The sequence below is a fragment of the Pseudomonas sp. zfem004 genome, assembly GCF_032621715.1.
GTDB classification, from domain to species: Bacteria; Pseudomonadota; Gammaproteobacteria; order Pseudomonadales; family Pseudomonadaceae; genus Aquipseudomonas; species Aquipseudomonas sichuanensis.
In genome coordinates, this window is the sequence record NZ_JAVYJF010000025.1 from 1 (window position 1) to 57017 (window position 57017).

General features: G+C 65.8%; 48 protein-coding genes. 20 read left to right on the forward strand and 28 right to left on the reverse strand.

What is annotated here, in order from left to right:
• Positions 1–206, forward strand: a 206-nt coding sequence (locus tag RTH46_RS22175) for an IS3 family transposase (RefSeq protein ID WP_316906640.1), incomplete at its 5' end; no start/stop codon positions are given.
• A 98-nt stretch (positions 207–304) separates the two neighbouring features.
• On the opposite strand, the gene RTH46_RS22180 is transcribed toward RTH46_RS22175, so the two are convergent.
• The 7 genes from RTH46_RS22180 to prmA form a co-directional block, all read right to left on the reverse strand.
• A complete protein-coding gene (locus RTH46_RS22180; protein ID WP_316906641.1) occupies positions 305–3070 on the reverse strand; it encodes a hybrid sensor histidine kinase/response regulator in 2766 nt (921 codons plus the stop codon).
• A 127-nt stretch (positions 3071–3197) separates the two neighbouring features.
• On the reverse strand, positions 3198–4493 hold the full coding sequence (purD, locus tag RTH46_RS22185; protein ID WP_316906642.1) for a phosphoribosylamine--glycine ligase: 1296 nt from the start codon (positions 4491–4493) through the stop codon (positions 3198–3200).
• 131 nt (positions 4494–4624) lie between these two features.
• Positions 4625–6232, reverse strand: coding sequence for a bifunctional phosphoribosylaminoimidazolecarboxamide formyltransferase/IMP cyclohydrolase (purH, locus tag RTH46_RS22190; protein WP_153785779.1), 1608 nt, complete (start codon positions 6230–6232; stop codon positions 4625–4627).
• 76 nt (positions 6233–6308) lie between these two features.
• Positions 6309–6629: a DNA-binding transcriptional regulator Fis gene (gene fis, locus RTH46_RS22195; protein WP_008093076.1), complete on the reverse strand. Its 321-nt coding sequence runs from the start codon at positions 6627–6629 to the stop codon at positions 6309–6311.
• Positions 6626–7639, reverse strand: coding sequence for a tRNA dihydrouridine synthase DusB (dusB, locus tag RTH46_RS22200; RefSeq protein ID WP_110992941.1), 1014 nt, complete (start codon positions 7637–7639; stop codon positions 6626–6628). Before dusB ends, fis begins: the two co-directional genes overlap by 4 nt.
• 249 nt (positions 7640–7888) lie before the next feature.
• Positions 7889–9220 carry a DUF3426 domain-containing protein gene (locus tag RTH46_RS22205; RefSeq protein WP_316906643.1) on the reverse strand — a complete coding sequence of 444 codons (1332 nt, stop codon included), beginning with the start codon at positions 9218–9220 and terminating at the stop codon, positions 7889–7891.
• 43 nt (positions 9221–9263) lie between these two features.
• On the reverse strand, positions 9264–10142 hold the full coding sequence (gene prmA, locus RTH46_RS22210) for a 50S ribosomal protein L11 methyltransferase (RefSeq protein ID WP_316906644.1): 879 nt from the start codon (positions 10140–10142) through the stop codon (positions 9264–9266).
• Positions 10143–10319: 177 nt separating this feature from the next.
• Here prmA and RTH46_RS22215 point away from each other — a divergent pair, with 177 nt between their 5' ends.
• Entirely contained in the window at positions 10320–10850 is a 531-nt protein-coding gene (locus RTH46_RS22215; RefSeq protein WP_316906645.1) for a hypothetical protein, read from the forward strand.
• Between the two features lie 195 nt (positions 10851–11045).
• On the opposite strand, the gene accC is transcribed toward RTH46_RS22215, so the two are convergent.
• The 6 genes from accC to RTH46_RS22245 all read right to left on the reverse strand — a co-directional run bounded on the left by accC (position 11046) and on the right by RTH46_RS22245 (position 19211).
• A complete protein-coding gene (gene accC, locus RTH46_RS22220) occupies positions 11046–12401 on the reverse strand; it encodes an acetyl-CoA carboxylase biotin carboxylase subunit (RefSeq protein ID WP_316906646.1) in 1356 nt (451 codons plus the stop codon).
• Positions 12402–12418: 17 nt separating this feature from the next.
• The gene (gene accB, locus RTH46_RS22225) at positions 12419–12880 is read right to left on the reverse strand and encodes an acetyl-CoA carboxylase biotin carboxyl carrier protein (protein ID WP_153785784.1); all 462 of its coding nucleotides are present in this window, start codon (positions 12878–12880) and stop codon (positions 12419–12421) included.
• A 98-nt stretch (positions 12881–12978) separates the two neighbouring features.
• Positions 12979–13431 carry a type II 3-dehydroquinate dehydratase gene (gene aroQ, locus RTH46_RS22230; RefSeq protein WP_011535870.1) on the reverse strand — a complete coding sequence of 151 codons (453 nt, stop codon included), beginning with the start codon at positions 13429–13431 and terminating at the stop codon, positions 12979–12981.
• Positions 13432–13608: 177 nt separating this feature from the next.
• Positions 13609–15372: a protein-disulfide reductase DsbD gene (locus RTH46_RS22235; RefSeq protein ID WP_316906647.1), complete on the reverse strand. Its 1764-nt coding sequence runs from the start codon at positions 15370–15372 to the stop codon at positions 13609–13611.
• 130 nt (positions 15373–15502) lie between these two features.
• The gene (locus RTH46_RS22240) at positions 15503–17464 is read right to left on the reverse strand and encodes a methyl-accepting chemotaxis protein (RefSeq protein WP_316906648.1); all 1962 of its coding nucleotides are present in this window, start codon (positions 17462–17464) and stop codon (positions 15503–15505) included.
• 130 nt (positions 17465–17594) lie between these two features.
• The gene (locus tag RTH46_RS22245) at positions 17595–19211 is read right to left on the reverse strand and encodes a PleD family two-component system response regulator (protein ID WP_316906649.1); all 1617 of its coding nucleotides are present in this window, start codon (positions 19209–19211) and stop codon (positions 17595–17597) included.
• A gap of 249 nt (positions 19212–19460) precedes the next feature.
• Between RTH46_RS22245 and RTH46_RS22250 the strand changes: the two genes are divergently transcribed.
• The 4 genes from RTH46_RS22250 to speA all read left to right on the forward strand — a co-directional run bounded on the left by RTH46_RS22250 (position 19461) and on the right by speA (position 23754).
• Positions 19461–20528 (forward strand): DUF2333 family protein, encoded by a 1068-nt coding sequence (locus RTH46_RS22250; RefSeq protein WP_153785788.1) that lies wholly within the window; start codon positions 19461–19463, stop codon positions 20526–20528.
• Between the two features lies 1 nt (position 20529).
• The gene (locus tag RTH46_RS22255) at positions 20530–21066 is read left to right on the forward strand and encodes an NUDIX hydrolase (protein ID WP_153785789.1); all 537 of its coding nucleotides are present in this window, start codon (positions 20530–20532) and stop codon (positions 21064–21066) included.
• Positions 21067–21318: 252 nt separating this feature from the next.
• Positions 21319–21690, forward strand: a complete 372-nt coding sequence (locus tag RTH46_RS22260) for a translation initiation factor Sui1 (protein WP_153785790.1) — start codon at positions 21319–21321, stop codon at positions 21688–21690.
• A gap of 150 nt (positions 21691–21840) precedes the next feature.
• The gene (gene speA, locus RTH46_RS22265; protein WP_153785791.1) at positions 21841–23754 is read left to right on the forward strand and encodes an arginine decarboxylase; all 1914 of its coding nucleotides are present in this window, start codon (positions 21841–21843) and stop codon (positions 23752–23754) included.
• A 35-nt stretch (positions 23755–23789) separates the two neighbouring features.
• Here speA and RTH46_RS22270 read toward each other — a convergent pair whose 3' ends face one another.
• From RTH46_RS22270 to RTH46_RS22280, 3 genes are all read right to left on the reverse strand, one after another.
• Complete coding sequence (locus RTH46_RS22270; RefSeq protein WP_153785792.1) at positions 23790–24224, reverse strand: hypothetical protein; 435 nt, start codon at positions 24222–24224, stop codon at positions 23790–23792.
• Positions 24202–24588 carry a polymorphic toxin type 44 domain-containing protein gene (locus RTH46_RS22275; protein ID WP_153785793.1) on the reverse strand — a complete coding sequence of 129 codons (387 nt, stop codon included), beginning with the start codon at positions 24586–24588 and terminating at the stop codon, positions 24202–24204. Before RTH46_RS22275 ends, RTH46_RS22270 begins: the two co-directional genes overlap by 23 nt.
• 107 nt (positions 24589–24695) lie before the next feature.
• Positions 24696–26030, reverse strand: coding sequence for an MATE family efflux transporter (locus RTH46_RS22280; RefSeq protein WP_316906650.1), 1335 nt, complete (start codon positions 26028–26030; stop codon positions 24696–24698).
• 230 nt (positions 26031–26260) lie between these two features.
• Here RTH46_RS22280 and RTH46_RS22285 point away from each other — a divergent pair, with 230 nt between their 5' ends.
• Positions 26261–31165, forward strand: a complete 4905-nt coding sequence (locus tag RTH46_RS22285; RefSeq protein WP_316906651.1) for an alpha-2-macroglobulin — start codon at positions 26261–26263, stop codon at positions 31163–31165.
• A 133-nt stretch (positions 31166–31298) separates the two neighbouring features.
• Here RTH46_RS22285 and RTH46_RS22290 read toward each other — a convergent pair whose 3' ends face one another.
• Positions 31299–31592, reverse strand: a complete 294-nt coding sequence (locus tag RTH46_RS22290; RefSeq protein WP_110735938.1) for a hypothetical protein — start codon at positions 31590–31592, stop codon at positions 31299–31301.
• Between the two features lie 68 nt (positions 31593–31660).
• On the opposite strand from RTH46_RS22290, the gene pbpC reads away from it, so the two are divergent.
• Together pbpC and RTH46_RS22300 are read left to right on the forward strand one after the other, a co-directional pair.
• Complete coding sequence (pbpC, locus tag RTH46_RS22295; RefSeq protein WP_316906652.1) at positions 31661–34009, forward strand: peptidoglycan glycosyltransferase PbpC; 2349 nt, start codon at positions 31661–31663, stop codon at positions 34007–34009.
• 108 nt (positions 34010–34117) lie between these two features.
• Positions 34118–35785 carry a ShlB/FhaC/HecB family hemolysin secretion/activation protein gene (locus tag RTH46_RS22300; RefSeq protein ID WP_153785797.1) on the forward strand — a complete coding sequence of 556 codons (1668 nt, stop codon included), beginning with the start codon at positions 34118–34120 and terminating at the stop codon, positions 35783–35785.
• Positions 35786–35866: 81 nt separating this feature from the next.
• Here the strand turns inward: RTH46_RS22300 and RTH46_RS22305 are convergent, their stop codons facing one another.
• Both RTH46_RS22305 and RTH46_RS22310 read right to left on the reverse strand, forming a co-directional pair.
• Entirely contained in the window at positions 35867–36274 is a 408-nt protein-coding gene (locus RTH46_RS22305) for a response regulator (RefSeq protein WP_153785798.1), read from the reverse strand.
• 48 nt (positions 36275–36322) lie between these two features.
• The gene (locus RTH46_RS22310; protein WP_153785799.1) at positions 36323–36505 is read right to left on the reverse strand and encodes a Flp family type IVb pilin; all 183 of its coding nucleotides are present in this window, start codon (positions 36503–36505) and stop codon (positions 36323–36325) included.
• A gap of 287 nt (positions 36506–36792) precedes the next feature.
• Here RTH46_RS22310 and cpaB point away from each other — a divergent pair, with 287 nt between their 5' ends.
• The 8 genes from cpaB to RTH46_RS22350 are packed head-to-tail and all read left to right on the forward strand — an operon-like array spanning position 36793 to position 44277.
• Positions 36793–37746: a Flp pilus assembly protein CpaB gene (cpaB, locus tag RTH46_RS22315; RefSeq protein ID WP_316906653.1), complete on the forward strand. Its 954-nt coding sequence runs from the start codon at positions 36793–36795 to the stop codon at positions 37744–37746.
• Positions 37747–37765: 19 nt separating this feature from the next.
• Positions 37766–39076 (forward strand): type II and III secretion system protein family protein, encoded by a 1311-nt coding sequence (locus tag RTH46_RS22320; protein WP_410478590.1) that lies wholly within the window; start codon positions 37766–37768, stop codon positions 39074–39076.
• A complete protein-coding gene (locus tag RTH46_RS22325) occupies positions 39073–40263 on the forward strand; it encodes a pilus assembly protein (protein ID WP_316906654.1) in 1191 nt (396 codons plus the stop codon). The genes RTH46_RS22320 and RTH46_RS22325 overlap by 4 nt, the downstream gene beginning before the upstream one ends.
• Complete coding sequence (locus RTH46_RS22330; RefSeq protein WP_153785803.1) at positions 40260–41516, forward strand: CpaF family protein; 1257 nt, start codon at positions 40260–40262, stop codon at positions 41514–41516. The genes RTH46_RS22325 and RTH46_RS22330 overlap by 4 nt, the downstream gene beginning before the upstream one ends.
• Positions 41513–42394 (forward strand): type II secretion system F family protein, encoded by an 882-nt coding sequence (locus tag RTH46_RS22335; protein ID WP_279846701.1) that lies wholly within the window; start codon positions 41513–41515, stop codon positions 42392–42394. The genes RTH46_RS22330 and RTH46_RS22335 overlap by 4 nt, the downstream gene beginning before the upstream one ends.
• Positions 42391–43284: a type II secretion system F family protein gene (locus RTH46_RS22340; RefSeq protein WP_178125780.1), complete on the forward strand. Its 894-nt coding sequence runs from the start codon at positions 42391–42393 to the stop codon at positions 43282–43284. Before RTH46_RS22335 ends, RTH46_RS22340 begins: the two co-directional genes overlap by 4 nt.
• Before the next feature lie 11 nt (positions 43285–43295).
• Positions 43296–43997 carry a tetratricopeptide repeat protein gene (locus tag RTH46_RS22345; RefSeq protein WP_153785805.1) on the forward strand — a complete coding sequence of 234 codons (702 nt, stop codon included), beginning with the start codon at positions 43296–43298 and terminating at the stop codon, positions 43995–43997.
• Positions 43998–44010: 13 nt separating this feature from the next.
• Positions 44011–44277, forward strand: a complete 267-nt coding sequence (locus RTH46_RS22350) for a DUF3613 domain-containing protein (protein WP_153785806.1) — start codon at positions 44011–44013, stop codon at positions 44275–44277.
• Positions 44278–44283: 6 nt separating this feature from the next.
• Here RTH46_RS22350 and RTH46_RS22355 read toward each other — a convergent pair whose 3' ends face one another.
• Both RTH46_RS22355 and RTH46_RS22360 read right to left on the reverse strand, forming a co-directional pair.
• On the reverse strand, positions 44284–45066 hold the full coding sequence (locus RTH46_RS22355) for a response regulator (protein WP_410478591.1): 783 nt from the start codon (positions 45064–45066) through the stop codon (positions 44284–44286).
• Between the two features lie 110 nt (positions 45067–45176).
• Positions 45177–45647: a prepilin peptidase gene (locus tag RTH46_RS22360; RefSeq protein ID WP_153785808.1), complete on the reverse strand. Its 471-nt coding sequence runs from the start codon at positions 45645–45647 to the stop codon at positions 45177–45179.
• A gap of 75 nt (positions 45648–45722) precedes the next feature.
• Here RTH46_RS22360 and RTH46_RS22365 point away from each other — a divergent pair, with 75 nt between their 5' ends.
• Positions 45723–46166, forward strand: coding sequence for a TadE/TadG family type IV pilus assembly protein (locus RTH46_RS22365; protein WP_153785809.1), 444 nt, complete (start codon positions 45723–45725; stop codon positions 46164–46166).
• Positions 46163–48799, forward strand: a complete 2637-nt coding sequence (locus RTH46_RS22370) for an ATP-binding protein (RefSeq protein ID WP_316906656.1) — start codon at positions 46163–46165, stop codon at positions 48797–48799. Before RTH46_RS22365 ends, RTH46_RS22370 begins: the two co-directional genes overlap by 4 nt.
• Here the strand turns inward: RTH46_RS22370 and RTH46_RS22375 are convergent.
• From RTH46_RS22375 to RTH46_RS22405, 7 genes are all read right to left on the reverse strand, one after another.
• The gene (locus RTH46_RS22375) at positions 48784–50700 is read right to left on the reverse strand and encodes a pilus assembly protein TadG-related protein (protein ID WP_316906657.1); all 1917 of its coding nucleotides are present in this window, start codon (positions 50698–50700) and stop codon (positions 48784–48786) included. The two genes, RTH46_RS22370 and RTH46_RS22375, sit on opposite strands and share 16 nt — an antisense overlap.
• A 215-nt stretch (positions 50701–50915) precedes the next feature.
• Positions 50916–51476, reverse strand: a complete 561-nt coding sequence (locus RTH46_RS22380) for a DUF4136 domain-containing protein (RefSeq protein ID WP_110992912.1) — start codon at positions 51474–51476, stop codon at positions 50916–50918.
• Positions 51477–51495: 19 nt separating this feature from the next.
• The gene (locus tag RTH46_RS22385; RefSeq protein ID WP_316906658.1) at positions 51496–52131 is read right to left on the reverse strand and encodes a DUF4136 domain-containing protein; all 636 of its coding nucleotides are present in this window, start codon (positions 52129–52131) and stop codon (positions 51496–51498) included.
• A 21-nt stretch (positions 52132–52152) separates the two neighbouring features.
• A complete protein-coding gene (locus RTH46_RS22390; protein ID WP_153785811.1) occupies positions 52153–52902 on the reverse strand; it encodes a methyltransferase domain-containing protein in 750 nt (249 codons plus the stop codon).
• Positions 52899–53204: a MazG-like family protein gene (locus tag RTH46_RS22395; protein WP_110992909.1), complete on the reverse strand. Its 306-nt coding sequence runs from the start codon at positions 53202–53204 to the stop codon at positions 52899–52901. Before RTH46_RS22395 ends, RTH46_RS22390 begins: the two co-directional genes overlap by 4 nt.
• Before the next feature lie 199 nt (positions 53205–53403).
• A complete protein-coding gene (locus RTH46_RS22400) occupies positions 53404–54255 on the reverse strand; it encodes a MaoC family dehydratase (RefSeq protein WP_316906659.1) in 852 nt (283 codons plus the stop codon).
• A 1-nt stretch (position 54256) separates the two neighbouring features.
• Positions 54257–55609: a 3-oxoacyl-ACP reductase gene (locus RTH46_RS22405; protein ID WP_316906660.1), complete on the reverse strand. Its 1353-nt coding sequence runs from the start codon at positions 55607–55609 to the stop codon at positions 54257–54259.
• Between the two features lie 114 nt (positions 55610–55723).
• Here RTH46_RS22405 and RTH46_RS22410 point away from each other — a divergent pair, with 114 nt between their 5' ends.
• Positions 55724–57001 (forward strand): acetyl-CoA C-acetyltransferase, encoded by a 1278-nt coding sequence (locus RTH46_RS22410; RefSeq protein ID WP_316906661.1) that lies wholly within the window; start codon positions 55724–55726, stop codon positions 56999–57001.
• The last annotated feature ends 16 nt before the right edge of the window (positions 57002–57017 follow it).

Sequence of the window (57017 nt, forward strand, 5' to 3'; positions counted from 1 at the left end):
GCAAAGGCAACTGTCTGGATAATGCTGCGATGGAGAGCTTTTTTGGCACGTTGAAATCAGAGTTTTTCTATCTGAGGCGGTTTGAAAGTGTGGAAGAACTGAAAGCGGGTCTGGACGAGTACATCCGCTACTACAACCATGACCGCATAAAGCAGAAACTGAACGGCCTGAGCCCTGTCGAGTACAGGGCCCAGGCCGCCAGCTAATCTGTCCAACTTTTTGGGGGCAGTCCAGGGACAGCACAAGGCCTGAGGTCAGTGCGGCCGGTGTGGGAGCCGGCTTGCCGGCGATAGGGCCAGTCGCATCACTCCAGCGGCGCGGTGACCACCTGGCGCTGCCCCGCCCAGAACTGGATCAGCTCACGCAGCTGCGACAGCTCCACCGGCTTGGCCATGTGCCCGTCCATGCCGGCCAGGCGTGCGCGCTCCTTGTGTTCGGCAAGGATGTGCGCGGTCAGCGCCACCACCGGGGTGCGCGGACGCCGGTTGGCGGTTTCCCAGGCCCGCAGCTGTTGCGTGGCGGAGAACCCGTCGAGCACCGGCATTTCGCAGTCCATCAGCACCAGGTCGTAGCGCTTGGCTTTCATCGCCTGCAGGGCCTCTTCACCATTGCTGGCGGTGTCCGGTTCGAGGTTGAGCTTGCCGAGCATGCCGCGGATGACCTTGGTCGAGATGCTGTTGTCCTCGGCCACCAGTACGCGGAAGTCGTGCGGCAGGTCCAGCGGCTGCTGGATGCCCGCAGGCAATGGCAGTGCGGCCTGTTCGCGGCCGCGCAGGGCCAGCTCTTCGGCCAGGGTGGTCTTGAGCGTGTAGCCGGCCACGGGCTTGGCCAGGATGCGCTTGACCCCGGCATTGCGGGCGATGACCTTGCTCGGCGCGTTGCTGATGCCGGTGAGCATGACCACCAGGATGTCGTGGTTCAGGCTTGGGTCTTCCTTGATCTTCGCCGCCAGTTGCATGCCGGTCATGCCGGGCATGTTCTGGTCGAGCAGCACCACGTCGAAATAGTCGCGCAGGTGCGCCTTGGTGCGCAGCAGGGCCAGCGCCTCCTTGCCGGAAGGCACGGCGCTGACGTTCATGCCCCAGGCGCTGCATTGCTGCACCAGGACCTTGCGGCAGGTGTCGTTGTCGTCGACCACCAGCACCCGCGCGTCGCGCAGCGGGCTGTCGAGGTCGGTCGGCGGTTGCTCCAGGCGGTGCGGGTCCAGCGGCAGCGTCAGCCACAGGGTGTTGCCCATGCTGGTGCTGGTCTTGATGCCGAACTCACCCTGCATCAGGCCGATCAGCTGCTTGGCGATCACCAGCCCGAGGTGGCCGCCGAGCTTGTTGCTGGAGAGGAAGTGGCGGCTGTGCAGTTCGGCCTGCAGCAGGGCGTCGCGCTCGGCCGGCGCCATGGGGGCGCCGCTGTCCTGCACGGCAATGCGCAGGCGCGGGGTGTCGCCGCGCTGGTCGAGGGCCACCACCAGCAGGATCTCGCCCTGTTCGGTGTTCTTCAAGGCGTTGTCGAGCAGGCTCGACAGGGCCTGGCGCAGGCGGGTCGGGTCGCCGCTGACCACCCGTGGCACTTGCGGCTGGGTGAAACTGATCAGCTCGATGTTCTGCTGCTCGGCCTTGGCCCGGAAGATGTTGAGGCAGTCTTCGATCAAGGCGTTGAGGTCGAACTGCACGTCGTCCAGTTCGATCTGCCGCGATTCGAGCTTGGAGATGTCGAGGATTTCGTTGATTAGCGTGAGCAGTTCGTTGCCAGCGCTGTGGATGGTCTGCACGTAGTCGCGCTGCTTGACCGACAGAGGCGTGCCCAGCAGCAGCTCGGTCATGCCCAGCACGCCGTTCATGGGGGTGCGGATCTCGTGGCTGATCTTGGCCAGGAACTCGGCCTTGGCATTGATCTCGGCGTCGCTGGCGGCCAGGGCACGGCTGGCACGGAAGCGCTCCTCGCTGATGCGCCGCAGGCGCTCGCTGACGGCCAGGTTGAGCAGCAGGCCGCTGACCACCGTCAGCACCATCAGGATGCACAGCAGCCAGGGTGTGGAGGTGCGCGTGAGGCCGAGCAGGGCCGGCAGCAGCACCAGGCCGCCGATGTTGTACACCAGCATGGCCAGGGCAAATAGCCGCGCCGGCCCGTAGCCCTTGTACCAGTGATAGCTGCTGACCAGCAGCATGCTCAGGCTGCCCAGGGCCATCAGGGCGTAGGTCATCAGGTTCAGCGGCAGGGTGTCGACGAACAGCAGTACCAGGCCACTGACCGCGGCCACCAGCATCTCTGCGTGCAGCAGGCGGTTCACGCGTGCCGAGCTGCAGGGCGCGAAGAAATGCAGGGTGAAGTAGAGGCCGGAAAGCCCGGCCAGCACCAGGGTCAGGTAGGCGGCTGGGGGCTGGGCGCTGTACCACAGGTGCCACCAGGGGCCGCTGAGGTTGAGCAGAATGAGTGCGCTGAGCAGCATCAGGGCGTGGTAGAGCGCCAGCAGCAGGGTGGTGCTGGAGCGGCTGTAGGCGAAGCGGATCAGGTTGTGCAGGATCAGCATCACCAGGCCACCGAACAGCAGGCCGAACAGCAGCGGCTGGCGCTGGTCTGCGGCGGCCACGGCGGCAGGTTCCAGGCTGATGGCCGGGCGTAACTGGTGTTCCGACACCAGTCGCAGGTACACATCCACCGCCTGGCTGCTGCGTGGCAGTGGCAACACGTGGTCGCTGCCATTGACCGACAGGGTGCTGGTTTCGCCCTGGCGCCCGTGGTGCAGCTGGCGCAGCAACTTGCCGCCTTCGAGGGCGTAGAGGTCGATGCGTGACAGGTCGGGGGCGAAGATGCGCAGCAACTGCTCCTGCTCGCCAGGTTCAAGGCGGTAGTGCAGCCACAGGGCCTGGTCGGGGAGGGCGGCGTCCAGTTCGTCGAGCGGCAGGGGGCTGAACTGGTTGCGGTAACGCTCGGAGCGCACGTCGGAAAGCTGCAGATTGGCCTGTTCGTCGAGCAGCACCGACCAGCCGCCAGCGTCTTCGGCCGCAGCCGGGAACAGGCAGAACAGGGTCAGCAGGCTGATGATCAGGGCTGTGGCAATCCGAAGCCGACGCACGACGAAATCCCTTCTTAGCTAATGTGCCGGATAGCAACTATGCGCGGCGCGCCAAGGCGAAGGCAAGGCCCCGTGGGGGCCTTGCCGACGAGCCGAGGGCCGTGCGCGACGGCCCTGGGCTTGAGCATTACTGCTGGTGTTCACCGCGCTCGCGGGCAATGGCCCGGTAGCCGATGTCGCTGCGGTAGAAGCTGCCTTCCCACTTGACCTCCTTGGCCAGGCGGTAGGCCTGTTGCTGGGCGGCCTCGACGGTATCGCCCATGGCGGTGGCGCAGAGCACGCGACCGCCAGCGGTGACCACCTGGTCATCCTTCAACGCGGTACCGGCGTGGAATACCTTGCCTTCGAGCCTGGCGGCAGCGTCCAGGCCGCTGATCGCAGCGCCCTTGGCGTAGTCGCCCGGATAGCCGCCGGCAGCCAGTACCACGCCCAGGCTCGGGCGTGGGTCCCACTGCGCTTCGACTTTGTCCAGGGCCTTGGCGAAGGCGGCTTCGATCAGCAGCACCAGGCTCGACTCCAGGCGCAGCATGACTGGCTGGGTTTCCGGGTCGCCGAAGCGGCAGTTGAACTCGATGACCTTGGGGTTGCCCGCCTTGTCGATCATCAGGCCTGCGTAGAGGAAGCCGGTGTAGACGTTGCCTTCCTCGGCCATGCCGCGCACGGTCGGCCAGATCACCTGGTCCATCACGCGCTGGTGCACCTCGGCGGTGACCACCGGGGCCGGGGAGTAGGCGCCCATGCCACCGGTGTTCGGGCCGGTGTCCTGGTCGCCGACGCGCTTGTGGTCCTGGCTGGTGGCCATCGGCAGCACGTTGTGGCCGTCGACCATGACGATGAAGCTGGCTTCCTCGCCGTCGAGGAACTCTTCGATCACCACGCGCGAGCCGGCTTCACCGAAGGCATTGCCGGCGAGCATGTCACGCACGGCGTCTTCGGCTTCCTGCAGGGTCATGGCGACGATCACGCCTTTACCGGCGGCCAGGCCGTCGGCCTTGATCACGATTGGTGCGCCTTTTTCACGCAGATAAGCCAGGGCCGGCTCGATCTCGGTGAAGTTCTGGTAGTCGGCGGTCGGGATCTTGTGGCGGGCCAGGAAGTCCTTGGTGAAGGCCTTGGAACCTTCCAGCTGGGCGGCGCCCTTGGTCGGGCCGAAGCAGTCCAGGCCGCGGCTGCGGAACAGGTCGACCACGCCGATGACCAGCGGGGCCTCGGGGCCGACGATGGTCAGGTCGACGTTCTTCTCGGCGAAGTCGGCCAGTTGCTCCAGGGCGGTCACGTCGATGGCAACGTTTTCGCACTTGGCTTCGGTGGCGGTGCCGGCGTTGCCTGGCGCCACGAAGACTTTCTCGACGCGTGGGTCCTGGGCGACTTTCCAGGCCAGGGCGTGCTCACGGCCGCCGCTGCCGATGATCAAAACTTTCATGTCAAAACCTCTGTTTGTCGGCGACCCCGGCCTGTGGGAGCGGGTTCACCCGCGAATACGGCGGTGAACCCAGCATCGCATTCGCGGGTAAACCCGCTCCCACAGGGGGTGGGGGTCAGCCAGGCATCTGTTTAGTGGCGGAAGTGACGCATGCCGGTGAAGACCATGGCGATACCGGCTTCGTCGGCGGCGGCGATGACTTCGGCATCGCGCATCGAGCCACCTGGCTGGATCACGGCGCTGATACCCACTTTAGCCGCGTTGTCGATGCCGTCACGGAACGGGAAGAACGCATCCGAGGCCATGACCGCACCCTGTACCTGCAGGCCGGCATGCTCGGCCTTGATGGCAGCGATGCGCGCCGAGTTGACGCGGCTCATCTGGCCGGCGCCGACACCGATGGTCTGGCGCTGCTTGGCGTAGACGATGGCGTTGGACTTGACGAACTTGGCTACTTTCCAGGCGAACACCAGGTCGTGGATCTCTTGCTCGGTCGGCGCACGCTTGGTGACGATCTTCAGGTCATCGGCAGTGATCATGCCGATATCGCGGCTCTGCACCAGCAGGCCACCGTTGACGCGCTTGAAGTCCCAACCGGCGGCACGCTCGGCTGGCCACTCGCCGCACTCCAGCAGACGCACGTTCTGCTTGGCGGCCACGACGTCGCGGGCGGCCTGGGAGATTTTCGGGGCGATGATCACTTCGACGAACTGGCGGTCGACGATGGCTTGGGCGGTTTCGCCATCCAGCTCGCGGTTGAAGGCGATGATGCCGCCGAAGGCCGATTCGGTGTCGGTGGCGTAGGCCAGGTCGTAGGCCTTGCGGATGCCGCCTTCGTTTTCCGGCACTACTGCGACGCCGCACGGGTTGGCGTGCTTGACGATGACGCAGGCCGGCTTGACGAAGCTCTTCACGCATTCCAGCGCGGCGTCGGTGTCGGCCACGTTGTTGAACGACAGCTCCTTGCCTTGCAGCTGGATGGCGGTGGAGATGCTGGCTTCGCCTTTCTTGGCTTCAACGTAGAACGCCGCGCTCTGGTGCGGGTTCTCGCCGTAGCGCATTTCCTGGGCCTTGACGAACTGGCTGTTGAAGGTGCGCGGGAACTCGCTGCGATCTTCGGTGCTCAGGGTGTCCTTGGCCTGGTTGATGGTGCCCATGTAGTTGGCGATCATGCCGTCGTAGGCGGCGGTGTGCTCGAACGCCTTGAGCATCAGGTCGAAGCGTTGGGCGTAGGTCAGGCCGCCGGCCTTCAGGCCTTCGACGATACCGGCGTAGTCGCTGGCGTTGACCACGATGGCCACGTCTTTGTGGTTCTTGGCTGCCGAACGGACCATGGTCGGGCCGCCGATGTCGATGTTCTCGATGGCGGTCGGCAGATCGCAGCCCGGTTTGCTGATGGTGGCTTCGAACGGGTACAGGTTGACCGCGACCAGGTCGATCGGCTTGATGCCGTGCTCGTTCATGATGGCGTCGTCGGTGCCGCGACGGCCGAGGATGCCGCCGTGGATCTTCGGATGCAGGGTCTTGACCCGGCCGTCCATCATTTCGGCGAAGCCGGTGTAGTCGGCCACTTCCACCGCGTTGACGCCGTTGTCCTTGAGCAGCTTGTAGGTGCCGCCGGTGGACAGGATCTCGACACCGAGCTGTTGCAGCTCACGGGCGAATTCGAGGATCCCGGTCTTGTCGGAGACGCTGATCAAAGCGCGGCGGATCGGCAGGCGGGTAGTCTGGTCGGTCATTTCAGATTCCATAACGCGGTGGAGTCAGCAAAAAAGGCGCCTCGTTACGAGCGCCTTTTTGGTTGGGGTTCTGGCCTTACAACAGATCGTACTGCTTGAGCTTCTTGCGCAGCGTGCCTCGGTTGAGCCCGAGCATCTCGCTGGCCTTGGTCTGGTTGCCCTTGACGTAGTTCATCACGCTTTCGAGCAGGGGCGCCTCGACTTCGGAGAGCACCAGGTTGTACACGTCCGTGACGGTAGCGCCTTCCAGGTGGGCGAAGTAGTTGTGCAGCGCCTTCTCGACGCTGTCGCGCAGGGTCTGGCCCTCCTCGCTCGGCGTGTTCAGGTGCTGCTTGAGGTTGGCGTTATCGCTCACGGGCGTTGTTCCACTCACTAATGTCTCGGTCATCATCGTCATGCGGCCACCCCTTGTTCGTCCTCTGTCCCAAGGCTCTGTCGACGTTCGGCGAAATAAGCCTGAACGTTGGCGCACTGCGCTTGTGTGTCTTGCAAAGCGTTGAACTGGCTGCGGAACTCCTTGCCGCCAGGTCGGGTTGCCAGGTACCAGCCAACGTGCTTGCGGGCGATCCGCACACCCATCACATCGCCGTAGAAGGCATGCAACGCGGCCAGGTGTTCCAGCAGAATACGTTCCACTTCGTCCAGCGCAGGGGCGGGCAGGTGCTCGCCGGTGCGCAGGTAATGCTCGATCTCGCGGAAAATCCACGGCCGCCCCTGGGCGGCACGGCCGATCAGCAGGCCGTCGACTCCGGTGGCGTCCAGCACCGCCCGGGCCTTTTCCGGCGAGGTGATGTCGCCGTTGGCGAATACCGGGATCGACACCGCCTGCTTGATAGCGGCGATGGTGTCGTACTCGGCGTCACCGGTGTACAGGTCGGCGCGTGTGCGGCCATGCACCGCCAGCGCCTGGATTCCGGCCTGTTCGGCGATCTTCGCCACGTTCAGGCCGTTCTTGTTCGCCCGGTCCCAGCCGGTGCGGATCTTCAGGGTCACCGGCACCTCGACAGCGCCGACCACGGCGTGGAGGATCTCGCTGACCAGGGCTTCGTCTCTCAATAAAGCAGAGCCGGCGGCCTTGTTGCAGACTTTTTTCGCCGGACAACCCATGTTGATGTCGATGATCTGGGCGCCAGCTTCGACGTTGGCCCGTGCAGCGGCTGCCATCATCTGCGCATCACCACCGGCGATCTGTACCGAGCGCGGCTCGGGATCGCCTTCGTGGATGCGGCGCAGGCTCGACTTGCGGCTGTTCCACAGGCTCATGTCGCTGGACACCATTTCCGACACCACCATGCCCGCCCCCAGGCGTTTGCACAGCGTACGGAAAGGTTGGTCCGTGACCCCGGCCATTGGTGCAAGGATCAGGTTGTTGTGCAGTGTGTATGGGCCGATGCGTACCGCCGACATAGGTGTTCCCTGTTGTGGGGCCGAATCATTGGAGTCGAAAAAGGGTGGGCATGATACCCGCTCTCGATGACTGGATAAAGAAGGATTTGGATAAAATCTGAACAGTTGTCGGCTTATGACATTTGTGTGGGTTGGTGCGGACCCCGTGGGAGCGGGCTTGCCCCGCGATGCCGGCGTAGCCGGTACCATCCATCGCGGGGCAAGCCCGCTCCCACGTGCCCAATGCATGACCTGCCACAGGTTTGGCGATCACTCCGGCGAGCGGAAGCTCAGGCTGTAGTTCACCGCCTTGGGCCCTGGGTCGAGGATGTCCAGGGCGATGTGGATCGGTGTCTGGCTGGGCATCTCGCCACGGCCTGCCAACTCCCCCGAGAGGTACTCGCTGGGTTTGAAGCGCCGGCTGGCGATCAACTGGCCATTGAGGTCGGCGAAACGCAGCTCCAGCAGCGGGAAAGGCTGGGCGAAGGGCGCGCGGTTGTAGATGATCGCGTCGACGATCAGCGCGCCTTTGAAGTCAGGATGGCTGCGCACCACCAGGTTGCTGCTCTTGATCCGTGAGATGTCGACGCGGGTCGGCACCTGGCAGCCGAGCATCGGGCACAGCTGCTGGAACCACGGGCGGTACTGGTCCTGGCGAGCCATTTCGTCGAAGTGGTACCAGATGTACTGGAACGCCAGCAAACCGGCTGCCAGCAGCGTCAGCAGCCCCCATAACAGGCGCTTGCCCCAGTTCGGAGCGGGTTTCTCCCAGCCCAGTTGCAAGGGGTCGTCGACCACATCGACCAGCGGCTCCTTGCGCGCGCGCTCGGGTTTGAGCGCCAGGCTCGGCTCCACGCGCTCGTCGGGCTGTTCGTCCAGTTCGTCGGCATCGCGGGCCGACAGGCGTTCGCTGCGCAGGTCGTCGTCCAGTGCCGAAAGGCCTGGCTCGGGGAGCGGCTCGTCGCGGCTGGACAAGCGCTCGACCGGCGCGTCCAGGTCATCCTCGAGGGGCGGGCGGCTGACGGGCGGTTCGTCGTCCAGCTCGAGCTTGGCGCTGCCCAGGGTCGGTTCGGTGCGTTCGTCGGCAGCCGGTTCCCGGTCCAGCGGCTCCTGTTCGATCAGTACCGGCGCCTCGGTGTGCTGCGCCACGGGCTCGACAGGGGCGTCGGTGGCGGTGCCGAATGGCTCGTCGCTGAGTTCGTCGACGCCGTGCTCGTCACGGCTGGCATGCAAGGTGGGTGCTGGTGTGGCGGCCCGCCGGTCGCCCGGGCTGCGCCGTTCGAGGCGAGCCAGTTCCTGATCGAGGTCGAAGTCCTCCAGCGCCTCTGCGGTGCTGGCCCAGTCCTGCTTGACCGGCGGCACCGGCTCGATGGCCGGCGCCATGACCGGCTCGACCGGCTCGACCGGCTGCTCAGGCTCGGCGGCCGGAGCGGCTGGCTGCCCCGTGGCCGCGCGATTCTGCTCCAGCAACTGCTTGGCGGCGTTGAACACCTGCAGGCAGTTGCCGCAGCGCACCACGCCACGCGCCACGCTCAACTGGTGATGGGTGACGCGAAAGCTGGTCTGGCAATGTGGGCACTGGGTGACGAAACTGTCGGTCATGCGGCGGTCCGGGGGGCTGTGCAGGTATTGAGTCTAGGCGCGCTTAACGGCGGCGACCACTGATCCGTACCCAGCCGTCGCGCACGACAATCGGGTCCAGGTCGAAGTCGGCGGCGTAGGCCGCAGCCACTTCCTCGCCCTGTTCGGCAAGGATGCCCGACAGCGCCAGCAAGCCGCCGGGGCGAACCAGGCCGGACAGTTGCGGCGCCAGCGCCACCAGCGGGCCGGCCAGGATGTTGGCGACCAGCACGTCGGCCTGCATGGCCGGCATGTGCTCGGGCAGGTACAGGGGGAACTTGTCGTCGGCGATGCCATTGCGCTGGGCGTTGTCGCGCGAGGCTTCCAGCGCCTGCACGTCGATGTCGGTGCCGACCGCTTCACGGGCGCCGAGCAGCAGCGCGGCGATGGCGAGGATGCCCGAGCCGCAGCCGAAGTCCAGCACCTGGGTGCCTTGCAGCTGCTGGCCGTCGAGCCATTCCAGGCACAGTGCGGTGGTCGGGTGGGTGCCGGTGCCGAACGCCAGGCCCGGGTCGAGCAGCAGGTTGACCGCGTCCTGTTCCGGCGCCTCGTGCCAGCTCGGCACGATCCACAGGCGCTGGCCGAAGCGCATCGGCTGGAAACCGTCCATCCAGCTGCGTTCCCAGTCCTGGTCCTCGATCACCTCGGCCTGGTGCTCGGGCAAATCGGCGCCGGTCAGCAGGGTCAGGTGGGCGAATACCGCATCGGGCTGGGTATCGGCCTCGAACAGCGCCAGCAGGTGGGTGTGCGACCACAGCGGGGTGGTGTTGAGGTCCGGTTCGAAGATCGGCTGGTCTTCGGCGTCCATGAAAGTCACCGACACCGCACCTACTTCCAGCAGGGCGTCTTCGTAGGTTTCGGCTTGTTCCGGGCTGATGGCCAGGCGTACTTGCAGCCAGGGCATGGCGGGCACCTTTGGTAAATCGACAGGGGCAGCCCGAGGCTGCGCGAAAGGGCGCCAGTTTACGTCAGGCGGCCGCTAAAAGGGAGTGAGGCAGCGAGCGGGGCATAGCAATAGATACCGCGGATTCGTTTCTGGTCAGCGTCAGACTGCAGCCACTTTTACGGTGAGGTACTGATGATGACCAACGAAACACTGGCCGCGCGGATGACTCAATGGGGCGAAATCGTCGAGGAGCGCCTGGCTACGCAGATGCCGCTGCAGGCGGTGATCGAAGAGCAGATTGCGGTCGAATTCCAGTTTCTGGTGCCAGAAGTGGCGCTCACTCCGGAACTGCTGTCGGCGCTTTACCAGGCCTCGCTCGTGCGTGCCAGCGGGTTGTTTGCAGAGGCTGCGACTGGCGCCGAGCAGCCATGGCGGGAGCAGGTGCCGGAAGGCCTGCATGAAAGCGTGGAGATCGTGATCGAAAGTGTCAGCGTGCGCTTCGTCACCGCCTATGACGACACGCTCCGGCGCCACTGGTCGCAACGCCCTGCCGAGCTGCTGGATTCGACACTTTATGTGCAGCGCCTGCGCGAGGTGCTGTTCGATCATGTGATGGACCTGCAGGCACTGCTGGAGCAAGGTCATGCCGGTGATGACCTGCATGGGTATATCCAGGCTTATCAGCAGGCTTGGTCCGAGCAGGTGCCCTCGCAACTGCTGGCCTAACAGACGGATCAGGAGGCTGCTGCGCAGCCCATCGCTGGCAAGCCAGCTCCCACACAGGGCGTGCAAGGCCTGAGACATGCGCTGTCCCTGTGGGAGCCGGCTTGCCGGCGATTGGGACGCGCAGCGGCCCCAGGTTTTCGCAGGCAATAAAAAACCCCGGCACTGGGCCGGGGTTCTTTCATCTCGCTAACGCGATCACTCCTGGTTGGCCAGTTTGTGCTCGAGGTAGTGGATGTTGACGCCGCCTTTGCAGAAACCTTCATCACGCACCAGGTCGCGGTGCAGCGGGATGTTGGTCTTGATGCCGTCGACGACGATCTCGTCCAGGGCATTGCGCATGCGCGCCATGGCTTCGTCGCGGTCCTTGCCGTAGGTGATCAGCTTGCCGATCAGCGAGTCGTAGTTCGGCGGAACCGAATAACCGCTGTACAGGTGCGAATCGACGCGAACGCCGTTGCCACCCGGGGCGTGGAAGTGCTTGACCTTGCCTGGGCTCGGGATGAACTTCTTCGGGTCTTCGGCGTTGATCCGGCACTCCAGCGAGTGACCACGGATCACCACGTCTTCCTGGCGGAACGACAGCTTGTTGCCAGCGGCGATGCTGAGCATCTCCTTGACGATGTCGATGCCGGTGACCATTTCCGAAACCGGGTGCTCTACCTGGACGCGGGTGTTCATCTCGATGAAGTAGAAGCGGCCGTTCTCGTACAGGAACTCGAAGGTACCGGCACCGCGGTAGCCGATCTCGATGCACGCGTCGACGCAACGCTTGAACACTTCCTGGCGGGCTTTCTCGTCGATGCCCGGAGCCGGCGCTTCTTCGAGAACCTTCTGGTGACGGCGCTGCAGCGAGCAGTCACGGTCGCCCAGGTGCACGGCGTTGCCTTGGCCGTCGGACAGTACCTGCACTTCCACGTGACGTGGGTTGGTCAGGAACTTCTCCAGGTAGACCATCGGGTTGCCGAACGCAGCACCGGCTTCGGTGCGGGTCAGCCTGGCCGATTCGATCAGGTCTTCTTCCTTGTGCACCACGCGCATGCCGCGACCACCACCGCCACCGGCGGCCTTGATGATCACCGGGTAACCCACCTCGCGGGCGATTGCCAGCGCGGTTTCTTCGTCTTCCGGCAGCGGGCCGTCGGAGCCCGGAACGGTCGGTACGCCCGACTTGATCATGGCGTCCTTGGCCGACACCTTGTCGCCCATCAGGCGGATGGTGTCGGCTTTCGGGCCGATGAAGATGTAGCCGGAGTTTTCCACCTGCTCGGCGAAATCGGCGTTTTCCGCGAGGAAGCCGTAACCCGGGTGGATGGCAGTGGCGCCTGTCACTTCAGCAGCGGCGATGATCGCCGGGATGTGCAGGTAGGATTCCTTGGACGGCGCAGGGCCGATGCAGACCGTCTCGTCGGCCAGGCCCAGGTGCATCAGTTCAACGTCGGCCTTGGAGTAGACGGCGACGGTCTTGATGCCCTGCTCTTTGCAGGCACGCAGGATCCGCAGGGCAATTTCCCCACGGTTGGCGATCAGGACTTTTTCGAGCTTCCCAGACATCGTTGGCTCTCCGCGGTTCAAACGATGGTGAACAGCGGCTGGTCGTATTCAACCGGCTGACCGTCTTCTACCAGGATGGCGTCGATCACACCGCCGATTTCGCATTCGATGTGGTTCATCATCTTCATGGCTTCGACGATGCACAGGGTGTCGCCCTTCTTCACGGTCTGGCCCACTTCGGCGTAGTTCGGCGAGGTCGGCGAAGGCTTGCGGTAGAAGGTGCCGACCATCGGCGAGCGCACCACGGTGCCTTTCAGGGCCGGGGCGGCAGCAGCGGCTTCGGCAGCTGGAGCGGCAGCAGCGGCAACCGGGGCGGCGACAGGCGCGGCTACCGGAGCAGGTGCGTAGTACTGTTGAGCGGCCGGGGTCTTGCTGTTACGGCTGATGCGAACGGACTCTTCGCCTTCCTTGATCTCCAGTTCGTCGATGCCGGACTCTTCCAGCAGTTCGATCAGCTTTTTGACTTTACGGATATCCATTAATCAGCAACTCCCAAGGTTCGGTCGGGGACTTAATTTGAAAACGTGTCGAAAACGTTTCTTCTGAGCCTTGGCCGGTGGGCCAAGGCCTTGTGTCATCAGGGCTGTGCGTTGGCAGCCAGGTGTTCCAGCGCAGACTCCAGGGCCAGCCGGTAACCGGTGGCGCCCAGGCCGCAGATCACCCCTACGGCAACATCGGAGAAGTAGGAGTGATGACGGAACGGCTCGCGTTTGTGCACGTTGGACAAGTGCACTTCGATGAATGGGATGCTCACCGCGAGCAATGCGTCACGTAATGCGACGCTGGTGTGGGTGAAAGCGGCCGGATTGATCAGGATGAAGTCCACGCCTTCGTTGCGCGCGGCGTGGATACGGTCGATCAATTCATATTCGGCATTGCTCTGCAGGTATTGCAGGTGGTGGCCGGCGGCGCGGGCGCGCTGCTCCAGGTCCTGGTTGATCTGCGCCAGCGTGGCTGCGCCATAGTGGCCCGGTTCGCGGGTGCCGAGCAGGTTCAGGTTGGGGCCGTGCAGCACCAGTAGGGTTGCCATCTGCGATTCCTTGGTTTTGTAGGGCAATTCGACATAGCGCGGCGACTATGCCGCAAGCAGCGATGAGTGTCCAGTTCCCGGCAATAGCCAGCACGATGACCGAGATTCGCGCAAAGTATGTGACCAGATGATTAACTCTGGTCACTTGTTACCGGTTTTTTCACCGGTCGCGGGAAGTTATAGACCGAGTTGGCTGCGCACGCGCGCCAAAACCTGCGCAAAATCGCCGGCGTTTATCTCGCCGATCACCCGATCAGCGGTTATTTCGCTGCCGTTCGCCGCAAAGAACATCAGCGCGGGCGGGCCGAACAGGCGGTAGCGGTCGAGCAGGGCGCGCTGTTCGGCGTTGCTCTGGGTGATATCGAAGCGCAGCAGGCGGAACGCGCCCAATTGTTTGAGCACAGGCTCGGCGTTGAGCACTTCGTGCTCGATCACCTTGCAGCTGATGCACCAGTCGGCGTACCAGTCGAGCAGCACTGGTTGGCCTGCAGCCTTGGCCTCGGCCAGGGCCGCGTCGAGGGCGGCGGGGGTGGTGAGGGTCTGCCAGGCATCGGCCTTGGCCTGGGTTGTCGCAGTGGCCGCGACCGGTTGCGGCAGTGGGCGCAGCGGGTCGCCCTGGCCGTTCAGGGCGCCGTACCAGCAGGCCAGGGCGTACACCAGCAGTACCAGACCGAGCAGCTGCGCCAGGCGTTGGCGCGGCGACTTGACCACGAATTCCAGAGCGCCCAGGAACAGCGCCACGCCAGCGGCCAGCAGGCCGACCAACAGCAGGGTCAACGGCCCCGGCAGCACGCGGCTGAGCAGGCCGATGGCCAGGCCCAGCAGCAGGACGCCAATGGCATTCTTGACGGTGTTCATCCACGGGCCGCTTTTTGGCAGCCAGGCCGCGCCGCCGGTGGCCACCAGCAGCAGCGGGGCGCCCATGCCCAGGCCCAGGGCGAACAGCTTCAGTGCGCCACCTACGGCGTCGCCGCTGGCGCTGATGTACAAAAGCGCACCGGCCAACGGCGCCGAAACACAGGGGGAAACCAGCAGGCTCGACAGCACGCCCAGCACCGCCGCACCCAGCAGCGAGCCACCTCGGGTGTGGTTGGCGACGTTCTCCAGGCGGTTACCCAGCGCCTGTGGCAGCTTGATCTCGAACAGGCCGAACATGGCCAGGGCGAACAGCACGAAGAACCCGGCAAACGGTACCAGTACCCAGGCCGACTGCAGGCGTGCCTGCAGGTTGAGGCCGGCGCCGAACAGGCCCATCAGCGCCCCCAGCACGGCGAAACTGGCCGCCATCGGCAGCACATACGCCAGCGACAGCGACAGGCCGCGCAGGCCGCCCACCTGGCCACGCAGCACCACCCCGGACAGGATCGGCAGCATCGGCAGCACGCAGGGGGTGAAGGTCAGGCCAAGGCCAGCCAGGAAGAACAGCGCCAGGGACTTCCAGTTCCAGCCCGCTTCAGCGGTGGCCGGCAGCGTGGCGCCTTCGCCCTCGATGCTCAGCCGTGCGGTTTCCGGCGGGTAGCACAGGCCCTTGTCGGCGCAACCCTGGTAGCCCACCAGCAGGGTGAAGGCACGTTGATCGGTGCGTGGCAGCTCGATGTCCAGTACGCCGTGGTACACCTCGACGTCGCCGAAGAACTCGTCGTGCTTGGCCTCGCCCTTGGGGATGTTCGGTGCGCCCAGGGTGATGTCGGCAGGTTCGGTGCGGAACTGGAAGCGGTGGCGGTACAGGTAGTAGCCGTCGGTGGCGACGAAGCGCAGCTTGATGGTTTGCGCGTCGGCCTGGACCAGGCTGAGCTTGAAGGCTTCGTGTACCGGCAGGAAGTCGGCGCTGTTGGACAGCGAGGCGGCGCCGAGGGTGGCGCTGGGGCGGTTGTCGAGCAGGCCGCTGGCGAAGGCGGGGCTGGCCAGCAGCAGGAACAGCAGGAAAAACAGGCGGCGCATGGCGGACTCGCGAGGTGGAACTTGGCGGGCATCATAGCGGAGTTGGCGAGGCTATGGGCCATCGCGGGGCAAGCCCGCTCCCACGGGACCAGTGTTGACCTCGTGGGAGCGGGCTTGCCCCGCGATGCGTTCACAGCCTGAACGCGCGTACCGCCGTATTCAACTCGCCACCCAGCTTGAGCAACTGCTCCCCCTGCTCGCGCCCTTCGCCAATGCGCTGCAGGTTGTCCTCACCCAGCTCGTGAATCCGCTCGCTGTGCCCGCGAATCTCGCTCACCGCGCCGGTCTGCTGCGCGGTCACATCGGCAATCCGCACGGCGGTGTCGGCAATGGTACGGATGGCGCTGACGATCTCGTCCAGCGCGCCATCGGCCGATTGCGCCTGGTTGGCGGTGGCCTCGGCATGCTCCAGCTGGGCACGCATGCCATCCACCGAATCGCGGGCGGCCTGCTGCAGGCGGTCGATCAGCGCCTGAATCTCGCCGGTGGCGCCGGTGGTGCGCTGGGCCAGCGAGCGCACTTCGTCGGCCACCACGGCAAACCCACGGCCCATTTCACCGGCCCGGGCGGCTTCGATGGCGGCGTTGAGGGCCAGCAGGTTGGTCTGTTCGGCAATCGCGCGGATCACCGTGAGCACACCGCCGATGGTGGCCGACTCCTCGGCCAGTTGTTCGATCATGCGGGCGTTGCCCTGTACCTCATCGACCAGCGAACGCAGCCCGGACAGGCTCTGGCCGATCACCGTCTGGCCCTGTTCCACGGCACGCCCGGCGTGGTGGCTGGCCTCGGCGGCGGCGCTGGCATCGCCGGCCACCTGCTGGATGGTCGCCTCCAGCTCGCCCAGGGCATCGCGGATCTGCGCGGTGTCGCCGGCCTGGCGTTCGGCGCCGTCGTGCAGGGCGCTGCTCATGCCGGCCAGGGCGTGGCTGCTGCCGGCCACCTGCTCGGCGTTGTGGCGGATGGTGCCGACCAACTCCACCAGATACTGGCGCAGGCGGTTCAACGATTCCTGGATATCGTGCAGTTCGCGGTTGGTCTTGCCCAGCTCGATGGCCTGGGCGAAGTCGCCCTCGGCCCAGCGCGACAGGGCTGGCGCCAGCCCGGTCAGGGTGCGTGCCAGGCGCCGTTGCAGGGTGTCGATCAGCAGGGCGATGAGCAGGATCAGGCCGATCATCAGGCCCTGGAGGATACGCACTTCGCCGGCGATCTTGCCGTGCTGGGCGCGCACTTGTGGCTCCAGCCCGGCGATGGCCTGCTGCACGGCGTCAAGACGCTCGCCGGTGCTGGCGGCGAGGGCGGCGCGCCGCTCGATCTGCTCGCGAGTGCGTTGCAGCTCGGCGGGGTAACGGTTGAGCAGGCTTTGCAGCTCGCGCTTGAGGCCAACCGCGATGTCTTCCTGCTGGGCGCTGGTTTGCGCGTCCAGGCCCATCATGGCGGCGAAGTCGTCGGCGTTGGATTCGGCGGCGCGGGTCACCCCCAGCAGCGGCAGGCCGTCGAGGGTCTGGGCCTGGGCGGCGATCAACTGCAGTTCGCGCTGCACTTCATCGGCCAGTTCCGCGCGGCCACTGCTGACCAGCTTGTCGCGTGCCAGTGACAGCCGGCCCAGGTGCAGGGTGGCGTCCATCAGCGGAGCAAGGTAGCGGCCGGCCTCGGCGCTGCCGCTGTCGCGGGCGTAGCCTGCCAGTTGCTCAAGGTTGGCCCCCAGTTCGCGCTCGGCCTGCAACAGCAGGGCCTGCGGGTCGCCGGCCAGCTTGCCGGCGGCCAGCAGTTCGTTGGCGGTGAAGGCCTGCAGGCTGTCGAGGCTCGGGCGCAGTGTGCCCGACAACTCCTCGGGCCAGTCGGCCAGGGCGGCTTGCAGTTGCTGGTTGGCTTCCACGGCGGCGGCATGGCGCAGGGCGTCACCGCTGGCCAGGTAGGCCTGGGTGTTGCGCGCGGCGTCGTTCTGGAACTGCTGCGACAGGCCCAGGTAGCGCTCCATCAATTGATAGGGGCGCTCCAGTGCACGCTGCGACCACCACAGGGTTGCGCCCAGGGCGATGCACACGGTTACCAGCAACAGGGTGTTGAAATTGGTCAGCCACTTCAGGCGCATAGCCGCGGACTTCCTGCGGGGAGTGGAGGTAGGTGCCTGAAGTTATTGCGGTTTTATGACGAGGTGATGACGACGCGGGGTTGGCGCCAAAAATAAGTGGCACAGTGCCGGTACGGGTCGGTGGTGCGGCTTACGGCTCGACCCGCACCACGCAATTGCGCCCGGCATGCTTGGCCCGGTACAGCGCTTCGTCCGCCGCGCTGGCCATGGTCAGCGCATCGAGGCGGTCATCCAGCTGCACCACACCGCCGCTGAAGGTGCACTGCAGGTCGTGGGGCTGCGCCGGGTAATGGATTTCGGCAAAGCGCCGGCGGATGTCGTCGAGCACCTTGTGCGCGGCAGCCAGCCCGGTGTTGGGCATGACGATGGCGAATTCCTCGCCGCCATAACGGCCGATGAAGTCGGTCTTGCGCAGGCGTTGCTTGAGGAACAGCGCCAGGCTCTTGATCACCCGGTCGCCCATGGGGTGGCCATGGCGGTCGTTGATTTTCTTGAAATGGTCGATGTCGAGCATGGCGAAGCACAGCGGCTGCTCCTCGCGCCGGGCGCGGAAGCTGCAGTCTTCGAGCAATTGCAGGATGTGGGTGTGGTTGTACAGCCCTGTGAGGCTGTCGCGGACCATGCGCGCCTTGAGGTGGCGGGCACGGGCGGCGCGGTTGCGCACGGTGGTGATCAGCTGGCGTGAGCGGATCGGCTTGGTGAGGAAGTCGTCGCCGCCTTCGCTCATGGCGTCGAGCTGCTTGTCCAGGTCGTCCTCGGCCGACAGGTAGATGATCGGCACGCTGACATAGCGGTCGTTGTGGCGGATCACCTTGGCCAGCTCCGGGCCGGTGCAGGCGGGCATGTACAGGTCGAGGATGATCAGGTCGGGCTGGAAGTCGGCCAGCTCGCTCATGGTGCGGATCGGCTCGGTGAGCGTGCGGGTGATGATCCCGGCGCTGTTGAGCAGGCGCTCGGTGTGCAGGGCCTGGGCGCGTGAGTCGTCGATCACCAGCACCCGGAACGGGTCGTATTGGGTGGCACTGGTCAGCAGTTCGACTTTTTCCAGCAGGCTGGAGGCTTCCAGGGTGCCGGTGAGGAATTCCTGGCCACCGGCGCGCACGGCGGCAAGGCGGGTGGGGGTGTCGGTTTCGTGCAGGCTGAAGAACAGCAGCGGAATGTGCTGCTCCAACCCTTGCTGGGCCTGGGCCGCCAGTTGCAGGCCGACGCCGGGGCCGGTGAAATCCACGTCCATGATGATGGCCGCCGGCAGGCGCTCGCTCATCGACGCCTGGAAGGCGTTGGCGCTGAACAGGGCCTGCACGGTCAGGCCGAAGAACTCCAGCTGCTGGGCCAGACGCTCGGCGCGCTCATGGTCCTGCAGGACGATGTACACCGGTTTGCGCAGGGGCGGCAGCGGCACATTGTCGAGCTGGTCGCCCTTGCGCAGGCCGGTGCGCGACAGGCGCTGCATCAAGCGGTTGAGTTCAGCGATCAGTTCGGAGTTGAGCCGCGCGCTGTTGGCTTCGATCGCCCGCAGCGTCTGGCCGATGGCCGTGGACAGGTTGCCGTGCTCGGGTTGTTCGAAGCGTTCGGCGTAGCGCTGCAGCCGCAGGTTGGCTTCGCCCAGCTCGCCCAGGCCGGCGCTCGACCATTCCCCACGCTGCAGGCGCTGCCAGATTTCGAGGATCTGCCGGGCCTGGTGGATGACCCGCTGGGCAAAATGCTGCTTGAGGCGCTCGTGGCTCGGGTCGGCTGGCTGGGTCATGTCCTGACTGCTTGTTAGTAGAGGAGGTGCAGGTTCAGTGATGGCTCTATGCTAGCACCGCTTTTCCGACAAGCGAGTGCCCAGGGTCAACAAAGTGTTTGGGGACGATTATTCAGTTGCCGACCCGTTGGTCGCTTATACGAATGGCGGCGTCTGCTTTATAGTGCTGCCACGCGGGCTTGCCGTGGCACCCTGGCGCCAACCAGAGGTCCAAGCCCTGTACCGTCTTCACTGATCAAGGACAATGCCATGCTGGATTGGAAAAACCGCGAGGCCAAAGCCGAGCCTCGCGAGCGGGTGCAAGCCCGTGGCTCGGCCACCCGTAGCTATCTTGGCGGCCTCTGGAGCCGCGCCTTGGGGACCCTGATCGGTCTGTACCTGCTGGTCTGCCTGGGCCTGGGCTGGTACTGGAGCGAGGAGCCGGCACTGTTCCCGGTGCAGCAGAATGCCCAGGCCGCTGCCGAGCGCAACGGCCAGCAGATGGTGGTCGGCTACACCACCGTCGAAACCCTCAAGACCGTGGCCGGCACCCTGCTCGACAAGCCGGGTGGCTACATCTCCAACGACCGCTTCCCGCCAGGGCTGTGGATGGACAACATGCCGAGCTGGGAATATGGCGTGCTGGTCCAGGTTCGCGATTTGTCCCGCGCCTTGCGCAAGGACTTCGCCCGTTCGCAGTCGCAGTCCACCGAAGACGCCGACCTGGCCAAGGCCGAGCCGCGCTTCAACTTCGACAACAAGAGCTGGATCCTGCCGTCGAGCGAGTCGGAGTTCGAAGAGGGGATCAAGTCGCTTGGCCGCTACCAGAACCGTCTGGCCAAAGGTGACCAGGGCGCGATCTTCTATACCCGTGCCGACAACCTCAACAACTGGCTGGGTGACGTCGCCACCCGCCTGGGTTCGCTGTCGCAACGGCTGTCGGCCAGCGTTGGCCGGGTCAAGCTCAACAACACCCTGAAGACCGAGTCGGTGGCCCCGGGACAGGCGCCCCAGGTCGATGAAGAAGTGGTCGAAACCCCGTGGCTGCAGATCGACAACGTGTTCTACGAGGCCCGTGGCCAGGCGTGGGCGCTGTCGCACCTGCTGCGCGCCATCGAGGTCGACTTTGCCGACGTGCTGGCGAAGAAGAACGCCACGGTCAGCGTGCGCCAGATCATCCGTGAGCTGGAAGCGTCCCAGGAAGCGCTGTGGAGCCCGATGGTGCTCAACGGCAGCGGCTTCGGCATGTGGGCCAACCACTCGCTGGTCATGGCCAACTACATTTCCCGGGCTAACGCCGCGGTCATCGACCTGCGCCAGCTGCTGTCCCAGGGCTGACATGACCATCAGCCCTGAAGAGGTCGCGCACCGCGCGGCCTCCGACGCCGAACGAGTGGCCTGGGTGGATGACCACGACCAGCCGCTCGGCGCCTTGCCGCGGGCCGAGCTGCGTGAGCGCGGCCTGATCGGGCGCTGTACCTTCATCCTGCTGTTCAACAGTGCCGGCGACTTGTGCGTGCACCGGCGTACCCTGAGCAAGGCGCTGTATCCCGGGTATTGGGATGTGGCGGCGGGGGGGATGGTCGGGGCTGATGAAAACTATGCCGAGTCGGCTGCCCGAGAACTGGAAGAAGAGCTGGGGGTGAGCGGCGTTGCGTTGCGCTTCCACGAGAAGTTCTACTTCGACCAGCCGGGCAATCGGCTGTGGTGCGCGGTGTTTTCGGCGGTGTGGGACGGGGCGTTGCGCTTGCAGCCTGAAGAGGTGAGCGAGGCGCGGTTCATCCCGGTCGAACAGGCCGAGCTGGAAAGTGCGTCACTGCCCTATTGCCCGGATTCGCTGGCGGCGTTGCAGCGGTACAAGGCTGGCCTGATCTGACCGATCGCGGGGCAAGCCCGCTCCCACGTGGTCACGGCTGGACGTGGGAGCGGGCTCGCCCCGCGATGAGGTCGCAAAACATTCGTAAATTGGCGCAATCCTGTACTTAGCAAGCGCCTGATTTATCGTTACACTGCGCGCCCTTTTCGGGCTGCCGCACAACCTTGCGGCAGTAGCGCCGCCCCTGCCAGAGTGGGGCTTCGCGGTCGGCTCCCGTCGGCCAGTTTTTGTCCTCAGCACAGAGGCACAAAAGTGACCAAGAAAGCTTCTTCCTTCGCCGCCCTTGGCGGTCTCGTTTACTCCACCGATGCCGGTCGGCACTGCCCTGACTGTGGCAAGCCGGTGGACGCCTGCATCTGCAGCCAGCACGTCATCCCCGAAGGCGATGGTATCGCCCGCGTACGCCGCGAAAGCAAAGGCCGCGGTGGCAAGACCGTCACCACGATCACTGGTGTGCCGCTGCCCCTGGACCAGCTCAAGGAGCTCGCCACCGCCCTCAAGCGCCGCTGTGGCACCGGCGGCGCGCTCAAGGACGGGGTCATCGAGATCCAGGGCGACCACGTCGAGCTGTTGCTCGGCGAGCTGACCAAGCAGGGTTTCAAGGCGAAAAAGTCCGGCGGCTGAGGCCGTCACGGGATTTTTGCCCAAGGCTTTCTAAACTCGGTTCTGTGCGCGCGGTCTACCTGCGGGCACGGACGAATCGTCATTTTCAGCTTCTACACTGCGCCCGCCCCTTGCGGGGCAGTGTCTTCGACTTATCCATAGGGGACTTGAATGTCCGTACGACGCACACGCAAAGACGATGGTAGCCAATGGACCGTGGCGGACAGCCGCAGTGTTTACGGCATCCGCCATTGGGGCGCGGGTTATTTCGCCATCAATGAAGCCGGGCGCGTCGAAGTGCGCCCCAACGGCCCGGGCAGCGCCCCGATCGACCTGTTCGAACAGGTCGATGAACTGCGCCAGAGCGGCTTGTCGCTGCCGCTGCTGGTGCGCTTCCCGGACATCCTGCAGGACCGCGTGCGCCAGCTGACCGGTGCGTTCGACGCCAACATCGCGCGCCTGGAATACCAGAGCCAGTACACCGCGCTGTACCCGATCAAGGTCAACCAGCAGGAGGCGGTGGTCGAGAACATCATCGCCACCCAGAACGTTTCCATCGGCCTGGAAGCCGGCTCCAAGCCCGAGTTGCTGGCGGTGCTGGCGCTGGCGCCGAAAGGCGGCACCATCGTCTGCAATGGTTACAAGGACCGTGAGTTCATTCGCCTGGCACTGATGGGCCAGAAGCTCGGCCACAACGTGTTCATCGTGATCGAGAAGGAATCCGAGGTCGCCCTGGTGATCGAAGAGGCCGCCGAGCTCAAGGTGAAGCCGCAGGTCGGCCTGCGCGTGCGCCTGTCGTCGCTGGCGTCGAGCAAGTGGGCCGACACCGGTGGCGAGAAGTCCAAGTTCGGCCTGTCCGCCGCTCAGCTGATCTCGGTGGTGCAGCGCTTCCGTGAGGCCAAGCTGGATCAGGGCATCCGCCTGCTGCACTTCCACATGGGCTCGCAGATCGCCAACCTGGCCGACTACCAGCACGGTTTCAAGGAAGCGATTCGCTACTACGGCGAACTGCGCGCCCTGGGCCTGCCGGTGGACCATATCGACGTCGGCGGTGGCCTGGGCGTCGACTACGACGGCACCCACTCGCGCAACGCCAGCTCGATCAACTACGACATGGACGACTATGCCGGCGTGGTGGTCGGCATGCTCAAGGAGTTCTGCGACGCGCAGGGCCTGCCGCACCCGCACATCTTCTCCGAGAGCGGCCGTTCGCTGACCGCGCACCACGCCATGCTGGTGATCCAGGTGACCGACGTCGAGAGCCACAACGACGAAGTGCCGCGCATCGAGAACAAGGAAAGCCTGCCCGAGACCGTGCAGTGGCTGGCCGACCTGCTGGGCCCGACCGACATCGAGATGGTCACCGAGACCTACTGGCGCGCCACCCACTACATGGGTGACGTGGCTGCGCAGTACGCTGACGGCAAGCTGACCCTGGCCGAGAAAGCCCTGGCCGAGCAGTGCTACTTCGCCGTGTGCCGTCGCCTGCACAACTCGCTCAAGGCCCGCCAGCGCTCGCACCGCCAGGTGCTGGACGAGCTGAACGACAAGCTGGCCGACAAGTACATCTGCAACTTCTCGGTGTTCCAGAGCCTGCCGGATACCTGGGCCATTGGCCAGGTGCTGCCGATCATCCCGCTGCACCGCCTGGACGAAGAGCCGCTGCGCCGCGCGGTGCTGCAGGACCTGACCTGTGACTCCGACGGCAAGATCAATCAATACGTCGACGAGCAGAGCATCGAGACCAGCATGCCGGTGCATGCGGTCAAGGAGGGCGAGGACTATCTGCTGGGCGTGTTCCTGGTCGGTGCCTACCAGGAGATCCTGGGTGACATGCACAACCTGTTCGGTGACACCGACTCGGTGAACATCTACCAGAATGCCGATGGCAGCGTGTACCACGCCGGTATCGAGACCCACGACACCATCGAGGACATGCTGCGCTACGTGCACCTGTCGCCGGAGGAGTTGATGACTCACTACCGCGACAAGGTGGCCAGCGCCAAGATCAGTGCGCGCGAGCGGACCCAGTTCCTGGATGCGTTGCGCCTGGGGCTGACCCGGTCTTCGTACTTGTCCTCCTGATATGAACCAAGGGGCCGCATAGCGGCCCCTTGGTTTTATTGCTCAGTATCGGCTGTAGCGGTGAGCTCAATGATGACGGGAAGCGCTTTTTCACCTTCCTTGAGAAGGGCAATGCTCGTGTATCGATAAACAGTGTCATGGGTTCGAGCTTGTACTTTCAGACCCTCGACTTTTTTAACTGCGTCTGCTTGTTTTGTGATCAGGAAAGGAGAGCGTTTCCGAAGCTCTTCGAGTATCAGATGCTCGTTTTCTTGGCGGTTGGCAATGAAATACAGGTAAGTTAGCGGTACTGTCGCGCCACTGCTATCGCTCAGTACTTCATAGATAGCGCTATGGGTGCCGATGGGGGTTGAGCGAATCAGCTTGTCCAACCGTGGTTCTGCTGTCGGGATCCAGATCCATAGGGCTTGTGCCAGTGCTACCCCTCCCAACACTCCAGTCAGCCATTTAATAGCCCAACGATTTTGCATAGTCGATACCTGCCTGGATCCACTCTTGGTCGCTCGGGTCATCGCCATACGGCACGTCTCCCCACCAATTACCGAAAGCTGGATTACTTGTTCCCGCACGTCCTTGGGCCCATCCCGCTCCCCTCAACAAGGTCTCTGGTGAAATTCCAGCAGCCGTCCCGCATGCACCGTAATTGAAATTTCCGAATGCTTCGTACTTGCGGCCGTGTTGCTTGTAATCCCATTCGCCGCGGTTGCGTACTTTGCTATAGAACCACGACAAGAGAAATGCAGTGCCACCGTTTTTGAAGTAATGCCTTTCCATGCTGGCCGAGTGAAGATTACTGGTAATGGATACCCCTGGCGGGGCTGGAGGAGGGTACATGTTGGCTCCTTGCTCAATGTTTTATAGGTGATCCCCTCCGTGGGACTTGCGTTTTGAGCTTCTTGGACGTCTGAGTCAATACCATATACTTTGCAATTTGTTTGCTTTTACACCCACTGTTTCTTGAGCATCAACCGCCACCCCACCCATCCCAGCGTCACCGCCCGCAACGCCATGAACAGCAAGAAGGCCAACCACAACCCATGGTTGCCCAACCTGCTCAACCCCAGCGCAAAGGGCAGGGCGAGCAGCACCGACACCAGCATCGCATTGCGCATCTCCCGCGCCCGCGTGGCGCCAATGAACAACCCATCCAGCAAGTAACTCCACACCGCGATCAGCGGCAGCAGCGCCAGATACGGCAAGTACGGATACGCCGCCTCACGCACGCTGGCGATATCGGTTTGCAGGTCGATGAACAAATGCCCGCCCAACAGGAACAGCACGGCAAAGCCCAGGCTGACGATCAGCGACCAGCCGCAGGCCACCACCAGTGCACGGCGCAGGCTGTCGCGGTCGCGCGCGCCAATGGCATGGCCGCACAGGGCCTCCACCGCATGGGCCAGGCCGTCGAGGGCATAGGCGGTGAGCAAAAGGCCGTTGAGCAGCAGGGCATTGGCCGCCACCGTCGCCTCACCCAGGCGCGCGCCCTGCAAGGTCAGCAGCAGGAACACCAGTTGCAGTGCCAGGCTGCGCATGAAGATATCGCGGTTGACCGCCAGCAGCGGCCGCCAGGCCTGCCAGCGTTGCAGCGCGGCCCAGGCAATGTGCCCGGGGTAGGCGCGCAGCGCCGGGCGGGTGAGGGCCAGGCCCAGCAGCGCACCGCTCCATTCGGCGATCACCGAGGCCCGGGCCGAGCCGATCACGCCCCAGTCCAGGCCCAGCACGAACCACAGGTTCAGGGCGATGTTGAGCAGGTTGGTAGTCAGCAGGATCGCCAGCGGCGCCCGGGCGTTCTGGGTGCCGAGGAACCAGCCGACCAGGGCGTAGCTGGCCAGGGCTGCCGGCAGGCCGAACAGGCGGGTGTGGAAGAAGGCTTCGGTGGACTCGTGCAAGGCGGCACTGGGCTGTATCGCCTGTAGCGCCAACTGGCTGAAGGGCAGGGCCAGCAGGCCGATCAGCACGGCGAACGCCAGTGCCAGCAACAACCCCTGCACCAGCACCTGGCGCAGCGCAGCGCCGTCGGCACGGCCGGCAGCCTGGGCGGCGAAGCCGGTGGAGCCCATGCGCAGGAAACCCATCAGGCCGACCATGAAGGTGAACAGCGTGGCGCCGACGGCCACCGCGCCCAGCTGATGGGCATGGGGCAGGTGGCCGATCACCGTGCTGTCGACCAGCGCCACCAGCGGCACCGAGATGTTGGACAGGATCATCGGCGCGGCCAGGCCCCAGACCTTGCGGTGGGTGGGGCGGTGGTGCCAGGCGGTGGACAGAGGGGGCATGCGGGCTCCTGCGTGAGTGCGGTATTGCAATCGCGGGGCAAGCCCGCTCCCACGAGAAGTGCACTTGCGTGGGAGCGGGCTTGCCCCGCGATTGCCGAACGGATTGTACCGGCCCGGCAACCAATCGGCGCGAACAGGGTCTCACTTGCCGCGCGCGGTCGGGTAACCCCGGCAGCGTTGCGCTATAGTTGCCCCCCTCACGTACACGCTGCCGAAGAGTTCACTCTCAAATGCTCAACAAAGGATTGTTGCTGGCCTGCGCGCTGGCCCTGCTCAGTGCCTGTGATTCCTCCTCACCGGACAAGCCACAGGCGCCCACCGAGGCTGCCACCGCTGCCGCGCCCGCCGAAACCAAGACAGCCAAGCGCGAAGACCCGGCGGTGCTCGCCAAGCGCTACGCCGGCCGTGAACTCAACGTGCTGGATGTCTCGGAAGTGCAGCTCGACGGTGCCAGCACCCTGTCGGTCAGCCTGTCCGCGCCGCTGGACGCCAACCAGGACTTCGCCGCCAAGCTGCACCTGGTCGATACCGTCAAGGGCAAGGTCGACGGCGCCTGGGAGCTCTCCGACAACCAGATGGAGCTGCGCCTGCGTCACCTGGAACCGCAGCGCAAGATGGTCCTGACCATCGACAAGGGCCTGCTGGCGGTCAACGGCAATGCGCTCGCCAGCGAATCGCTCAGCCGCTTCGAAACCCGCGACATGCAGCCCACCGTGGGCTTCGCCAGCCGTGGCTCGCTGTTGCCGACCCGCCTGGCCGAAGGCCTGCCGGTGATTGCCCTGAACGTGCCCAAGGTCGATGTCGAGTTCTTCCGGGTCAAGCCCGAGATGCTCTCGACCTTCCTGGCCAACTGGGGCCGTAACAGCAGCCTGTACTACTACCAGTCCAAGGAAACCCTGGACATGGCCGAGCTGGTCTACGGCGGCCGCTTCGACCTCAACCCTGCGCGCAACACCCGCGAGACCGTGCTGCTGCCGATCGCCGGGATCAAGCCGTTGCAGGAGCCGGGGGTGTACCTCGCCGTGATGCGTGCCTCGGGCACCTACGACTATTCGCAGCCGGCGACCCTGTTCACCCTGAGTGACATCGGCGTCTCTGCCCACCGCTACCGCGACCGCCTGGACGTCTTCACCCAGGCCCTGGAAGGCGGCAAGGCCCTCAAGGACGTGACCCTCGAACTGCACGACGACAAGGGCAAGCTGCTGGCGCAGGCCAAGACCGACGGCGACGGCCACGCGCAACTGCCGATCACCGCCAAGGCCGACACCCTGATCGCCACCCAGGGCGTGCACACCACCCTGCTGCGCCTGAACACCGCTGCGCTGGACCTGGCCGAATTCGACATCACCGGCCCCCAGGCCAACCCGCTGCAGTTCTTCATCTTCGGCCCGCGCGACCTGTATCGCCCAGGCGAAACGGTGTTGCTCAACGGCCTGTTGCGCGACCAGGACGGCAAGCCGGTCAAGGCCCAGCCGGTCAGCGTCGAAGTGCGTCGCCCGGATGAGCAGGTGAGCCGCAAGTTCGTCTGGGAGGCCGACCAGAACGGCCTGTTCCAGTACCAGCTGCAACTGGCCACGGAAGCACCGACCGGCCGCTGGCAACTGCTGCTGGACTTAGGGGGTGGCCGCAAACAGGTCTACGAATTCCTCGTCGAGGACTTCCTCCCCGAGCGCCTGGCGCTGGAGCTCAAGGGCAGCGGCAAACCGCTGTCGCCCGAGCAGACCGCCACCATCCAGGTCAATGGCCGTTACCTCTACGGCGCCCCGGCGGCCGGCAACCGCCTCAGTGGCCAGGCCTACGTGCGCCCGCTGCGCGAAGCGGTGAAGGCGCTGCCGGGCTACCAGTTCGGCGCGGTCACCGAGACCGAGCTGAACCAGGACCTGGAGCTGGACGAAGTCACCCTCGACCAGGCCGGCAAGGCCCGTATCGATATCGAAAGCCGCTGGAGCGAAGCGCGTTCGCCACTGCAACTGACCGTGCAGGCCAGCCTGCAGGAGTCCGGTGGCCGGCCGATCACCCGCCGCCTGGAACAGCCGATCTGGCCCGCCGAGCGCCTGCCGGGCCTGCGTGGCTTGTTCGACGGTGAAGAGACCGACGGCGACGGCCCGGTGGAGTTCGAGTTCCTGGTCGCCGACCAGAACGGTAACAAGCTCGCCGCCAACGACCTCAAGGTGCGCCTGATCCGTGAGCGCCGCGACTACTACTGGAACTACTCCCAGAGCGACGGCTGGAGCTACAACTACAACGAAAAATTCCTCACCCAGAACGAGGAGACCATCAGCGTCAAGGCCGGCTCCAGCGCCAAGCTGAACTTCCAGGTGGAGTGGGGCCCGTACCGCGTCGAGGTGGAAGACCCGCAGACCGGCCTGGTGTCGAGTGCGCGTTTCTGGGCGGGCTACCGCGCCCAGGACAACGCCGAAGGCGGCGCGGTGCGCCCCGACCAGGTGAAGATCGCCCTGGACAAGCCTGCGTACAAGGAAGGGGGTACTGCCAAGGTCACCGTCACTCCACCGGCCGCAGGCTCCGGCTACCTGATGATCGAGTCCGCCGACGGCCCGCTGTGGTGGCAGGAAATCGACGTGCCGGCCGAAGGCAAGACCTTCGAGGTCGAGCTGGACAAGAAGTGGGCACGCCATGACCTGTACATCAGCGCCCTGGTGATTCGCCCGGGCGAGCGCAAGGCCAATGCCACCCCCAAGCGCGCCGTAGGTGTGCTGCACCTGCCGCTGGACCGCGCCGAGCGCAAGCTCGCGGTGAGCCTGCAGGCGCCGGAGAAGATGCGCCCGAAACAGCCGCTGACCGTGAAGTTCAAGGCCGTCAACGCCGACGGCAGCGTGCCCAAGCAGGTGCATGTGCTGCTGTCCGCGGTGGACGTGGGCATTCTCAACATCACCGACTTCAAGACCCCCGACCCGTTCGCCAGCCTGTTCGGCCGCAAGGCCTACGGCGCCGACCAGCTGGACATCTACGGCCAGCTGATCGAAGCCGGCCAGGGCCGCCTGGCCAGCCTGGCATTCGGTGGTGACGCGGCCATGGCCAAGGGCGGCAAGCGCCCCAACACCACGGTGACCATCGTTGCCCAGCAGAGCCTGCCGGTGACGCTGGATGAAAAGGGCGAAGGCCAGGCCACGGTCGACATCCCCGACTTCAACGGCGAACTGCGCCTGATGGCCCAGGCCTGGACCGAAGAGCACTTCGGCATGGCCGAAGGCAAGACGGTGGTGGCCGCGCCGCTGATTGCCGAGCTGTCGGCGCCGCGCTTCCTTGCCGGTGGTGACCGCACCAGCCTGGCGCTGGACCTGGCCAACCTGTCTGGCCGCCCGCAGCAATTGACGGTGCAGGTGATCGGTGAAGGCCAGTTGAATCTGCTGGGCGGGGCCCAGCAAAACGTCACGCTCGGCGAAGGCCAGCGCACCACCTTGATGATCCCGGTACAGGCCCAGGGCGGCCTCGGCCAGGGCAAGGTGCGGGTGCAGGTCAATGGCCTGCAACTGCCGGGCGAGCCGGCCAACGCCTTCGAGCGCGAGTGGACCCTGGGCATCCGCCCGGCCTACCCCGCGATGCTCAAGCACTACCGCGTGGCCCTCAAGGACCAGCCGTGGAGCCTGCCGGGCAGCGACCTGGCCGAGTTCGAGCCTGCGGGCCTGGAGGCCACGCTGGCCTTGTCGAGTCGCCCGCCGCTGAACCTGGCCGAGCAGATCCGTGCCCTGGAAGCCTACCCCTATGGCTGCCTGGAGCAGACCACCAGCGGCCTGTATCCCTCGCTGTACGCCGATGCCGACAGCCTCAAGCGCCTGGGCATCAAGGGCGAGCCGAGTGAGGTGCGCAAGCGCAAGATCGAGATGGGCATCGAGCACCTGCTGGGCATGCAGCGCTACAACGGCAGCTTCGGCCTGTGGAGTTCGGACAGCGAGGAAGAGTACTGGCTGACCGCCTACGTCACCGACTTCCTGCTGCGCGCCCGCGAGCAAGGCTACGGGGTGCCGGCCGAAGTCCTGAAGAAGGCCAGCGAGCGCCTGCTGCGTTATGTGCAGGAGCGCAACCTGATCGAGGTCGACTACAGCCAGAACGCCGAACACACCCGCTTTGCCGTGCAGGCCTATGCCGCACTGGTGCTGGCGCGCAGCCAACAGGCGCCGCTGGGTGCCTTGCGCAGCCTGTTCGACCGGCGCAGCGATGCCCGCTCCGGCCTGCCGTTGGTGCAACTGGCAGTGGCGCTGGACAAGATGGGTGACAAGCCGCGTTCGCAGCAGGCGTTGCAGGCGGGCTTGGCGGTCAGCCGCAGCAAGGGCTGGATGGCCGACTATGGCAGCGCGCTGCGTGACCAGGCGCTGATCCTCGCCTTGTTGCAGGAGAACAACCTGGCGGGTAACCAGGTCGACCAGCGTTTGTTCGCGCTGTCTGACGAGCTGGCGGCCAACCGCTGGCTGTCGACCCAGGAGCGCAATGCCCTGTTCCTCGCCGGCCGTGGCCTGCTGGGCAAGCCGGAGGGCAGCTGGAAGGCCCGCCTGGACAGCGCCGGCGAGGTGCGTGAGTTCAGCAACAGTGATTCGGGCATGAAGCTCGAAGGCCCGCTGCTGGCCTCGCCACTGACGGTGCAGAACGAAGGCAGCGACACCCTGTACCAGCAGCTGACGCTGTCGGGCTACCCGCGCCAGGCCCCGGCCGCCAGCGGCAACGGCCTGGAAATCCGCCGCGAGTACCTGGGCATGAATGGCCAAGCGCTGGATGTACGCAGCCTGCGCAGTGGCGACCTGGTGCTGGTGCACCTGGCGCTCAAGGCCCAGGACCGCGTGCCGGATGCCCTGGTGGTGGACCTGCTGCCGGCGGGGCTGGAGCTTGAAAACCAGAACCTGGCGCAGAGCGCCGCCAGCCTGGACAACGCGAGCAGTGCGGTGAAGCAGTGGCGCGAGTCGATGCAGAACGCCAGCGTAGTGCACCAGGAGTACCGCGACGACCGCTACGTGGCGGCGCTCAAGCTCGACAGCTACGGCACCACCCACCTGCTGTACCTGGCGCGTGCGGTGACCCCGGGCAGCTACCGCATCCCGCCGCCGCAAGTGGAGTCGATGTACCGGCCGAACGTGCAGGCAGTAGGCGAGAGCCAGGGCGAAATGGTGGTGCGCGCCCGCTGAGGCAGCACAGGAAATAACTCGTGGGAGCGGGCTTGCCCCGCGATAGCGTGATATCAGGCGACGATGCCGTTCCTGCTTACGCTATCGCGGGGCAAGCCCGCTCCCACCTAGGCCCGCACTCACAGGCGTATCGCTAGTGCACCACCCAACTCAACACCCACAACCCCAGCAACGCCCAGATGATCCCGAGAATGATCGATGCCCGCATGAACGCGCGCACCGCCGAGTACAGCAGCATCAGGCCAACGATCAGGGCAAGGATGCTGACCAGCGAAGTGTCCATGCCCAAGGTGCGTGCCAGGCCATCGATGAAGTTGCCACCGGCATTGGCCAGCAGGTTGAATAACCCGCTCAGGCCATCGACGATGAAACGGATCACCGACCCCAGTACCTGGCCCAGCCACTCGAAAAAACCTTCTACATGCATAGTTGCTTCCTGATGAACGAATCGGTGGTTCCAAGCCTTTGGCCATCACCCGGCCCGGTCGGTTCCCGATGCCAAGCTTAGCCCGGCCACGCCTGATGAGCGTCCTGCGGCGCGGCGCCGTCGGCCTGTTGCTGGTCATCGCCCTGTTGTGGTTGGCCGACCGCATCTGGCCGCTGCCGATGCCGGGCGACGACCTGGCGCGGGTGGTGCTGGCCGAGGATGGTACACCGCTGTGGCGCTTCGCCGATGCCGATGGCGTGTGGCGCTATCCGGTCAGCCCGGACGAGGTTTCGCCGCTGTACCTGGAGGCTTTGCTCGGCTACGAGGACCGTTGGTTCTATCACCATCCAGGGGTCAACCCCATGGCCCTGGCCCGTGCGGCCTGGCTCAACCTGCGCGGCGGGCGCGTGGTGTCCGGCGGCAGCACCTTGTCGATGCAGGTGGCGCGCCTGCTCGACCCACATGACCGTACCCTGGCGGGCAAGCTGCGCCAGCTGTGGCGCACGGCGCAGCTGGAGTGGCACCTGTCCAAGCGCGACATCCTGCAGATCTACCTCAACCGCGCACCCTTCGGCGGTACCTTGCAGGGGGTGGCGGCCGCCAGTTGGGCTTACCTGGGCAAATCACCGAAACACTTGACGCCGGCCGAAGCCGCGTTGCTCGCGGTGTTGCCCCAGGCGCCGAGCCGGTTGCGCCCCGACCGCCATCCGCAGCGCGCCCAACGTGCCCGCGACAAGGTGCTGCAGCGCCTGGACGAATACCAGGTGTGGCCGGCACAGCGCATTGCCGAGGCGCGTGAGGAGCCCTTGCTGCTCGCCCCGCGCCAGGAACCGGCACTGGCGCCGCTGCTGGCCCGGCGCCTGAACACGCCGGACAGCCCGCCGTTGATCCGCACCACCCTCGACGCCGCCCTGCAGCGGCGCCTGGAAGACCTGCTGCTGGGCTGGCGCGCGCGCCTGCCCGAGCGCACCTCGGCAGCGTTGCTGGTGGTGGAGACGCAGAGCATGGCAGTACGTGCCTATCTTGGCTCGATCGACATCGGCGACGAGCGCCGCTTCGGGCATGTCGATATGATCCATGCCCTGCGTTCGCCCGGCTCGACCCTCAAACCCTTCCTCTATGCCATGGCCATGGACGATGGCCTGATCCACTCCGAGTCGCTGCTGCAGGATGTGCCGCGACGCTATGGCGATTACCGCCCAGGCAACTTCTCCATGGGCTTCAGTGGCCCGGTGTCGGCCAGCTCGGCGCTGGCGCTGTCGCTCAACCTGCCGGCGGTGCAATTGCTCGAAGCCTACGGGCCGAAACGCTTCGCCGCGCAGATGCGCATGGGCGGCGTGCCATTGGTGTTGCCACCCTTGGCCGAGCCGAACCTTTCGTTGATCCTCGGTGGCGCCGGCAGCCGACTGGAAGACCTGGTCGGCGGCTATGCCGCCTTCGCCCGTGAGGGGCGCAGCGCGAAGATCCGCCTGCAACCCCAGGACCCGCTGCTGGAACAGCGCCTGCTGTCACCGGGTTCGGCATGGGTCACCCGGCGTATTCTCAGCGGCCTGGCACGCCCCGACCGCGACCCCCACGCCGAGCTGGTGCAGCGCCCGCAGCTGGCCTGGAAGACCGGAACCAGCTATGGCTTTCGGGATGCCTGGTCGGTGGGCGTCGGCCCGCGTTACCTGATCGGCGTGTGGATCGGTCGCCCGGACGGCACGCCGGTACCGGGCCAGTTCGGCCTGGCCTCGGCGGCGCCGCTGATGCTGCAGGTACACGACCTGCTGAGCAACCGTGATACCCAGCGCGGCATCCGCCTGCCGGTGGAAGCCGTGCCGGACTCGGTGGGCGTTGCGGCGATCTGCTGGCCGCTGGGCCAGCCGATGAACCGCCAGGACCCAAACTGCCGCCGCCAGCGCTTCGCCTGGACCCTCGACAACACCACGCCACCCACCTTGCAGGCCGCCGACCAGCCGCTGGGCCTGGGCCTGCGCGACAGGGTATGGGTCAACGACCAGGGGCTGCGCGTCGATGCCGGTTGCCCGGGCGCCAAGGCCCGTGACATTGCCCTGTGGCCGGCACCGCTTGAGCCCTGGTTGCCGCGCATCGAACAGCGTGCGGCGCGGCTGCCGGCCGTGGACACGAGCTGCCCACCGCAGGTGGCGGCCAGCGCACCGCCGCTGTCGATCGTTGGTGTGCGCCCGGGTGACAACCTGCGCCGCCCGGCCACCAACAGCGAGCCGCTGCAGGTGCGGGTGTCGGCGCTGGGCGGTGGCGGGCAGCGCTGGTGGTTCATGAATGGCCAGCCGCTGGGCGAAACGCGCGGGCAGGACAGCTTGCTGGTGCGCTTCGAACAGGCCGGGCGCATCGAGCTCAGTGCGCTGGACGAGAGCGGCGAAACCGCGCGTGTGGAGTTCCAGGTCAGCGAGTGATCCAGCGGGGCCTGGCCTGGTGGCTGATTGCAATCGCGGCACCTACGCTTGCTGTGGCGGGGGTGAGCAACGGGCACTCTCGCACCTTCGGGATCAGGGAGCGTCCGCATGCGTCCACTGCTGGTGATGTTACTGGTGTGCTGGGGCTGCCTGGTCCGCGCTGCCCCGCTGCCGGGTTTCCTCGACAGCAGTCGGATCGAAGCACACCTGCCCACGCCGAACCTGCCGATGGATGCCTACCGCCCCGCTGCGCCGGCCCTGCAATTGCCCGCGCCGAGTGCGCTGCAGCAGCCAGCGCTGGCGACGAGCACGCCGGTGCAGGTGCACAAGGTGCGTTTCGAAGGGGGCACCGTCTACCCCTTGAGCGACTTGCGCGAACACTACCAGCCGTTGATCGGCCGGCAGGTCAGCCTGGGCGAACTGGTCGGGCTGACCGACAGACTTACCCAGCGCTATCGGCAGGACGGCTATCTGCTTTCATACGCCTTGCTGCCGCCCCAGGACTTCAGCGAGGGGCGAGTGCGGGTGGTGCTGGTGGAAGGCTACATTGGCGATTACCAGATCGAGGGCGACATCGGCCCGGCGCGCGGCTACCTGGCTCAGTTGATGGACAAACTGATGACCGAGCGGCCACTGACCCGGGCGAGCCTGGAGCGCTATACCGGCCTGATCGGCCGCATCCCCGGTGTCACTGCCCAGGCGCAGGTCCTTGCGCCGGGCACTGCCGACGGGCGCGCCCGGATGGTTGTCCGGGCCCTGCGCAAACCGTTCACCGGTACTGCCCAGCTCAACGACGGCAGCCGCGATGACCTGCAGGCACTGCTGGGAGCCAGCAGCAATGCCCAGACCCGTTACGCCGAGCAACTGAGCGCCAGCGTGCTGCTGCCGCCGGGTGAGGACAAGGCGCACTACTATCGCCTGGACTATGCCCAGTTCGTCGACGATGAAGGCTCGCAGTTGCTGCTGTCGGCCTCGCGCTATCGCAGTGAACCGCGCACGCGGATTCGCCTGGCCAATGGCGATGACTTGCTCCAGCAGCGGGACAGTGAGCGCTATTCGGTTGGCCTGAGCCAGCCGCTGATCGTTTCTGCGAACGAGTGGCTGGAGGCGGTGGGGCGCATCTACATGGTCAAGGACCGCATCGACTACCAGTGGGTGGGCGCGCCCCGGCAGATGGACAGCGAGACCAATGTCCGTGCGCTGTCGTTCGAGGTCGACTGGCGCAAGGCAGAGGCCCGGCGCCTGCGCATTGTGAGTGGCGGGGTGTACCAGGGCCTGGACCATTTCGGTGCGCGCAGCAACGGCGGCGACGACCTGGACTTTCTGCGCTTGCGCCTGTCTGGCCTGCAGAGCGACGACTTCACCGAGCATTGGCAGGGCGTGGCCTCGGCGGCGGGTTACTGGAGCAATGACAGCCTGCCCGACAGTGAACGGGTGGTGTTCGGTGGGCAGAATTTCGGGCGTGGCTACCCTCGTGACCAGGCCAGCGGTGACAAGGGCTGGGGGCTGGCTTACGAGCTCAACTACAGCTTCAGGCGTGAGGGGGATTGGTTTCGAGTGCTGCAGCCGTATGCCGTGCTGGATGCTGCGCGGGCCTGGTTCAACAAGCTGGAGGTGCAGTCGGCGCGTATGTCCTCTGCGGCGCTTGGCCTGCGCTTTGGTGATGGGCGGGGTTACAGCATTGCCGTCGAGGTGGCCAAGCCGATGTCGGACATTGCGTTGGACAGTCTCAGTCGGCGGCCGAGGCTGATGGTGAGCTTCGGTTTTCAATTGTGAGGTGGGCTGGGGGGCTGACAGGTGTTCGCCGAAGGTTTTGTGGCTCCCATGAGATCGAGCGCCACAAACCTTGCGGCGAACTTAGTTCACCGCATGCAGCAGTGCCTTGGGAAACAGGTTATCCAGCGTCTCCAGCAACCTGGCGTGGTAAATCGGCTTGCGAAACAGGTCCAGCACCTGCAGGCGCAGCAGATCGCTGCAGTCGTCCATGTCGGCGTGCCCGGACATGACGATCACGGGCAGGTGCTGGCGGGCAGTATGGTCGCGCAGGCGCTTGATCAGGCCGATGCCGCTCTCTTCCGGCATGCGCAGGTCGGTGATGACCAGGGCGACATCCGGGTGGCGGGTGAGCAGTTGCAGAGCGGTCTTCACCGAGCCGGCGGTATGGCAGCAGAACCCCTGGTTTTCCAGCAGTTCGGCCAGCTCCAGCAGGGCCTCCTCCTCGTCATCGACCAGCAGTATCTGTTGACGCAAGGAAGAGGTCGGCATGGTCGGCTCCCGAAGGTCTGGATCAATCGGCATGCACGCAGCGCAGGGTTACTGGGTGATCGCGGTCTGGATGGTGGTCATGATGGCTTTCACCTCGCCCGAGATGGGGGTGACGAACCCGGCCAGCACGACCGCGACCATGGCCGCGATCACCGCGTATTCGATACCGGAGGCGCCGTCCTTGCGCTGAATGAAGTTCTTGCAGTGGAGGATGATCAGGTTCAGCAGCATGGCACGTCTCCTTGCGCACGGTCGGCGCCGGTCACGGGGCTTGAAATGTGACACCCCTTTGCCATCACAGGATTGCCAAGCCGTGGCGGCCTGCAAATGTAACAAAGCATTAATTCGAAAGTATTAGCTTTAATCAGCGAGGCTAAGTTCCTGTTTTCTTTATGCGTCAATTTCATGGCTTAAAAAACCTAGCCCGACAAATGGCGATTCGACAGGGCTGCGCTAACTTGCAATAGCGAAATAGTTACTTTTTGCCAGCATTGGTCCCCGGCGCAGGGAGTGCGGAAATGAGCAGTCGCTTGACCATGGTCCTCGCTGGCCTGTTTTTGTTGGCTGCATTGCTGGCCGGTTATTGGGGGCTGCGCCTGAGCCGCCCGGCGCAGACCGCGCCAACGCCTGCCGTTGTTGCCCCCACCGAGGCATCGACCCCCGCGCTTGCCCCGGCTCCCGTACAACCTCCGGAACCGCCACGCACACCCATCCTGGTGCTGCGCAGGGCTGTGCCGGCCAATACTCCGTTGACCGCTGAGGACGTGCTGGTCGAGCGCTTGCAGGTGGTGCCCGCCGGGGCTTTCCACCAGCCTGAACAGGTGCTGGGGCGCAGCAGTTCGCGGCCACTTGAGGCCGGCAGTTGGCTCGACGAGTCGAGCTTCCAGGTAGGCGGCCCGCTGGCGCGGATGATCCGTAGCCACGAGCGCGCGGTGGCGGTGGCGGTGGACGATGTGGTGGGCGCCGCCGGGCAACTGCGGCCAGGCGACTATGTCGATGTGCTGCTGTTCCTGCGCGAAGAGACCAACAACCCGCAATCCTCTGCCCAGGTGGTGCTGCCGGCCCTGCGTGTGCTCAGCGTCGACCAGCAGACGGGCCTGGCCAATGACGGCCGCCCGGCGCAGACCGCCGAAGAGCAGAAGGCCCGCCGTGACCAGCAGATGATGACGGGCGGCGCCGTTACCCGCACCGTAGGCCTGGCCGTGCCCCAGGCCCTGGCCAGCCGCCTGATGCTGGCCGCCCAGGCCGGCACCTTGCGCCTGGCAGTGCGCAGCGCCGACGAACAGTTGCTGGCGCGTTACTGGTCCGGCCAGGACGCAGGCGCTCAAGTGGACGCCGCCAACCGGGAACTCTACCGCTTCAGCCAGCTGTCCCAGGTGCCGCTGGCCGGCCCGGCCGCGGTTGCGGCAGTACCCACCATGCAGATCATTCGTGGCGCTGCCCAGGCCGCCGACACGAACCAGACCCCCTGACCCGGCAAGGATGCATTTCATGCGTAGTTCTTTGCATAGTTCCTGGCGTCGCACGCGGCGTCGCTCCGCGCAGCGGCCCTGGCTGTTGTGCCTGGCCCTGTGGTTGTTGATGCCGGTGGCGCAAGCGGTTGGCAAGGGCTGCGCAGCCTTCGACCAGCTGCCTTCGGTGATCGAGATGGACCAGGGCCTGCAGCAGGAGCTGCGCCTGCCGGTGGCCATCATCCGCGCCGCAGTGGGTGACCCCAAGGTGGCCGATGTGCAGCCCAGCGGCGAGCGTGCCGTGCTGCTGACCTCGGTGGGGCAGGGCAATACCAGCGTGATGCTGTGGACAGACTGCGCCTCGCGACCGCACCGGGCCATGCTGTTCGTCAAGGGCCGGGCCAGCGCTGACATGGCCGAGGTGACGCAACCGGCCGCCGGGGAGGACGCCCTGCCGATCCAGGTGCAGGCCGATATCCGTTTCGTCGAGGTGCGCCGGCAAAAATACAAGGAAGCCGGTGCCAGGCTGTTCTTCAAAGGCTCCAACAACAGCCTGTTCGGTTCGCCCGGCACGGTGCCCAACACCTTCGTGCGCCCCGACTACGTGCCGGGCATCCAGAACGGCACCAACCCGGTGACCTACGCTGATGTGCGGCCAGGCATCCCCCTCAACGACAACGTCTTCAACATCGTCTGGGGCGGCGGCAGCAGTCGTTTCCTGGCGATGATCAACGCACTCGAGAACAGCGGTTTCGCCTACACCCTGGCGCGCCCCAGCCTGACCGTGCTCAGCGGCCTGACTGCAAGCTTCCTGGCCGGCGGCGAGGTGCCCATCCCGGTGCCCAGCAGTGGCAGCGACAACGTCTCGATCGAGTACAAGGAATTTGGCGTGCGCCTGGCACTGACCCCCACGGTGGTCAGCCGCAACCGCATCACCCTCAAGGTGGCCCCCGAAGTCAGCGAGCTGGACTACAGCAACGCGGTGACCATCGCCGGCACCCAGGTGCCGGCCCTCAGCGTACGGCGCACCGACACCAGTATTTCCCTGGCCGATGGCGAGAGTTTCATCATCAGCGGGCTGGTCAGCAGCAACGTCCGCTCTTCCGTGGACAAGCTGCCGGGGTTGGGCAGCCTGCCGATCATCGGCGCGTTCTTCCGCCAGTCGGCGCTCAACCGTGAAGAGACCGAGCTGCTGATGATCGTCACCCCGCACCTGGTCCAGCCGCTGGCCGCCGACGCGCGCCTGCCGGAGCTGCCGGGCGAGGCGCTGCGCACCTACGACCCCAGCTGGGGTCGCCTGTTCTTCATGGAAAACGGCAGTTTCGAAGGCCAAGGCGGGTTGTCCCGATGAACGAAAGCCATAACCAGACCTACCTGGCCCTGACCCGCAACCAGGACGACCTGCACTGGCTGCAGGGCGCCCTGGCGCCGTTGGGGCAGGTGATCGGCGCCAATGGCCCGAGCCTCGACGAGTTGCTGGCGCTGGTCGACATGACCTTCAGCAACCTGGTGTTCATCGGCCTCGACCGCGAGCAGTTGATCGCCCAGTGCGCGCTGATCGAAGGGGTGCTGGAGGCCAAGCCGATGCTGGCCATCGTCGCGCTTGGCGATGGCATGGACAACCAGCTGGTACTGCATGCCATGCGCGCTGGCGCCCGCGACTTCGTCGCCTATGGTTCGCGGGCCAGCGAAGTGGCCGGGCTGGTACGGCGCCTGGGCAAACGCCTGCCGACCGTGGCCAGCAACCCCAGCCTGGGTGGGCTCAGCGTGCTCTACGGTGCCCAGCGCGGGGCCGACGGTGCGTTGCTGACCACCCACCTGGCGCGGGTGGTGCAGGACAGTGGCCAGCAGACTCTGCTGCTCGACCTGGGCCTGCCTCGTGGCGACAGCCTGGCGCTGCTGGGGCTGGAGGCGTCGTTCCACTTTGGCGATGCCTTGCGCCATCTGCGCCGGCTCGACGCCACCCTGATCGACAGCGCCTTCACCCGCGACAAAGGGGGCCTGCGCATTCTTGCCTATGCCGCCACCGACGAGGCGCTGGAGCAGACCAGCGCCGCCGAGCTGTACATGCTGCTCAGTGCCTTGCGCCAGCATTTCCAGCACATCGTGCTGAACCTCACCGGGCAGGCCGACAGCGAAGCGTTGCGCACCCTGGTCAGCCATTGCGACAAGCTGATCCTGTACACCGACCAGAACATCCTCGATTGCCGGCGTAACCTGGAGCTGCTCGAGCAGTGGCGTGATCGCGGCATCAAGCTCGAGCATGCCAGCCTGCTGGTCGACCGCTTCATGCGCCATGTGGCGCCGGATGCCGAGGCCCTGGCCAAGCGCTATGGCTTGAAGCTGCTCAAGGTCATGCCCTACAGCCCGGAGCTGCGCCTGAATGCAAAGAACCAGGGCCTGAGCCTGTTCGAGCTGGCCCCACGCGAAGCGCTGAGCCAGGCACTGCGAGAACTCGGCGAGCGCCTGGCGCGGCGCTCGGAAAACCTGGCGCCCCCCACCCACACCTGGCTGCGCCGCCTGTGGAGCAACCGATGAGCAGCGAAGAACCCTTTGGCGGGCCGCGGCAGGCGGCAAACGACCCGCAGGTGCTCAAGCGTGCCCTGCACCGGCATGTCATCGATGCCATCGAAGACACTGGCCGCAACCTGCTCGAAGGCGCGCGCCCGGCCCTGGCGCAGTTTGTTCTGGAGCAGGTGGGCGACTATGTGGCGCGCCTGCGCCTGGCCCTGTCGCGTTACGAGATGGAGCGCCTGGCCGAAGAGATCGTCGACGAGCTGACCGGCTACGGCCCGCTGGAAGTGCTGCTGCGCGACCCGAGTGTCACCGAGATTCTGGTCAATGGCCCGTTCCGGGTGTTCGTCGAACGGGGCGGGTTGCTGCAGCATACCGACTTGCGTTTTATCGACGCACACCATGTGCAACGGGTGATGCAGCGCATCCTGGCGCCCCTGGGGCGGCGCCTGGACGAGTCGTCGCCGATGGTCGATGCGCGCATGCCCGACGGCAGCCGGGTTAACGCGATCATCCCACCGGTGGCGCTGGACGGGCCGTGCCTGTCGATCCGCAAGTTTCGCCAGGACATGCTCAAGAGTGCCGACCTGCTGGCCACCCGGGCCATCGACCAGGCCATCTACGACTTCCTCGAACGCGCCGTGGGCCGGCGCTGCAACATCCTCGTCAGTGGCGGCACCGGTACCGGCAAAACCACCTTGCTCAATATCCTCAGTCAGATGATCGCGCCCCAGGAGCGGCTGGTGACCATCGAGGATGTCGCCGAGCTGCAACTGCACCACCCGCATGTGGTGCGCCTGGAAACCCGCCCGCCCAACGCCGAAGGCCATGGCGAGATCAAGGCCAGCGAGTTGATCCGCAACGCCCTGCGCATGCGCCCCGACCGCATCATCCTCGGCGAGATCCGTGGCGCCGAAGTGGTCGATGTGATGACGGCGATGAACACCGGCCACGATGGCTCGATGAGCACAGTGCACGCCAACAGTGCGCAGGATGCCCTGCTGCGTCTGGAAACCCTGGTTGGCCTGACGGGCCGCCAGGTGGCCGAGAAGACCTTGCGCCAGATGATCTGCGCGGCGCTGGATGTGGTGATCCAGCTGACCCGCCTGGCCGATGGCCGCCGTTGTGTGAGCGAAGTGCTGGAAGTGGTCGGCGTGCGTGACGACGTGTACGTGACCAATACCTTGTTCCGCCTCGACCGGCGCGGCGGCGATGTGTTCCTCAGCGAGGCGCCGCACCCGGCAGGGGCCAAGCTGCGCCACGAGGGCCTGCTGTGATCGGCCCGCTGCTGCTGGCCCTGGCGCCGCTGTGCCTGGGCATGGCGTTGCTGCTGTGGCGTGTGGCCCTGCACAAGCGTGGTGAGGAGCGCATCCTGCAGCGCCTGGGGCGGGCCTACCGCGCGGTGCGAGGTGCCAGTGCCAGGCGTGACTGGCTCGACCCGCTGCTGCAGCGTGCCGGCCTGGCGCCGGGCGAGCGTGGCCTGCACTACGGGTTGCTGGCCTGGCTGGGCCTGGTGCTGGTCGCCGGCCTGGCCGGAGGCTGGGTGGCGGCATTACTGATGCTGTTCGGCCTGCCTTTGCTTGGTCATGCCTACCTCAGTTGGCGCTGCCGCCGACGGGTGCGGCAGATCGTCGAGCAACTGCCTGGCCTGCTGGACTACAGCGTGCGCAGCCTGAAGGCTGGGCGTACCTTGAACGACGCGGTGCTCGGGGGTATCGATGGCACGCGCGAGCCTCTGCACTCGGCAATGCTGCGGGTGCGGCGCAACGTGCGCATGGGCGTGCCGTTGGAGGATGCGGTCAGTGAACTGGCCGAGTTGTACCGCCAGGACGAGCTGCGCCTGTTTGCCCTGGGCCTGCGCATCAACCAGCGTCATGGCGGCAATGCCAGCGAATTGATGGAGAACCTGATCAAGCTGATCCGCGAGCACGAGCAGGGCGACCGCCAGTTGCGCGCGATGACCGGTGAAACGCGAATCACCGCGTGGATCCTGGGGGCGTTGCCGTTGGGCATGGTCGGTTACTTTCTGCTCGCCAACCCCGGTTACCTGCTGGGCATGTGGCGCGACAGCCATGGACAGACGATGTTGCTGCTGGCCTTCGCCCTGCAGGCCATCGGTTGCCTGGTGCTGTGGCGCATGATGAGGCGCCTGTGAACGCTGCCTTGCTGTTCAGCGTCCTGTGCCTGCTGGCCGGCTTTGCCCTGCTGGCGCTGCAGGCCGCGCGGCAGTTGCGCGCCCGTCAGCGGGTGGCGCGCCGCCTGCAGGGGCGCTTGGCCCCTGACGAACGGCTGGGTGACTGGCTGCACTGGCTGGGCAGCAGCCCGCTGGGGCGGCGCCTGCAGCGGCTCGACGGCGAGGCTCAGGTGCTGTTGGATCGGCTGGGCTGGCGGCGCAGCCGGCAGCGGGCGTTGTTCGCCGCGCTGCAGCTCGGGCTGCCGTTGCTGGCCACCGGCCTGGTGCTGGTGATGGTGCATGGCTTGCCGGGTGAGCGTCGGGGCAACTGGATGGTGCTGGTGCTGTGTGCGCTGGGTGTCGGCTACCTGGTGCCCAAGCGCCTGCTTGCCGCGGCGGCGGCGCGGCGCCAACGCAAGATCGCCCAGGAAGTCAGCCTGATGATCCCGTTGCTGCGCATTCTGTTCGAGACCGGCCTTGCGGTGGAGCAGGCGTTGCGCGTGCTGGCCCTGGAGGGGCGCAGCCTGGTGCCGAACATCTGCGACGAGTTGCAGCTGGTGTTGCAGCGGGTCGACTCGGGCCTGGCGCTGGGGCCGGAGCTGGAAAAGACCGCACGGCTGCTGGCGGTGGACGAGTTCATCGACACCTGCGTGATCCTCCAGCAGTTGCTGGTGCAAGGCAGCGGTTCGATGAAGTCGTTGCTGGCGCTCAAGGAACTGCTGGATGACCGGCGCCTGACCGGCCTGCAGGAGCGGGTGTCGAAGATGTCGGCAAAGATGTCGGCGGTAATGATGGTGTTCCTGTTCCCGGCCTTGCTTATCGTCCTGGCCGGGCCGGGCTTTTCCGCCTTGGCGCGGGCATTGGGATCCTGAGGGGGAGAGGGATGAAAGCGATCGTGCTGATGACGGGCCTGCTCTTGCTGACCGGCTGTGCCGGGCAACCGCCCGAAGGCCTGGCCCAGCTGTTTGGTGGCGGCAGTTGTGGCAAGCCCGCAGCCGACCAGCAGTTGAGCCTGGACATGGCCGACCAGATGATTGGCGAAGGCCGCCCGCATGCGGGGTTGGCGCACCTGGAGCAGTTACCGGACACCCTTGACCAGGTGCGCCTGCGCAAGGCCAAGGTACTGCGCCTGCTGGGCCGCAGCGAGGCCGAACCGCTGTACCGCAGCCTGCTGGGGGGCTGCCTGGCGGCGGAAGGCGAGCATGGCCTGGGGCAGATAGCCGCGGCGCGGGGCGACGACACACAGGCCCTACGCAACCTGCAGCGCGCGGCGCGCCTGGCGCCGACCGATGAAAAGGTACGCAACGACCTGGGCCTGGTGCAGATGAAACTGGGCAACGATGAGCAGGCGCGCTTCGAATTCCTCACCGCCCTTGAACTGAAGGATGACAACCCATTGCCGGCGGTCAACCTGGTGACCCTGTCACTGGTGCAGGACAACTGGAACCAGGCCGAGGACCTGGTCAAGCGCCTGCGGCTCAAGCCTGAGCAGTTCGCCGAAGCCCAGGCCCGGGCCCAGCAGCTCAGAGCTACTGGGCGCGGCCCGCTTGCCGCACGCGCCACGCCGACGGCAGCCATCAATTGAACGGGAGGTGAGTATGTTCAAGCCCTGGATAGCCCTGGCCTGCCTGGCCACACCGCTGCTGGCGCAGGCCGAGGAGCCGGTACGCCAAGCGCGGGCAGAAACCGCCACCGAGGCGCTGCTGCAGGTGCAGGCGAGCAATCGGCAGGCCTCGCCGGTGCGCCAGCAGCAGACCGACAAGGAGCGCGACCAGTCCATGCAGCGCTGGCTGGACAGCTACAAGTACGAGATTCCGGACTTCTATCGCTGGACCAAGATCAGCTCGTCGAACAATGGCGGTTGATGGCCGTCAATGGGTGGTGAAGCGCTGGTGCAGCGGCGACGAGCGGGGCGCCAGCGCCAGTGTCAGCTGCGTGCGGTTGTGCATGTGGGTCAGGCGCAACACCTGTGAAACATAGAGCTTGACGGTGTTCTCGGTGATGCCCAGCTCGCAGGCGATCTGGTAGTTGGTCTTGCCCTTGCTCACCAGCTTTGCCACTTCCATCTGGCGCGGGGACAGCTTCTCGAATGCCGACGGCAGTTCCGGCTCGGCCTCCTCGACGTCCGTGGCGCGGCGATGCACGCCCTGGCCGCGGGCTTTTTCCAGGTCCTGGTAGAGCTCGTCGATGGACTCGGCCAGGCCCTGCAAGCGCTGGTTGAGGTTGCCCAGTTCGCGGAAGTTGCGCTGGCGCTCCAGCAAGGCGAGCTCCTGGCGCCGCACGCCTTCGAGCAGCTCGGTCAGGTCCATGGGCTTCTGGTAGTAGTCGGCGAAGCCTTCACGCAGGGCGCGGATCACATCCTGCTTTTCGGCGCGGCCGGTCAGCATGATCGCCTCGAACAGCCGCTGGTTGCCGGAGATCTGTTTCAGCGCCCGGACCAGCTCGATGCCATCGCGCTCGGGCATATGCAGGTCGCAGAGCACCAGGCCGATGGCTTCGTCGGCGATGTACTGCTCGATGGCCTGGTCCGTGGAATGGGCCGGGACGCAGCGATAGCCTTCACTTTCCAGCCAGTCGCACAATTCTTCGACAATCAACGGCTGGTCATCGACAACCAGCACTTTCACTTCACTGACGGACTTGTTCACGATCAACTCCCTGTCGTATCGGTCTTGCGGCCGGGCCGTGGGCACCGGCAACAAGAAAGTAGTCGCACTTTGCAATCAAGTACATGGACTGTACACCTTATCCGAACGTTCAGTCTTCATTGGATCCAAACTGCCGTCAGGAGAAAGCCGGCCAGTACATAAGGCGCAAAGGGCTGCTTGTCGCCGACTTCTTCAGCGAGTTTCTGCAGGCGTTTTTTCAGTTTTGGATTGAGCAGGGTCCACAGCCGGCGCCGGCCCAGCAGCCAGGCCAGCACGGTGATGCCGGCGCCGATGAAGGTACCCAGCACATACTGCGGGCTGGTGGCCAGGGCCAGGGCGGCCATCAGCTTGACGTCGCCGGCACCGAAACGGCCGAGCATGTAGCCGGGCAGTGTCAGCAGCATCACGATGGCCAGGGCCCAGCCGGCCTCGCTGGCATCGGCGCCGATCCAGGTGCGGCCGGTGGCGAACAGCCAGGCCAGGGCGCAGGTTGCGACACCCAGGGTGAGGGCGTTGGAAATCTGCCGTTCACGGACATCTTGTTCGGTGCACAAGGCAAGCCACATCAGAAGAACAATGCTTTGCATTGGCAAATTGCCATCCCTATTCGTTGAACGGTTCTATGCTGTCAGACAGGTCTCACAGTCAGGGTAGACGCGAACATGCAAGCAAGCCCGGCGGGACGGCAAAAAGGCGCGGCAGCCATCGAGTTTGTCGCGGTATTCATGATTTTTTTCGCGGTGTTCTATGGGCTGGTCAGTTATGCCCTGCCGATGCTGATGCTGCAGTCGTTCAACCAGGCCAGCAGCGAGGCGGTGCGTCGCTGCGTGGCCGTCGATCCGGCAAGCGCCACCTATGCACTGGACGTGCAAGGCGTGGCGCACCAGGTAATCAGCCGGCAGTTGGCCTGGATGCCCGACGCCCTCGGCTTCAACGTGGCGGGCGACACCCGGGTTGTGGTGGGGGCGGACAAGCTGCTGACGGTCACCATCGACTACCCCCGTGACCGGCTGGAGCGGGTGTTGCCCGTGCTGGTGCTGCCGCTGATCGGCGAAGTGCCGAAGCTGCCTGAGCGCCTGCAGGCCCAGGCGAGCCTGCAACTGTGACGGGCAGCCTGTTCGACCGTTGGCGCCTGCCGCCGTCCCCTGCACCCGAGCTGGCCAACGTGCCGGCGGTGGGCCTGCAACTGTGGCTCGACGATCAGGCTCGGGTGCTGCGTCTGGCGGGCCCGCTGCGGACCTTGCTGGCCTTGCCAGGGCGTTCCACCGCGCGGGTGCACGACTACCTGCAACGCCACAGCTGGCTGGTGCTCGAAGGCGAACCTGGTGACTGGCAGGGGCAGCCGCTGGATCTGGATTTCCACACGGTCATGGGCCAGGCGCTGCATACCCGTGGCTGGTTGCAGCGCCACGGCGAGGCTTGGCTGCTGCAGCTGTTCGATATTGGCGACCTGCTGCGCGAGCAGCGCTGGGATCGCCAGCGGCCACTGCTGGTCGAGATTGGCCATGCGCTGCGTGAGTGCGGCGCCGAGCGCTTGCTGCAGACTACCCGTGAGCAGTTGCAGGCGCTGGCCGAACACTGGCAGGCCGCCTCGCTGCGGCTGATGCTGCGTGAGCCGGGTGGCTGGCGCCACTACGCCAGCAACGAGGACCAGTGGCCCTGGCCGGACGATGGCCGGTTGCAGCCCTGGTTGCGGCAACTGCCTGCGCAGACGTTGATCGAAGTCACCGATGACCCTGAGCTGCTGGCGCGCTGCGGCGGGCTTTCGCTGTTCCTGGTGCCCTACCGCCAAGGGCTGGATGCCGAGGCCTGGCTGCTGTGCGCCGGGGCCGCGCAGACGCCCCCGGCCGACATGGCGCTGGCGTTGGCGCGGACCTTGGTCGAGCCGCTGCTGGCGCGTCATCGACACCAGCAGCTGCAACGCCAGGCCAGTCACCTCGACGACCTCCAGCAGCAACTGGGGGCGGGCTGGTGGGAGTGGCCGCTGGACGGCCAGTTGCAACTCGACCCGGCGCTGGCCACGACCTTGGCGTTGTCGCGTCAGGTCGGTGAAGGGCAATGGTTGGCGCGCCTGCACCCGGCCGACCGTGAGCCCGCGCAACTGGCGCTGCAGCAGGCGCGTGAGGGGCTGGCGCTGAACCTGAGCCTGCGCCTGGGCGAGGCCGATGGCATGGGTGCGCAGCGCTGGTTCCAATGGGTTGGTCAGTTGCAGGGGCAGCAGTTGCGCGGTTTCCTGCTCGACATCAGCGCGCTCAAGACCCAGGAGCATCAGGCCGGCACTGCCCGAGCCCGGCTGGAGAACCTGATCGCCAGTTCGCCGGCGGTGATCTACGTGCAGCGTTACGCCGACGGCGCGCTGCACAGCGAATTCTTCAGTGCCAGCCTGGCGCCATTGCTGGGCTGGCCGGCCGATGGCGAACTGGCGCGCCAGCCGGGCCTGGCCGTGCACCCGGATGACCGGCCGCTGTGGCTGGCGCGCACCCGCGACCTGCTGCGCGACGGCCAGGTGCGCTGCCGTTACCGCCTGCGCGACCAGCTTGGCGGCTACCACTGGATGCACGATGAGGCGCGTCTGTTGCGTGACGACCTCGGCCAACCCCAGGAGGTGGTCGGGCTGTGGCTGGATGTCAGCGAAGCGACCGAGGCCGCCGAGCGCACGCGCCAGAGCGAGGAGCGCTACCGCGTGCTGGTGGAGGACTCACCGGCGATGATCTGCCGCTACCGCCCAGACCTGAGCCTGGTGTTCGGCAACCGGCCCCTGGCCGACTACCTGCACTGCACGCCGGAGCAGCTGGTGGGCGCGAACCTGGGCCAGTGGCTGTCCGCCAGCCAGCGTGAAGACTTCCTTCAGCGCTTGCAGGCGCTGACCCCGGAGCAGCCGATGAGCAGCGCGGAAATCTGCCTGCAACTGCCTGGCCGTGAACAGGCCTGGTGGGTGTGGGCCGATCGCGGGCTGTTCGATGCCCAGGGCCGCCTGCTGGAGATCCAGGCTGTCGGCCGAGACAACACGGCGGTGCGGCGCAGCCAGCAGCAATTGCTGCAGGGGGCGAAAATGGCCACGCTGGGCGAGCTGGCGACCGGGCTGGTGCACGAGATCAACCAGCCGCTCAACGTGATGCGCATGGCGGTGGTCAACACGCTGCAGCGCCTTGAAAACGGCACTGCCGATCCTGCGTACATGGAACAGAAGCTGCGCCGGATCGAGGCGCAGATCGAGCGCGCCGCGCGGCTGGTCGAGCACATGCGCGTGTATGGCCGGCGTTCGGCGCCCGAGCGTGAGTGCTTCAGCGCCTGGGGCGCGGTAGAAGGGGCCCGCGCCTTGCTGGAGGAGGGCCTGCGCGGCAAGGGCGTGAACCTGTGCATCGAGGCGCCCGCCGAGCAACCGCAGGTGTTCGGCCATCAGGATCAGCTGGAGCAGGTGTTGATCAACCTGATGGTCAACGCCCGTGACGCCTTGCTCGAGCAGCGCAGCGCGCAACCCTGGATCCGCGTGCGCCAGAGCTTGCAAGGCTCGCGCCTGTGCCTGCTGGTGGACGACAACGGCGGCGGCATCGACCCGCATCTGCTCGAGCGCATCTTCGAACCCTTCTTCACCACCAAGCCGGCCGGAGTCGGCACCGGCCTTGGGCTGTCGGTCAGCCACGGCATCGTCAGCCACATGGGCGGCAGCCTGTCGGTGGCCAACAGCGACGAGGGCGCGTGTTTCCGGGTTGAACTGCCGCTTCACAGCAGCAGTTGAGCATGCCCGCTGCTGCAACTGAGGTTGGCGCCGACCTGGGCATTGGCCAGATCGATGCCCAGGGTCTTGAGCAGCACGTTGAGCAAGGGGTCGATCAGTGGGCTGAGCAGGTTTTTGATCAGTGGCTCCAGGATGCTTTTCACGGTAGTTAGCGTGCCGGCCACAAGGTTCATCAGGTCACCGAAAACATTGTTCACGTCAGGCTTGTAGGCTTCGATCTGAACGCCCGCAAATGTGGTGGTCAGGCTGCCGACCACATCCTGGTTGTTCATGCGCAGATAGGCCGGCAGTTGGTTGATGTCCGGTGGTGCAGAAGCGCCTTCGAACAGCAGCGGGGTGACCGTTGCCTGCAGGATTGGCGCGTTGGCCTTGAGCCCAAGGCCGCCCCCGGCAAAAGCCGCGCGGGTACAGGCGGCGCCCAATGGGCCGCAGGTCTTGATGCCGATATCGACCAGGGGCAATGGGGTGAGCGCTGAGCTCCCGTTCAGGAAGAATGTGTTCGCATCCTTGTACTTGCCGATGGTCACGACGGCGGCTGCGCTGCGGGTGGTGGCGGTAAGGCGTTTGTCGGGTAGGCAGCGGTAGTCGCTCACCCGGCTTTCTGCCTTGGCTACTTCGATGCCGATGTGCAGTGATGCTTTATCCGGCACGACTTTTACCTCGACGTACTTGCACTGGCTGAGCCCCAGCGCGCAGGTCAGCGACTGGACCACACCCACCAGGTTCAAGTGCAGCAGGTCGTTGAGCACCGAGGTCAGCGGGGCGGCCAGGCTGGTCACAGCGTTGACCAGGCCAAGCACGCCATCTAGCAGTGGCAGGTCGAGCGATACCAGTGCCTGCACCTGCGCGGTATGCACTTCGATCACGTCGGTGGCGGGGTTGCCCACTGCCGAGACCTGTTCAGGCTGGATCACCTTCATCTGGACCCGGCCATTGACCAGCCCCAGTACGCTGATGGGCAAGTCGACGTTTGCGGCGTTCTTGCTCACGGCCAACTGAATCACTCCCTGGACCAATTGCAGCAGCTGAATGCTGCTGTCCAGACCGGCCTGCGCCGTGCCGTTCTGGATGTCGAGAATGTCGCCCAGATGCAGTTTGCCGCTGGGTGTCCCGACTGCAACATTGCCAAGGTTGGTGGCGACGCCGAGCGTCGAACTGCTCTGTTGCAGGACATGGACGGCGGCGTTCAGCAATTGGGTGAGCGTGGCATCCGTGTTGAGCAACTTGTCGTAATCACCGGCCTTGATATTCAGGTCTACTGCCAGTTGCTCGACATATTTGAGCAGGTTGATCTGGGTATCGGCGATGCCCTGCCAGCCGGCCAGGTTGAGCTGGGCGTTGCCGCCCAGGCTGGTGAGCAGGGCATTGAGCAAGGTTGAGTGGCGCGAGTCGAGGGTTGCCAGGGTACTGCGAATCCGCAGCATCGCTTGGGGCGGCGCGGCCTTGGCCGCCACGGCACTGGCATGCAGTGTGGTGGTACGCGAGAAATTGCCATCGATCAGGCTGAACAGGCCGCCGGCGGCACTGGTGGTAACCGCGTTTCTGACTTCGACCTTGATCGCTTCAGGGCGGCTGTTGTCGGCGGTGAATACCCGCAGGTTGTCAGTGCCGGTGCGCAGGTAGCCACAGCTGGCGATCAATGGGTTGTTGACGGAGTGGCCGTTGCGGGTGGCGGCGGTGCGGGCCAGCACCGAGGCCTGCACGCCGGCGCCGCTGCACACGCCGCCATGCTCGGCGGCCTCCAGCGCGGCCATGTCGGCGATGCGCTGCAGCTTGCGTTGTTCCAGGTACAGGCGCCCGCTGTCGACGGTGAGCAGCATGAATAGCAGGGCCAGGCCAAGGGTCAGTGCGGCCATCAGGCCGATCGCGCCGCGTTGGCGCACTGCGGGATGGGGAACCACGGGCACTCCTTTGCCGGCCTGTGGCCTGGCAGCGCGGCGGCGGTGCAGGGAGTGTAGTCAAGCTGATGGCAAGTTGCCTTGATTGGGGTATAGGTCGTGGACTGTCTGTAACGGCCTATCGCCGGGAAGCCGGCTCCCACAGGTGTGACGCATCTCCGCAGTGCGGCGCTGTACCTGTGGGAGCCGGCTTGCCGGCGATGGGGACAACGACTCACTCAGTGGGGTGGGTAGTTGCTCAATACCTGGGTCACGGTCTTCTGGATCGCGGCGTTGCGCTCCTGTGGGCTGGGCGGGTAGTTGTTCATGATCTGCTCGGCGCTGCCACGCCAGACCAGCTTGCCGTCTCGGCCATCGAACATGTCGACCTGGATGGTCGCCACCTTGTAGTCGACGCTGCGGGTCTCGTTGTACATCGGGCCGCCCCAGTAGCCCCCCCAATAACCGCCCCAGGCACCGCCGTAGTTGGTGGTGACCTGCTGCTGGCGGTCTTCGACGATCAGGTAGGCGCGCACTTTCACATCAGCTTTGGCGTTGCCCTGCACGGGGCGCAGGCCACGCTGGTCGAGCTGGCCGGCGACGGCCTGGCGGATGCGCTGCTCGGTGAGGTCGCTCTTGATCCGCGGGTCATCCGGCCGGTACTGCAGGCCGGGCTCCTGCCAGGCCCAGCTGCGGTAGGCGGCGAAATCGCGGCTGGCATCGAAATCCTGTTGGACGTTGTTGCTCGCACAGGCACCGAGCAGCAGCGCGAAGGACAGTACAACGAGACGTCGCAACATGATGGTTCTCCGTTAAAGGTTAACTGGGAGGATAGCCGCTCAGTGCCTTGCTCACTGATTCGCGCAGGGCGCTCTCGCGCTCGCGCGGCGAGTCCTTGTCGCTGCCGCTTTCGGCGCTGGCGCTCCACACCGGCTGGCCGTTGCGCGCGTCGAACAGGTCGATGCGCACCACCATGACCTCGACCTGGTAGGTGCGCACGATCGGTACGCTGCCATAGGCGCCGTAGCCGTTGCGGTAGCCGCCGTAGCCGACGCTGCCGTAGGGGTAGGGCCCGTAGTAGGGGTCGTAGCTGTCGTAGTCGCGCACCTGGCGCAGGCGCCGTTCCAGGCGGATGTCGGCGCTGACCAGCAAGTCTGGCGCGCCACCCCGGGCCGGGCGCAGGCCCTGTTGATCGAGGGCGCTGCTCACCGCGTCGGCCAGTTGGCCCGGTTCGCCGTTGACCAGGCCGATGGGCTGCTGGTTGTCGCGCCAGCTCCAGCTGCGGTAGCGGCCATAGTCGCGCGGTGGCGTCGGGTAGGCACTGGCATCGAAGGTGCTGGCGGCCTGGGGCGGGGCCGGCGGGATGGGGTTGCCACTGGCCACGTAGGGGTTGCTGCCTTGGCAGGCGGCCAGGGCGAAGGGCAAGAGGGCCAGGCAGAGCAAGCGGTACGGCATGGTTCCTCCTGGCCGTTGGGGTCAGTGCGGGCGGCAGATCCAGTGCAGGTAGCGGCCGAGCCCGGCGAAACTTGGGTGACGGCGGTGCGCCAGTTCCATTTCCAGCAGGTCGAGCAACTCGGCCTTGTCCTGGAATTCCTTGGGCATGTAGTCGTGGAACACGCGCACGCCACTTTCGCTTTCGACCTGCCACAGAGGTTCAAGTTGCGCCCGCAATTGGCGCGGATCAAGTGGTTTTTGTGGGGTCAGGCTCTGCTTTTCACCGGCCAGGCGGTTGCTGCGCAACTTGCGGAAATGGCCCTTGAGCAGGTTGCGGTAAACCAGCGCGTCGCGGTTGTAGAACGCCAGCGACAGCCAGCCGCCGGGGGCGGTCAGCTGGTGCAGGACCGGCAGGATGCTTTCGGGTTCGGCCAGCCATTCCAGCACGGCGTGGCACAGTACCAGGTCGTAGGGTTCGGTCAGCTGGCCGAGCAGGTCCTGCCACGGCGCCTGGATGAAGGTGGCCTGCACGCCAGCCTCGGCGAAGCGGCTACGGGCACCTTCGAGCATCGGCTCGGCGGGCTCGGCGAGGGTCAATTGGTGGCCGCGCTGGGCCAGCCACAGGGCCATGTGGCCCAGGCCGGCGCCGATGTCGAGGATGCGCAGCGGGCGGTCGGGCAGGGCGTCGGCCAGGTCGGCCTGGAGTACTGCCAGGCGGATCGCGCCCTTGGCGCCACCGTAGATCTTCTCGGCGAAGCGGGTGGCCAGTTCATCGAAGTGACGGTCGTTCATTTGCCGAAGCGCCTCTCGCTGTCGGCCAGCTTGGCCCGTACCACTTCGTTCATGTCCAGGCCCAGCTCGCTGCACAGCAGCAACAGGTAGAGGACGATGTCGCCGACTTCCTGGCCGGCATGGGCGAGCTGCTCCGGGGGCAACTGGCGTGACTGGTCTTCACTCAGCCATTGGAAGATTTCCACCAGTTCGGCCATTTCCACGCTGGCGGCCATGGCCAGGTTCTTCGGGCTGTGGAAGCCGCGCCAGTCGTTGGTGTCGCGGATCCGGTGCAGGCGTTCGGTCAGTTCTTGCAGGTTCATCGGGGCTCTCCTCGTGGCGCATAGCTTCCGGCGAGGTCGACGGTAAAGCAAGTGACATCAGTGGTGGCCTCATCGCGGGGCAAGCCCGCTCCCACGAGATGGACTGCCCCCAAGGGTTGGATTGGTGTCCAACTTTTTGGTGCAGTCCAAGAAGAAGCGTGGGAGCGGCGGTGCGCCGATGCGACTTGCCCCGCGATGATCAGAGTGAACGCCAGCGCCCCACCATGTGCAGCAGTCCGCCATGCCCATCCAACCGCAGCTCGCCCGTTGGCGCCGCGGCACTGGCGCTGAGTACCACTTCCGACGGCAAGCGCACCGGCTTGTGGAAATCCACTTCGAAGCCGTAGCCGGCCTTCGGCAGATGGCCCTGCAGCGCCGCCAGTGCCATGGCCTTGCTCCACATGCCGTGGGCAATGGCCCTGGGGAACCCGAACAGGCGCGCGCTGGCCGCGCTCAGGTGGATCGGGTTGTAGTCACCGCACACCCGGGCGTAGCGCCGGCCGATATCGCTGTCGGCGTACCAGCGGGTGGCCTCGGGCAGCTCGGCCGGTTCGGTTTCGCTGGCCGGCTGTGCGGCGCTGTCGAGTTTCAGCCCGCGTACCAGCATGCGGCTGGTCTCGCGCCAGAGCAGGCCCAGGCCATCCTCGGCCTCGGTGATCAGGTCGAAAGTGCCGCCTTTCTCGTGCGCCTGCAGGTTCTGTGCATGCACGGCGAAGCGCAGCCCGTCGATGCCGCCGAGCGGGCGCAGCACTTCGATACTGTTGTGCAGATGCACCATGCCCAGCAGCGGGAAGGGGAAGGCGTTGGCGGTCAGCAGTTGCAACTGCAGGGTGAAGGCCATGATGTGCGGGTAGGTACCCGGCAGGCGGCCATCGTCGGGGAAGTGACAGAGCCTGCGGTAGGCCGTCAGGTGGTTCGGATCGACCCGCAGGAAGCAGCGCAAGCCTTGCTCGGGGAGCTGCGTGGCGCTGATCTTGCGTTTGCGCAGGGCGCGCAGGTACAGGTTGGCCCGTGCGTCGGGGCTGTGCAGGTCATGCCAGGTCAAGGTCATGTCAGGCTCCTATCAGTGCCTGCCCGCAAACGCGCAGGACCTGGCCGTTGACCGTCCCCGAGCCCGGCTGGCTGAGCCAGGCGATGGCTTCGGCGACATCCTGCGGCAACCCGCCCTGGCCCAGCGAGCTCAGGCGCCGCCCGGCCTCGCGCAGGCCCATGGGCATGGCGGCGGTCATGTGGGTTTCGATGAACCCGGGGGCCACTGCGTTGATGCTGGCGCCGTGCTTGGCCAGTGTCGGTGCCCAGGCCTGGGCAAAACCGATCAGCCCGGCCTTGCTCGCAGCGTAGTTGGCCTGGCCACGGTTGCCGGCGATGCCGCTCACCGAGGCGAGCAGGGTGATGCGTGCGCCATCGTGCAGCTTGCCGGCCTCCAGCAGCGCCTGGGTGAGCACCTGCGGCGCCTTGAGGTTGACCGCCAGCACCGCGTCCCAGTATTCCGGGGTCATGTTGGCGAGGGTCTTGTCGCGGGTGATGCCGGCGTTGTGCACGAGGATATCGAGGCCATCGGGCAGCGCCTCGACCAGTTGCGTGGCGGCGTCGGCGGCGCAGATGTCCAGGGCCAGGGCACGGCCGCCCAGGCGCTCGGCGAGGGCGTCGAGGTCCTTTTGCGCCTGGGGCACGTCGAGCAGGGTCACCTCGGCGCCATCACGGGCCAGGGTTTCGGCGATGGCCGCGCCGATACCACGGGCGGCGCCGGTGACCAGGGCCCGGCGCCCGGCGAGCGGGCGGGTCCAGTCACCGACCTGGGCGGCGCAGGCACTCAGGTGCAGGACCTGGCCGCTGATGAACGCGCTTTTGGGCGAAAGGAAGAAGCGCAGCGCACCCTCCAGCTGGTCCTCGGCATCGGCGCCGACATACAGCAGATTGGCGGTGGCGCCATTGCGCAGCTCCTTGCCCAACGAACGGCTGAAGCCCTCAAGGGCACGCTGGGCCACGCTGGCCTGCGGGTCGTCGGTGGCCTGCGGGGGGCGGCCGAGGATCACCACGTGGGCGCAAGGCGCCAGGCTGCGCAGCAGCGGTTGGAAGAATTCGCGCAATTGCTTGAGCTGGTCGCTGTCGGCCAGCGCGCTGGCATCGAACACCAGCGCCTTGGGTTTTGGCCCAAGGCCGGCGACCCAGGCCGGCGATTGCAGGCTGTCGTCATTGAAGCTGTAGCATTCGGCGGTCAGGCGCGGGGCAATGCTCTCTACCTGCCTGGCCAGCGGCCCGCCGCCCAGCACCAGGGCACCTTCCACCGGGCGCAGGCGGCCTGGCTGCCAGCGTTCCAGCGGGGCCGGACGTGGTAGGCCGAGGGCATCGACCAGGCGCCGGCCGAGGTTGGAGTTGGCGAAGCCGAGATAGCGGTCACTCATGTACGGATCTCCCTGAAGGCAAGCATGCAAGTGTGGACCATGTTTGTGGCAGGGGCGTTCGACCGGGCGAAAAGAACTACGCTTACGGATCTATTTGCTTCTGGAGGTACAGGCATGCGTTCAACTCGCCGGGTCGCGATCCTGGGTGGTAACCGGATTCCCTTCGCACGCTCCAATGGCGCCTACGCTCGGGCCAGCAACCAGGCGATGCTGACGGCGGCGCTGGAGGGCCTGATCGAGCGTTACCGGCTGCACGGCCTGTGCCTCGGTGAAGTGGCGGCGGGGGCGGTGCTCAAGCATTCCCACGACATGAACCTGACCCGCGAATGCGTGCTCGGCTCGCGCCTGTCGCCGTGCACCCCGGCCTACGATATCCAGCAGGCCTGCGGCACGGGGCTGGAGGCAGCGTTGCTGGTCGCCAACAAGATTGCCCTGGGGCAGATCGACAGCGGCATTGCCGGCGGCGTCGACACCACCTCCGATGCACCGATCGCGGTCAACGAGGGCCTGCGCCAGATCCTCCTGCAGGCCCACCGTGGCCGAACGCTGGGCGAACGCCTCAAGCCCTTCCTGAAGTTGCGCCCACGGCACTTGAAACCCGCACTGCCGCGCAACGGCGAACCGCGTACCGGGCTGTCGATGGGTGAGCATTGCGAACGCATGGCGCAGCTTTGGCACATTGAGCGGGCTGCGCAGGATGAACTCGCGCTCGAGAGCCACCAGCACCTGGCCGCCGCCTACGCCGAAGGCTGGCACGACGACCTGCTGACGCCCTACCTGGGCCTGACCCGCGACAACAACTTGCGCCCCGACCTCACTCTGGAACAGCTGGCCAAGCTCGAGCCGGTGTTCGACCGCAGCGGCCAGGGCAGCCTGACGCCGGGCAACTCCACGCCGCTGACCGATGGCGCCTCCCTGGTGCTGCTGGGCAGTGATGACTGGGCGCAGGCCCATGGCCTGGAAGTGCTGGCGTATCTGGTCGATGGCGAGAACGCCGCCGTGGATTTTGTTCACGGCCAGGAGGGCCTGCTGATGGCGCCGGTGTATGCGGTGCCGCGGCTGCTGGCGCGCAACGGCCTGACCCTGCAGGACTTCGATTTCTACGAGATCCATGAAGCCTTCGCCGCGCAGGTGCTGTGCACGCTCAAGGCCTGGGAGGACGCCGAATACTGCCGCACGCGCCTGGGGCTGGACGCACCGCTTGGGGCCATCGACCGCAGCAAGCTCAATGTGAAGGGCAGCTCGCTGGCCGCCGGGCATCCGTTCGCGGCGACCGGCGGGCGCATCCTGGCCAACATGGCCAAGCTGTTGGCCGGGCGCGGTAAAGGGCGTGGGCTGATTTCGATCTGCGCGGCGGGCGGGCAAGGGGTGACGGCTATTGTCGAGCGCTAAGCCGGCGCGGGGCTGT

Excerpts from the sequence above, each read along its gene's own strand:
- RTH46_RS22390 (WP_153785811.1), bottom strand. The coding sequence starts at position 52,902 with ATGAACGACCGTCACTTCGATGAACTGGCCACCCGCTTCGCCGAGAAG.
- RTH46_RS22360 (WP_153785808.1), bottom strand. The coding sequence starts at position 45,647 with ATGCAAAGCATTGTTCTTCTGATGTGGCTTGCCTTGTGCACCGAACAA.
- RTH46_RS22350 (WP_153785806.1), top strand. The coding sequence starts at position 44,011 with ATGTTCAAGCCCTGGATAGCCCTGGCCTGCCTGGCCACACCGCTGCTG.
- RTH46_RS22205 (WP_316906643.1), bottom strand. The coding sequence starts at position 9,220 with ATGACCGACAGTTTCGTCACCCAGTGCCCACATTGCCAGACCAGCTTT.
- RTH46_RS22235 (WP_316906647.1), bottom strand. The coding sequence starts at position 15,372 with ATGCGCCGCCTGTTTTTCCTGCTGTTCCTGCTGCTGGCCAGCCCCGCC.
- RTH46_RS22305 (WP_153785798.1), bottom strand. The coding sequence starts at position 36,274 with ATGCCGACCTCTTCCTTGCGTCAACAGATACTGCTGGTCGATGACGAG.
- RTH46_RS22325 (WP_316906654.1), top strand. The coding sequence starts at position 39,073 with ATGAACGAAAGCCATAACCAGACCTACCTGGCCCTGACCCGCAACCAG.
- RTH46_RS22345 (WP_153785805.1), top strand. The coding sequence starts at position 43,296 with ATGAAAGCGATCGTGCTGATGACGGGCCTGCTCTTGCTGACCGGCTGT.
- RTH46_RS22240 (WP_316906648.1), bottom strand. The coding sequence starts at position 17,464 with ATGCGCCTGAAGTGGCTGACCAATTTCAACACCCTGTTGCTGGTAACC.
- RTH46_RS22275 (WP_153785793.1), bottom strand. The coding sequence starts at position 24,588 with ATGTACCCTCCTCCAGCCCCGCCAGGGGTATCCATTACCAGTAATCTT.
- purD (WP_316906642.1), bottom strand. The coding sequence starts at position 4,493 with ATGAAAGTTTTGATCATCGGCAGCGGCGGCCGTGAGCACGCCCTGGCC.
- pbpC (WP_316906652.1), top strand. The coding sequence starts at position 31,661 with ATGCCAAGCTTAGCCCGGCCACGCCTGATGAGCGTCCTGCGGCGCGGC.
- RTH46_RS22410 (WP_316906661.1), top strand. The coding sequence starts at position 55,724 with ATGCGTTCAACTCGCCGGGTCGCGATCCTGGGTGGTAACCGGATTCCC.
- RTH46_RS22270 (WP_153785792.1), bottom strand. The coding sequence starts at position 24,224 with ATGCAAAATCGTTGGGCTATTAAATGGCTGACTGGAGTGTTGGGAGGG.
- RTH46_RS22405 (WP_316906660.1), bottom strand. The coding sequence starts at position 55,609 with ATGAGTGACCGCTATCTCGGCTTCGCCAACTCCAACCTCGGCCGGCGC.
- RTH46_RS22385 (WP_316906658.1), bottom strand. The coding sequence starts at position 52,131 with ATGCCGTACCGCTTGCTCTGCCTGGCCCTCTTGCCCTTCGCCCTGGCC.
- dusB (WP_110992941.1), bottom strand. The coding sequence starts at position 7,639 with ATGTCGGCGGTACGCATCGGCCCATACACACTGCACAACAACCTGATC.
- RTH46_RS22290 (WP_110735938.1), bottom strand. The coding sequence starts at position 31,592 with ATGCATGTAGAAGGTTTTTTCGAGTGGCTGGGCCAGGTACTGGGGTCG.
- speA (WP_153785791.1), top strand. The coding sequence starts at position 21,841 with ATGTCCGTACGACGCACACGCAAAGACGATGGTAGCCAATGGACCGTG.
- RTH46_RS22300 (WP_153785797.1), top strand. The coding sequence starts at position 34,118 with ATGCGTCCACTGCTGGTGATGTTACTGGTGTGCTGGGGCTGCCTGGTC.
- RTH46_RS22255 (WP_153785789.1), top strand. The coding sequence starts at position 20,530 with ATGACCATCAGCCCTGAAGAGGTCGCGCACCGCGCGGCCTCCGACGCC.
- fis (WP_008093076.1), bottom strand. The coding sequence starts at position 6,629 with ATGACGATGATGACCGAGACATTAGTGAGTGGAACAACGCCCGTGAGC.
- RTH46_RS22280 (WP_316906650.1), bottom strand. The coding sequence starts at position 26,030 with ATGCCCCCTCTGTCCACCGCCTGGCACCACCGCCCCACCCACCGCAAG.
- RTH46_RS22380 (WP_110992912.1), bottom strand. The coding sequence starts at position 51,476 with ATGTTGCGACGTCTCGTTGTACTGTCCTTCGCGCTGCTGCTCGGTGCC.
- RTH46_RS22320 (WP_410478590.1), top strand. The coding sequence starts at position 37,766 with ATGCGTAGTTCTTTGCATAGTTCCTGGCGTCGCACGCGGCGTCGCTCC.
- accC (WP_316906646.1), bottom strand. The coding sequence starts at position 12,401 with ATGTCTGGGAAGCTCGAAAAAGTCCTGATCGCCAACCGTGGGGAAATT.
- accB (WP_153785784.1), bottom strand. The coding sequence starts at position 12,880 with ATGGATATCCGTAAAGTCAAAAAGCTGATCGAACTGCTGGAAGAGTCC.
- RTH46_RS22400 (WP_316906659.1), bottom strand. The coding sequence starts at position 54,255 with ATGACCTTGACCTGGCATGACCTGCACAGCCCCGACGCACGGGCCAAC.
- RTH46_RS22250 (WP_153785788.1), top strand. The coding sequence starts at position 19,461 with ATGCTGGATTGGAAAAACCGCGAGGCCAAAGCCGAGCCTCGCGAGCGG.
- RTH46_RS22330 (WP_153785803.1), top strand. The coding sequence starts at position 40,260 with ATGAGCAGCGAAGAACCCTTTGGCGGGCCGCGGCAGGCGGCAAACGAC.
- purH (WP_153785779.1), bottom strand. The coding sequence starts at position 6,232 with ATGACCGACCAGACTACCCGCCTGCCGATCCGCCGCGCTTTGATCAGC.
- RTH46_RS22245 (WP_316906649.1), bottom strand. The coding sequence starts at position 19,211 with ATGACCCAGCCAGCCGACCCGAGCCACGAGCGCCTCAAGCAGCATTTT.
- RTH46_RS22215 (WP_316906645.1), top strand. The coding sequence starts at position 10,320 with ATGACCAACGAAACACTGGCCGCGCGGATGACTCAATGGGGCGAAATC.
- prmA (WP_316906644.1), bottom strand. The coding sequence starts at position 10,142 with ATGCCCTGGCTGCAAGTACGCCTGGCCATCAGCCCGGAACAAGCCGAA.
- cpaB (WP_316906653.1), top strand. The coding sequence starts at position 36,793 with ATGAGCAGTCGCTTGACCATGGTCCTCGCTGGCCTGTTTTTGTTGGCT.
- RTH46_RS22395 (WP_110992909.1), bottom strand. The coding sequence starts at position 53,204 with ATGAACCTGCAAGAACTGACCGAACGCCTGCACCGGATCCGCGACACC.
- RTH46_RS22285 (WP_316906651.1), top strand. The coding sequence starts at position 26,261 with ATGCTCAACAAAGGATTGTTGCTGGCCTGCGCGCTGGCCCTGCTCAGT.
- RTH46_RS22310 (WP_153785799.1), bottom strand. The coding sequence starts at position 36,505 with ATGCTGCTGAACCTGATCATCCTCCACTGCAAGAACTTCATTCAGCGC.
- RTH46_RS22365 (WP_153785809.1), top strand. The coding sequence starts at position 45,723 with ATGCAAGCAAGCCCGGCGGGACGGCAAAAAGGCGCGGCAGCCATCGAG.
- aroQ (WP_011535870.1), bottom strand. The coding sequence starts at position 13,431 with ATGGCAACCCTACTGGTGCTGCACGGCCCCAACCTGAACCTGCTCGGC.